This window comes from Kiloniella laminariae DSM 19542 (assembly GCF_000374005.1).
GTDB lineage: Bacteria > Pseudomonadota > Alphaproteobacteria > Kiloniellales > Kiloniellaceae > Kiloniella > Kiloniella laminariae.
In genome coordinates this window covers 173,015-228,895 of record NZ_KB893135.1, presented here as the reverse complement: position 1 = coordinate 228,895, position 55,881 = coordinate 173,015, and the positions used below count along the sequence as shown (strand labels likewise).

Sequence of the window (55,881 nt, the reverse complement as noted above, 5' to 3'; positions counted from 1 at the left end):
CTGATAATGAGTTAACTGCAAAAAAAGACGCATTTTCCGCGCCTGACAGGCTTGAGCTAACCCCGGCGCCCTTTGCGGTTTTTTCAGCACTGGTAACGGCCCTGGCAGCACAGAGTCACCTGCCGCCGGACCAGCGGGCGCTGGATTATAACCGCCTGAAAAGCCTGAGCGGGATGGATGCGACCCGCTCCTTTCCCAAACATATCCAGGAGCTGGTGGCCAAGGGGGTGATCCTCTGTCTGGGGCCGCACCGCGAACGCATTGTGACCCTGCGCATGGACCCGTCGCGGGTGCTGGCGGTCAAACGCTATGCCCGCCAGACCAGCCAGCATTCAAAACCGCAGGTCAGCAGCAGCGTGAAAATCCGCAAGTGCCTGAACTGTCGCAAGGAATTTGAAAGCCACTGGGCAGGCGAGCGCGTCTGTTCCCCCTGTAAGGAAGGCCCGGACTGGGGCGAACACGACAGCCCCTTCACCCCCATCGGCGACAGCGATGGTGCGGGCCTGTCCGACCTGATGACCGGGTTGATATGAGAGCCCCGATTTGAGTCCCGATTTGAGGCCCCGAATTTGAGGCCCGAATTTGAAGCTCGGACAGGGGCAGAGATGATCCAGGGCGCAGCCCTGTAGCTTTATAACCCCCGCTTTCTTGCGCCTATCGATCTGATCGACAGATCAGGACAGCGGGGCGTTCAGGATCTGGCTGGAAAAGAGACGGTAGGCATGGAAAAACAGCAGGGCAAAAGCCGAGATCAGGCAGAAGACCGAAAAGACCCGGATCTTGCGCGACAGACTTGGGCCACCGGGTTTGCTTTTATAGGCGCTTTCATTGCGGGTCTGACGGCGGATCACCACCCAGACAGCGGAAAGAAAACTCAGCAACAACAGGGTGATGGCGGCAAAAACCGGACCGTCGTGGATAAAGGGCAGTACGTTGAGGCTGACCCCGATGCCCACGGTAAAGACCAGCAGACGCATCACGTCACTGGGCAGAATATCGCGCAGACTATGACCCACGGCCGGGCCACTGCTATTGGCGGTTGGAGGGGCGGTGTTTGTTGCTGTACTGGCGGAAACTTGTTTCTGCGGGCTGTGGTCCCGGTTGTTTTGATCCCGGCTGGCTGGATCCCGGTGAGCCTGATCCCGGTTAGCTTGGTCCCTGTTGCCCTGTTCTTTATTCTGAACCATCACAGCGCACTCCTGTCGGGGAAAAAGACCGCTCTGCCTCCCACTATCTTCCCGCATCCAACCCTTGTCAATCGGGATCGGGAAGGGGGGAAAGCCGCATGAGCAGGGGATCTGGCAACAATCTGGCGGCGGGCAAGCTGCCCTGGTTCAAGTTTTTTCCGACGGACTGGCGCGCTGATACGGGGCTCAAGCTCTGTTCGCTGGCGGCACGGGGACTGTGGATCGAAATGCTGGCGATCATGCACGAGGCGGGTGGCTATCTGGAAATCAACGGTCAGGCGGTGAACGAGCGGGCCTTGGCGGCACTGGCCGGGAGCCTGCCGGAAGAGGTCAGCGAGAGTCTGGCCGAGCTGGAACAGGCGGGGGNGTTCAGCCGCAATCGCCGGGGGCGGATCTATTCCCGGCGCATGCTGCGCGATCTCAAAAAAGCCGGGCTGGCGAAAAGCAACGGGCGCAAAGGCGGCAATCCGGCGCTGAAAGCTCCGGCGAAAGCTCCGGTCCCGGAGCCGGGGATAAGCTCTTGTGATCATGAAGATACTTATCTCCCGGTTAAGGAGCCAGATAACCAAGAGGATAAAGCGCAGGATAAGATCCCTGTTCAGGCCGGGCTTAAAACCCAGAAGCCAGAAGCCAGAGTCCAGAAAGATAAAACACCTCCTGCCGGAGGTATAAAAACCGACGATGAGGATCTGTCTGAACTGGAGGGGGCGGCGGCTTTTCGTTGGTCAGGTCAGAAACGCGAGGAGGTAGGTGGCGAAGAGAGCTCCCTTTGCGTTCACGAGCGGAGCTCGGGGCAGATCTGGCCGGAGGTGGCGGAGATGACCGAACTTCTGCGGGCCAGCAGTCTGCCGCCTATGCGCCCTAAGACACCAGCTCGCCCAGAAACAGCCAGCAGTACAGCCAGCAAGGCTGGGCGGCGTGGCCGTCGTCTGGATCAGGACTGGGAGGCCACCGATGCCGACCGAATTTTTGCCCGGGAAAGGGGAATGGATCATGAGTTTTTTGCCACCGAAGCACTCAGATTTCGCAATTACTGGACCAGCCTTGCTGGAAGACGTGCCTGCAAGCTTGACTGGCACCGCACCTGGCAAAACTGGGTCCTGCGTGCGCTTGAGCCGGGCGGGGGAACAGGCTGGAGAGCTGGTGCAGACAGCAGAGGCGGAAGTCGCCCGGCTTCGCTCCACCCCCACCGGGGGGAGCCCGGCCGGAGTACCCTTGGTCAGGGCAGGGGAACGGCTGGCGCAGGCGATCCGGGCCGGGGGGCGGGTGGCCGACAACGACCGGGCGGTTTTGAGCTCGCTGACGTCGCTGCTCGGCTGCTCGATCGGGCTGCGGCACAGGACGATCTTTCCGAAAGAGGGCGGCACGCTGGACCGGCTGGAGAGTGTGACCCTGCCAACTGACATGCCCCCGGCGCAACGGGCCGAGGCAATCCGCACCCTGCGCCTGTCGCTGGCCCCGCTCAGCCGCAGCCAGACCATGCGTGAACTGCTGCGGCTCAAGGTCAAGACCGGCAGCCGCAACATGGATGCGCAGACGCTGGAATTGCAGCTGGAAGTCTATGCCGACGAGCTGGCGCGTTTTCCCGCCGACTGTGTGTTGCAGGTGCTGGGCGAGGTCGGGCGCGGCAAGTGGTGGCCGGACTGGGGCGAGATCGAACGCCGTCTGACCCCGCTGGAAACCACCCGCCGCCGGATTTTACGGGCGTTGGAAAAGCCCGGATACCCGACCGTTGCACTTACAGCATCGCTACCAAAGACAGCCGTGACAGACCCTCCCGCCAGAGGGGAGATCAGATCCCTGGGGATGCTGACCGAACAGGGGCTTGATCCTCTGAGAAGGCCTCCTGACAAACCGGGGGCAAAGCCGAAGCCTGACCCAGAAACCTGACCCAGAAACCTGATCTTTTGGAAACGTACAGTTTCCACAATCCAGACGTACAGCAGAGCAACCATCGGAGCGCACCAGATGAAAAAACCACAAGAGATGAAAAACACACAGGATACCTCCGCCCAGAACACAGCAGAAACCAGACCCGCCGGGTCTTATCTGGAGATTGTCACCGCCGAGCGCCTGACCAAATCCGACGTGATCCGGCGCAACAGCCAGCGCGACAGTGATGCCCTGCTGCGGGTCGAGGCCCCGACATTGGTCGAGCGGCTCTATGACCGCGGGGTCTTTGGCCGCAAACTCGGCCGCGAAGGCATCGCCGAAACCCGCCGCGACAATGGCCTCTGGCTGATGCAACTCTATGATCAGCTCTATCACAGCGAAGGAGTGGGCCGCTATCAACCCTATGGCCTCGGCGGTTATAACAGTGGCGGGGAGGTGGAAATGAGCGATGCCGAAGCCGAACTGCGCGCGCTGTACCACCGCTATCTGCGCGGCCTGCCCGCCAGCACCACCCAGAGCCTGCGCTTTCTCTGCCGCGACCAGCAACTGCCCCGCGTCCTGACCGAACCGCTGAGCCAGAGCCTCGACGCCCTCGACAACTGGCGCCAGCAAGACCGCCAGACCCGGCGCGACAGAGCAGAACAGGCCGAACGGGAGAGGGACGAGGGGTGAGGCCGCAGGCGGCGGGGGGAAAACAGAAGTACCTCAAACTACCGGAAGGGAGCCTCTCCCTTCCGTGCCATCCCTCTCTTCTGCACCATCCCGCCGCTATTGCATCCCAAAGGTACAGCTGGCGGCGGCGATGGCTTGGCAGAGGCTGTTGTAGAGCCGGGGGAGCTGGCGGTTATAGTCCATCTGGTCGCGCGGGGTGGTAAAACGCTGGTTGTTCCAGGCGCCCAGACCGCCAAAGACCCAGCCGTGATAGGCGGCGGAAAACAGGCGCTGTGCCGCTTCGGGGTAGGCCTCGATCATCGGGAAATCGATATGTTCGGGAAAGGTGATCGCCCCGTTGGGCGCGAGGGGCTCAAGCGCCTGGTCAAAACAGTGCAGCCAGCTGTCATCCGCCAGACGGCTGGCCAGGGCGCGGCCCTGGCGCAGGTTGTCGCGCAGTTCGCTGGTGATGGCGGCAAGGTCCGGCTCGGGAACCGGCAGGGCCTCGGGCAGTTGTTCGATGCAGCCATAGGTGACTTTCCAGAAATGCTGCCCCCTGACCTCGGGGTTGTCCACCTCCCACTTGGCGGCCCAGCGTTCGGTCTGGGGGCCGCCGTTGCTCACGCTTGATACATGACCGGAAACCAGCAGGGTCCAGTTCCTGCCGCCGGGGACAAAGGCGGAAAGCGGCGCGTTTTCAATTGGTTCTGACGCATAGTCCAGCCATGCGGCCTGGACCCGGCTGTGTTGCAGATCCTCGATCCATTCGCCAAGACCGTAACAGCGCGGCACTTCCTGCTGCTGGCCAAAGAGGTCGCTTTTGATATCGATAAAATCAAGCGCGGTACAGTTGATCAGGCTGGCGTGCCTGTCGCCCAGCGGCGCTGTTTCTGTCGCCTTGTCCGCTGGCGGGGCAAGCTGTGGCGCGGTCTGTAAAGGAGAGACTGAAGAACTCAGGGAGTTTGCCAGAGTTGAAAGAAAAACCAGCTGGTCTATTTCTCCGTACATTGTCTTGGGAAAACCTCTTTGTCTTTATCCGCACTGAGCGGGCGGGGAATTTGCGCCGATCATAGAGGCTGGTCTGGCAAAGGTCAAAAAGCCCGGAATGCCGCGTGATACAGGCCCATGGTGTGGTGCTGGTGGTGTGTGTGCTGGTGGTGTGCGGGCTTGTGCCGAGTTGATCTTTCTATCTATAGCGGCCTATAGCGGCAATGCCCGTCGCGCCCACATTGACGCATTACCGGGAGATCCCCCTTTGACCCATGGGTGCGTAGGTTGAATGCAGGAAGGGAGCCGGCTCAGTCATCGGCGGGTACTTTTCTCTGCCTCCCGGTTGATGGTGAGTTGTGCAAAAAGCAAGGGGATTTTTCCATCTTACCTTGAATTCCGCCGACCTATTCATCTATAATCTGAAAGCTAGTCGCTCCCACATTGACGCAAAAAAGGAGAGGTTGATGTGCGTAGGTTGGGTGCAGGGACATTAAACCGGCTCAATCACCGACTAGTACTTTTCTCTGCTTCCCGGTCGATGGTGAGCTGTGTGAAAAGCCAGATGAAATGTCCATCTTACCTTGAATTCCGCCGACCTATTCATCTATAATCTGAAAGCTAGTCGCTCCCACATTGAAGCAATACCGGGAGATCCCCCTTTGAATCATGGGTGCGTAGGCTGAGTGCAGGAAGGGAGCCGGCTCAGTCATCGACTAGTACTTTTCATACCCGGTCATGACCCACACCTCGTTTTCTCCATTTCGCTTTAATCCCAAAAATATCCTCTCGTTCTTGGTTTCGATTATAGCCCTTCTTGCTGATTCAGGCCCCCAGAAACTCGCAAGTTTTCCTTCCGCAAGTATCACGGGCAGGCGTTCCTTTACAAATCTCAGGCCGTCAATGCCATCGACTGCGGTGCGCTTTTCGGCGATATGGCTCAATCCCCAACCTTTCTTGAAATTCTTTTCCGGGTTGCCGGGAACGCCGAGGTCTATGGTGATCTCGCCAAGATCTTCCCTGAAGAGCCTCTTTTTTGACGAAGTTCGGGTTTTAAGGACTTCGCTGATCTTTGCGGTCCATCCGCAAAGTTGGAAGGGGAGAACTGCCCTTTTCTAAAACAATTTCACAGCGCCCCGTATAAAAGTTATCCTTACTAAAGCGTGTAATTCTGAAGTGAAGCAACATAAGGCCTCGGATATGAAAAATTCATCTGATGGGAACGATGGTATTTCTGATTTTTCTCTGGATGTTGAAGAGTTTAGACGTGGCTGGATTGATGATGCTTCTCAGCCCTCTGTGGCGATGTTGAATAAAAGGAACTGGAAAGCCATTGTTGTCGCAGAAGTTTTAAATCCTATGGAGGCCGAGTGGTTAGCAGAAGCAAGTGAAAAGTATGCTGCTCAACAATTGGTCGGGTTGAGCTTTGAGTATGGCGGAACCCCGGAATTGGAAAGAGTATCTCCAGAAAGGGATGGATTATTAAATTATAATTTTGAAAATAGTTACAAATATATCTTCCTGACTTCATTTGATTTTGATTTTTTGTATTTTAAGGATCAGGTAAACAGGTTTTATTTACTGTGTGGAACGGATGATTTTTTGAAGTCCAGCTATAAGTGCAGCTCTGATACCGCAAAGATAATGTATTTTGATTATTGGGTTGATGATAGCTTTCATACGCCGGGTGAACGGCAGTTCTTAACAAACGTCTGGGACAAATATAACAGCCTTGATTAAGTCTGCGTCAGACATCTTCCCTTATGGCAGAGCTATGGGCGGCTAGGCCCCCGGCCTCCCCCGCTTTTGCCAGACCTGCACAGGGGTTGTGCCTGGGTTCTGGCAAGGGGCAGCGGATTTTGATTGATCGTTTTGGGCTGCGCGGGTAATTCTGTTAGTTCGCCTGAAACAGCGCTTTCCTGTGTCAGCGTATCTCTTGTCACCTTCGTTTTCGAGGCCCGAAACATGTCGCAAAGCTCTTACTATTCGCCCCAGGGTGGCTTGCCACCACAGACCCAGATCCTGACTGACCGCGCCATGTTTACCGAGGCCTATGCCGTGATCCCCAAGGGGACCATGAGCGATATCGTCACCAGTTTTCTGCCCCATTGGGACAAGACCCGGCTCTGGGTGCTCTCGCGGCCACTGTCCGGCTTTGCCGAGACCTTTTGCCAGTACATCATGGAAGTCCAGCCCGGCGGCGGCAGCACAAGGCCCGAGCCCAATGCCCAGGCACAGGGGGTGATCTTTGTCGTCGAGGGCGGCCTGTCCCTGACGATCGAGGGCAAAAGCCATGAACTGGCCGAGGGCGGTTATGCCTATCTGCCCGCGGGCTGTAACTGGTCGCTGGTCAACAACACCGCCGCGCTGGTGAAATTCCATTGGGTCCGCAAGACCTATGAAGCGGTCGAGGGGCTGGATCACCCCACCGCCTTTGTTACCAATGAAAAGGACATTGCCCCGACCGCCATGCCCGGCACGGATGGCAAGTGGGCGACCACCCGCTTTGTCGCGCCCGAAGACCTGCGCCATGACATGCATGTCAACATCGTCACCTTCCAGCCCGGCGGCGTGATCCCCTTTGCCGAAACCCATGTGATGGAACACGGGCTCTATGTGCTGGAAGGCAAGGCAGTCTACCGCCTCAACCAGGACTGGGTCGAGGTCGAAGCCGGAGACTATATGTGGCTGCGTGCCTTCTGCCCGCAAGCCTGCTATGCCGGGGGCCCGGGCCCCTTCCGCTATCTGCTCTACAAAGACGTCAACCGCCATATGAAACTGGGCTAGGGGGCATTGCCCCCCTTTTTTCTGAATAGACGGGGGGAGACGAAAACGATGATGCAGCAGTTAGAAACCCGGGGGAATTCCAAAGGATTTATCGTCACCTCTGTCGATAAGCTCTACCGTTCCCCGGCCTTTCAGCAGGGATATGAGGATTACCGCCGCGGGTTGCCGTTTCGATATCCGCAAAAATGCAAAGGCCCCAATCCCGGTCAGAAAAGCGCGGAGCAGGCCTATGAAACCGGACGGCAATTTGCCGCCTGGCTCGGGCCAAATTTCTATCGCTCAAATCTGGTCTGCCTGAGATCGCAGTTTTCAGAAGCTGTGCGCTCGAAAAGCATTATTTTGTAAGTCGCTGCGGCGATCTTTCGCCTCTTATCTCCCGCCCTCAATGCGGGTATTTTTTATCTGTCACTTTGCTTTAATTATAAGGCCGGAATAGAGTTTGAACATGAAAAAATCCCTGATACTCCCGCTGCTTCTGCTGTCGCTTGTTTCATCCCCGGCCAGGGCGAATGATTTCAGCACGGGCCTTGCCGCGTATAAAAATGGCGATTTCGCCACTGCCTTGCGCGTATGGACACCGCTTGCCGAACAGGGCGATTCTCTGGCCCAATACAATCTGGCTGTGCTGTACGAAAATGGATATGGCGTTGCAGCGGATGCTCAGGTCGCCGTGAAATGGTACAGGCTTGCGGCCGAACAGGGGGATGCGGATGCCCAGTACAATCTGGCTGTGATATACGACGAGGCAGAGGGCGTTCCCGAGGACAATCAGGCAGCCGTGAAATGGTACAGACTTGCCGCTGAACAGGGGCTTGCCGCTGCCCAATACAATCTGGCTGTGATGTACGACGAGGGAGAGGGCGTTGCAGAGGACGACCAGACCGCCGTGACATGGTACAGGATTGCCGCCGAACAGGGATATGCGGATGCCCAGTACAATCTGGCTGTGATGTACAACGAGGGAGAGGGTGTTCCACAGGACAGCCGCTATGCCCATATGTGGTGGAACATTGCAGGATCAGCCGGAGACCAGGAGGCGGGCAATAACCGGGACATCCTTGAGAAAAAAATGACGTCGGCTCAAATTGCCGAGGCACAGGAACTTGCGCGGGAATGTATTGCCGGTGACCTCAAGGGCTGTTGAGGGGCGGGTCTCCTCTAGCCTCCAACTTCGGCAAATGTATCTTTGCTCATCCAGTTCAGATATAAATTATTCATCATCACTGCGGGTGTTTTCTGAGCGCCCTCTTTCCTTCAATCGCAAAGCCAAAATAGAGTCCGGACATGAAAAAAATCCTGATACTCCCGCTGCTTCTGCTGTCGCTGTTTTCATCCCCCGTTTGGGGGGATGATATTGACAAGGGCCTTGCGGCTTATGAACGTGGCGACTTCGCCACGGCCTTGCGTGAATGGACCCCGCTTGCCGAACAGGGGGATGCCCAAGCCCAGTCCCTTCTGGGCTGGATGTACGCTGAAGGAGACGGCGTTCCCGAGGACGACGCGGCTGCAGCGACATGGTACAGGCTTGCCGCCGACCAAGGGCATGCCGCGGCCCAGTTCTATCTGGGGGCTCTATACGAGGAAGGAAAGGGCGTTCCCGCTGACCAGAAGTCTGCGGCGAAGTGGTATAGCCTTTCTGCCGAACAGGGACTTGCCGCTGCCCAGCTCAATCTGGGTGTTATGTACAGAGAAGGTCGTGGTGTTCCATTGGACAATGAATCTGCCGTGAAATGGTACAGGCTTGCCGCGGAACAGGAGCATGCCGCTGCCCAGTTCTATCTGGGGGTGATGTATGACGAGGGCGAGGGCGTTCCCCTGGACGATAAGATCGCGGTTAAATGGTACAGACGTGCTGCTGAACAAGGGCATAGTGGAGCCCAAACCAATCTGGGTTTTATGTACGTCAGAGGAGAGGGTGTTCCACAGGACTACCTCTATGCCCATATGTGGTGGAATATCGCCGCAACGGATGGGGAAAGTAAGAGCGCATCAATAGCCAGAGATACTCTTGAGAAGAGAATGACTTCGGAGCAGATTGCAGAAGCAAAGAGACTTGCCGGCGAATGTTTCGGCTGGGGCTTCACGACCTGTTGAGGGAAAGTCCCCTAACCGTAGACCTCTCCTCGATCTATCGCTATTTATCCTGGTCAGGCAGAAATGGCCCGCTCTCAAAACGGGTATTTTTTCTATTGGCCCCTTTACTTTGATTACAAAGCCAAAATAGAGTTCGGGCATGAAAAAATTCCTGATTATCCCGCTGGTTCTGCTGTCGCTTGTTTCATCCCCCGCTTGGGCGGATGATTTTGGTGATGGCCTTGCTGCCTATCAAAATGATGATTATGCAACGGCTTTACGCCTGTGGATGCCGCTTGCCGAACAGGGCCATGCGGGAGCCCAGTACAATCTGAGCCTGATGTACAGCAATGGCGAAGGTGTCCCAGAGGACGATCAGCTTGCAAAGAAATGGTTCGTTCTTGCTGCGGAACAGGGACATTCGGTGGCGCAGTACAATCTGGGTGTGATGTATGCCAAAGGATATGGTGTCCCCGTGGATGGACGTGTTGCAGAAAAGTGGTACAGGCTTGCCGCCGAGCAGGGCCATGCCTCTGCCCAGCTCAATCTGGGGCGGATGTACGAGAATGGCGAAGGTGTTGCAGAGGACGCCGCGGCCGCGGTGAAATGGTACAGCCTTGCTGCGGAGCAGGGAAACGTTGTTGCCCAGTATAATCTGGGGGTTCTGTACGAGAATGGAAAAGGCGTTGCCGAGGACGCCCAGACCGCAGTGAAGTGGTATAGCCTTGCCGGGGAGCAGGGGGATGTCGATGCCCAGTTCAATTTGGCTGTGATTTACGACAATGGATTTGGTGTGCCGGAAGACGACGAGGCCGCTGTGAAATGGTACAGCCTTGCCGCTGAACAGGGGGATGCCGCTGCCCAGTCCAATCTGGGGGTTCTGTACGACAGTGGCGAAGGTGTTCCCGAGGATAACCAGGTCGCAGTAAAATGGTACAGGCTTGCTGCTGAACAGGGCTATGTTGATGCCCAGTACAATCTGGGTTTGATGTATGCGCTTGGCGAAGGTGTTCCAGAGGACAATGTAAATGCCTATCTATGGTGGAGCATCGCCGGATCAGCCGGGGATGAGAATGCACTCAAGAACCGCGGCATTATCGAGAAGAAAATGACCGCAGCTCAGATTGCCGAGGCGCAGGAACTGGCGCGTGAATGTATGGCCAAGGACTTCAAAGGGTGTTGAGGGAAAGGCCTCTCACTGCGGGTATTCTCCCCATCCATATCTTGATTATAATTGTTAAGACAAAATAGAGTTTGGTCATGAAAAAATTCCTGATTATCCCGCTGGTTCTGCTGTCGCTTGTTTCATTCCCTGTTTGGGCGGATGATTTTGACAAGGGACTTGCTTCCTATCAAAATGACGATTTCGCCACGGCTTTCCGCCTATGGACCCCGCTTGCCGAGCAGGGCCATGCTGCTGCTCAGTACAGTCTGGGTTTTATGTACAGCAAAGGTCAAGGCGTACCGGTGGACAATGAAGCTGCAGTGAAATGGTACAGCCTTGCCGCCGAACAGGGGCATGCCTCTGCCCAGTTCAATTTGGGGAAGATATATGAAGAAGGAGAGGGTGTTCCTCAGGATTACAAGATCGCTATGCACTGGTACAGGCTTGCCGCCGAACAGGGGCATGCCTCTGCCCAGTATAATCTGGGGGTAATCTACAACGAAGGTCGTGGCGTAGCAGTGGACAATGAAGCTGCCGTGAAATGGTTCACCCTTGCTACTGAACAGGACCATGCCGATGCCCAATACAAACTGGGCTGGATGTATGCCAGTGGACAAGGCGTCCCACCGGAAATTCTCTATGCCCTTATGTGGTGGAAAATCGCCGGGTCAACCGGGCATCAAAAAGCAATCGAGTACCGGGACATCCTTGAGCAGAAAATGACTTCCGCTCAAATTGCCGAGGCAGAGAAACTGGCCCGTGAATGTATCGACAGTGACCTCAGGTACTGTGCTGATTGGCGCTAGGCTCTAGGCCGCCCATTCCCGGTTTTGCAGGACAACCCGGTAGCCGTCGAGGTCTTCAAAGGTTTTGCCGACCACATCCCAGTAATCGTTGTAGGACGGCACCAGCAGAAACCCTGCCTCAAGCATCTGCTGGCAACAGGCATCCCAGATCGCCGTGTCGGTAAAGTAGAACACCAGCAGGTTATCCTTGGTTGGAGCCTTGCCAACCACCGTCCCGCGGTGGTGTGTGAATTCCAGATGGTAACTGTGTTTCTCATGTCCAATGATCGAGCCGTCAAAACCGTTGTGGCCCTTGAACGTGCCAAGCAGTTTAAAGCCCAGACCCTCGACATACATCCGGGTGATCTGCTCCAGATTGTCTGTCGGGCGTGCGACCCTCAGCTTGCTGGTGACGGGGATCATGGGGTTTCCTTTATCATAAGTTGGAATAGGCATCATTCTGTTTGAGAGAATTTTTCAGGTGCTTGCAATGTATCAATTGTTTTCGCGGAAAAATAGTATATTTTCCCGTTGAATCTCTCCAGGGGTCTTTGGTTGTACCTGCGACCGTTTCTGTACGTATCGTTGCCACTGGCCTGTACGTCTTTGGTTCTGTCCGCTCATCCTGCCCGTTGCTTCAGAAAGTCTGTAATGTCTCGTTCCCTGCCTTCCCGCCTGTTCCCACTTGTTCTGTTCCTGCTCGTGGCGCTGCCGGTTCGCGGCGAACCGCTGCCCGGAGTACTGCCCGGAGTACAACAGGGAGTACAGCCCGAAGTACAACAGGGGTTTGAGGCGCTGCAGCGGAAAGACTTTGCCACGGCGCGGGCAAAGCTGGAACCGCTTGCCACACCACAGGGGCCGGATCGGGGGCCGGATCAGGGAACGAACCAGAGTACAGACAAGGGCGATGCACTGGCCCAGCTGGGCATGGGCCAGATGTACTTTAACGGCGACGGCGTGGCGCAGGACTATGTCGTGGCGCTTGACTGGTTCAGGCGCGCCGGGGAACAGGGCCATGCGGGAGCCCAGGTCAATCTGGGGTTCATGCATGAGAATGGTCTGGGAACCATCCCGGACAATGTCGAGGCAATCCGCTGGTATAAACTGGCGGCGGAACAGGGTGATCCCGAGGCCCAGGTTTCGCTGGGCGTGATCTATCACCAGGGCGGTGGCCGGGGGGGCGGGGCGTTTGATTCTAATCTGGAGGCAGCCCGCAAGTGGTATCAACTTGCCGCTGAACAGGGGCATGCCACCGGGCAGTTCAACCTCGGCATGGTTTATCATTTTGGCTATGGCATTGCGCCGGACCCGGCAGTGGCGCGGCGGTGGTATCAGGCCGCCGTCGAGCAGAACCTCTCCCGGGCTCAGTATAATCTGGGGGTGATGACCCGCGATGGAGAGGGAGAAGAAGCTGACCCTGTGGCCGCGGTTAAATTGTTCCAACTGGCAGCAGAGCAAAATCATGCCGCAGCCCAGTCGGATCTGGCCCTGATGTATCTCTATGGACTGGGGGTCGAGAAAGATGACGTCGCGGGCTTTGACTGGACCAGACGCGCCGCTGAACAGGGCTATACCCCGGCCATGAGCAATCTGGGTTCTCTCTACAGCACGGGGACGGGGGTGAAAAAAAGCCTTCCCCTTGCGCACATGTGGCTGTCTTTTGCTCTCCGGCAGGGAGAACAGAAAGCCTGGGGCTATCGCCTGGGCCTGGAAGCCGCTATGACACCCGAAGAACGGACAGAGGCCAAAACTCTGGCCGAAGCCTGCAGTGCCAGGGAATTCAAGGGCTGCTGAGGGAGGAGGCCCTCGCCCGCCCGCCCGCCTGCCTGAGCTGAAACTGGCTGTGCATGGGTGACTTATCAGGCGCAAGTTATCGGGATCAGGACCGTGTTATAAGGGCTCGAAAGTATTGCGTGCAAGGCATCTTGCAAAAGAGACCCTTCTCTTGCTGATATAATTTGTTCATGATACGTTCTTATTTGTGGATCAGCATTCGATAAATCAAAAGGGGAGAACAAGGTATGATCAGGGGAAGCTGTCTGTGCGGCAAAGTGAAGTTTGAGATCTCGGGTGCGCCCTATTCTCTGAGTTATTGCCACTGTTCGCGCTGTCGCAAGGCGGCGGGGGTGTTCTCGGCGGTTCTGATTGGCAAGGCCGATGACCTCAAAGTGACGCAAGGGCTGGAGGGTGTCGCCAAATACAGGGCCGGGCCAGACGCCAAATTTGACCGCTGCTTTTGCCCGGACTGCGGCACGTCTTTGGGCGATCTTTCCAGCGGTGAAATCTATGTGATCGCGGCCTCGGCGCTGGACGACGAGCCCGGCATCAAGCCGTCCCTGCACATCCATACAACATCAAAACCGGACTGGTATGACATCGTCGATGACCTGAAAAAATTCGACGGCGACTATATTGCCGAGAAGTGAGGTGGGGGGAGCGCCGTTTTCCCTCACTGCCGCACGGCGTCAATGCCCAGTTCGTTCAGGTACCACTGCAGGGATTTTTCGCCGCCGAGGTGGCCGGCGCCGACGGCGATGAAGCTTTTGCCTGATCCGGCGAGCAGTTTTTTGATCTGGTCGGCCCAGTCGCGGTTGCGGTCATAAAGCAGGGTGGCTTTGGTTCTTTCGTCCTCGCCAAAGCTGTCGTTGAGCAACTGGCTCAAGGTTGCGATATCGCCGGTTTTCCACGCATCGATCATGTCGTCGACCATTGCGGGTTCTTCGAGGATCCAGTCGAGCAGCTCTTCGAACATGGCCAGTTCTTCGGCGGGCGGGAGGGTGCCGAAAAAGGCCATCTGCTGTTCCAGCGTTTCAAAATATCCCAGCTTTAGACCGCGGTTTTTGGCTTCCTGCCACAGGGTCCGGTCGACCCCGGCTTCGGGGTCATAGCCGCGCTGCTGCATCTGGATTGTCACCAGGGTTATCCCGGCGAGCCAGGGGCGGAAGGGGGCAAAATTGTCGATGGTCTCGGGCGGCAGGTTGAGAAATTGCAGCACCTCTTCGTAGCGGGTTCGGGCAGTGGGGCTGAGGTCATCGGCAAAGGGGCTGCCGCTGTGGTTAAAGCCATAACGCCGGATCAGCGGCTGCATGCTTTCGGGCGTGGCATCGCCGACCGGGGCCTCGATATAGAGGCTGTCGGCGGCGGCGAAGGCTTGCTGTACCAGCGGGCTGCGCCATTCCAGCTCTGGCGGCAAGAGGTGGATGGTGCCGAAAATCCAGATCTCGCTGTCGGTATCGCTGATCTTCCACAAAGCCGGCGTGGGGACAGGCATGGGTGCCGGGGTAGATTGGGCGATAGATGTGGCGGCTTGCTGGGCCTGAACCGGGACGATCAGGGTGCTGTTGAACAACAGAAAGACAGCGGCAGAAAGCAAGGGACGCAGAGGTGACAGTGAAATCATCATGGTATCCGAAATCAGGAGCGATAAACTGAAGGTGACGCAGCAGAGAAACAAACAGGCCAGAGCCAAAAATGTTCCCTGTAACGCTACAGTCTTATGTCAAGTTTAGGCCAGAGATTTCATCTGTCATTCCGGCATTGTCGTATTTTTTTCTATCTATAGTATTGGCTATAGTATTGGCTATAGTATTGGCTATAGTAATGGACAGAAATAAAATTTCCTCGTTATCGACCTTCATCCCGATCAGGAACATATCATGACCAGCCTGTTGCTCGAGAAACTCGTCACCGAAGTGCAACGCTATCAAAACCGGGGCTTTCTGCACGCCTCTATGGCGGTTTGTGCGCTGGTGGCCTGTGCCGATGGCGAGGTCTCGATCGAGGAACGTTATTCCATCGACTATGCCATCGGCCATGTCGATGCCCTGCAGAGTTTTGAAACTGAAGAGGCAATTGAGCTGCTGGATGATTATATATACCAGCTGCGCCAGGGAACGCCGGAGGCCAGAGATACACTTTATGAGAAGGTTCGGGCTTTTGAAGGAACCTATAAACGTTCCCGGACCCTGATGCGGGTCGCCTATCTGATCATCAATGCGGATCGCACCGTCACCCCGGCCGAGCAGCAGGAGTTTGCCCGGCTCTGTGCCTTGCTTGGGCTTGAAGCTGACAAGCTCTGGCAGCAGATCGCCAGACAGCAAGGCAGCCGAAAATCATAGCCGAAAATCATAGCCAAGTATCCATGACCAAGTATCCATGACCAAGTATCCATGACCAACTATCCATGACCAACTATCCATGGCCAAACATTAGAGATCTGTGGGCGCCGACCTGAAGGTTTCCTGTTCCGGCATCCCGGCCTCACCCCGGCTCTTTTGGGCTGAAGCTCATCCAGACAGACCAGCTTTCGCCCGGCTCCAGCACTCTCATGCCGCTGTCTGCTGTTGGCATGGCGGCTTTGTCCGGGGCGGGGGCGCTGAGGTTGAAGGCGTCGGTGATGTGCGAGACCGGTTCGACGCAGAAGTAACCCTTGCCTTCCGGTGCATAGACCACCAAGCGGTCGAGATCCGGGCTGGCGCTGAGGTCCAGTTGCAGATCCAGCGCGGGCCAGGTGATCCGGGCCTGACCATCCCAGGGTTCAAAGAGGTTGTCACAGCGCAGTCCGGCAAGGGCCTTGCCCTCGCGCAGCCGCAGATGATCTGGGCAGGCAATCCGTTCTGTCGGCAGGCAGGTGGCATCGGTCAGCCAGACCGCCTCGACATTGGCCTGAAGCTGCGGGCCTTCTTGTTCCAGATCTTCTTGTTCGGGATCTTTTGGCGCGTGTGTCGGGAAATAGGGATGCATGCCCAGACCAGCGGGCATGGGGCGGTCAGAGCGGTTGGTCAGGGTGATCTCGTGGCGCAGTTCGGCCCCGATCAGGCGGAAAGTCTGGGTCGCGTGAAAGGCAAAGGGCCAGCCGCTTTGGGTTGGATCGGGGTAATCGGCGGGATCGTGGGACAGCTCCAGCGCAAGATGCTCCCCGTCCTGCTGGCTGGTTTGCCAGATCCGCTGCCAGCCGATGCCGTGGATGCTGTGCGGGTGATCCCCGAAATTCAGCGGCAGTTGCCAGCGCAGCCCGGCAAAGTGCAGCTGACCATCGCGCAGACGGTTGGAATAGGGGATCAGGGCAAAGGAAGCCGGACCTTGCGGGCGCAGGTCCCGGGGGGGTGTTCCAGGGCGATCTGACAGCTCTGGATGCTGTGGTGGGAGAGGGTGGGGCGGCATGGGGCGGAGCAGGTCAAGCAGACCGCCTTCCTTGCGTACGAATTGATAACTGGCCAAACACCCGCCCAGGGGTGTCACACTGAATGCAGCGGCGTTGTTGCTGATGGTGATCGGAAAGGGAGAGAGCTGCTGCAATATCGTTGTCCTGTTTTTAGCGTGACGTCTCATCGAAGGGTCTATACCGGCTGCTTTTCCGGTGTTGTTTTATCCAGTGTTGTTTTATCTGGCGTCGTTTCCCGTGGAAAGCGCTTACCTGATCAAGGTCATACCGTCTGGCCCCTGGGGTTGGCAATGGCATCCTGTTTCGCTGTTTGCGACAAATGTAGAAAAAATTGGTACACAAAGGTAGTGTGTACGAATTGTATTTCATATAATTGTTGAGGTGTTAAGCCATTTTTAACATCGGGTATGGTGTTATTGAGGCCGTATCCCACCCTGTCTGTACAGAGGAATATCTGTGTCGCGTATTTCCAAGGTGCTTTCCGGAGGTCTGCTCCTGATCATACTGGTTGTCGGAGGCTGGGGCCTGGGTATCTTGCTGGATGTGCGCCAGGAGAAGGACATTCTCACCGGAACCATAGAAAAACAGGTTTCCGTCTTTCGACTGGTTGAGGCGTTTGACCGGGCCTTGGGTTTTAACGGTTTTATTCACAATTACAAAAATTATATCCTCCGGGGGGATGAGAAATACAATACCCAGGCACAGATCAATATCGAACAGGCCCTTTCCCTGTTGGGTGAGTTGGAAAGCTATAGCGAGACTTCTGAAGAGACTGCTGCTCTTGGCACCGTTAGGGATACGCTGATTTTCTATCGGAAAATGCTGTCACAGTCTGTCGTACTGGTTCGGCAGGGCATGACCCCGTCTGAAGTGGACAGCCGATCCCGCATTTCCTACGCAGAATCAGCCGTGGGAATAGAGTTGGCCATTGGTGCCATTCTTGAACGCCTGACCGCTCAAGTGAAGGACTTGCAGGCGGCTGTGGACGACAAGGTTACAGACAGCTATCTGCTTTTTGGATTACTGGTTGTCCTGTTGATTGTTCTGATGGGCCTGACTTTTATGTTGGTTCGTATCATGAAAAGCAAGGACACGATCGATGCCCTATACCAGAAAACCGATCTTGTTGCCCGGCAGATGCGCGAAGCAGAAATCCTAGGCAAGGTGGGCTATTGGGCTTTTGACGTTTCTTCTTCCTTACTGGAATGGTCTGATGGTGTTTTTGCCGTCCATGATCGTGACCTTGCGAAAGGCATGCCCCGACTGGAACAGGCCATGGCCTATTACCATCCGGATGATCACGACGAGGTCGCCGGGCTGTTCACGCGGGCGCAACAAACCGGGGCAGCTTTCGAGTTTCAGAAACGGATTGTTTCGGATAAGGGTGAAGAAAAAACAGTATTCGTCCGTGGTGAGGTCAAGGCAGGGAAAACCGGGCAGGTGATCTTTGGGGTGCTGATAGATGTCACCGACCAGATGACCATTAAAGGTCAGTATGCTGCTGTAAAACAGCGCTTTGACCTGGCCAGGCAATCAACTGAAATCGGTGTTTGGGAATATGACATCGTAACGCAGAAACTGACCTGGGACGATGGCATGTTTACGCTTTACGGCATCACGGAACAGGATTTTCAGGGCGTTTATGCCGACTGGGCCGATCGTCTGCATCCGGATGATCTGGAACAGGCATCCAGTGATATCACGCGGGCCGTGGAAACCAATGAGCCTTTTTATTCCCGTTTTCGCGTGGTGCAACCAGATGGCACCACACGCTGGATCAATGGCCGTGCAAAGGTGTTCGCGGATAGCCAGGGGAGGGGGAGCCGGATGATCGGGGTCAATTTTGACATTACCGAAACGGTTGAATCCGAAGCCAAAATCAAGACAGCGCTTGATCAGGCCGAGCAGGCCAATGCGGCAAAATCGGATTTCCTTGCGGTGATGAGCCACGAAATCCGTACGCCGCTGAATGCCATCATGGGCATGCTGGAACTTCTCGACAACAGCAAGCTGACGTCTCTTGACCTGCAACTGGTCAAGACGGCCCGGTCCAGCAGTGAGCAACTTCTGACCGTCTTGTCGGACATTCTCGACATGTCACGGATCGAAGCTGGTAAGCTGGAAATAGAAGCCCGGCCCTTCAATGTGCTCTCGACCCTGCAGCAGATTATGTCACTACATAACAGCATCGCGCAGGAAAAGGGGCTTACGATACGCTATTCGCTGCCCGAGGATTCTCCTCCGGTCCTCTCGGGCGACGACAACCGCATCCGCCAGATCATTGGCAATTTCCTCAGTAATGCGATCAAGTTTACCCCCAAGGGGACAATCTCTGTTGATGCAACTGTCATTCCGACCTCCCCCGAAGAGACCGACGCTGTTTTCACCATCAAGGTGACCGATCAGGGCATCGGTATTCCGAAAGAAAAGGTCACGGCGCTGTTTCAACCCTTTGAACAGATTGATGGTGGTCGCACCCGTAAATACGGCGGTACCGGGCTGGGACTGTCGATCTGTAAACGCCTGGCCGAGGCTATGGGCGGGACCGTCGGCTGTGATAGTGAAGAAGGCAAGGGCAGCAGTTTCTGGCTTCGCCTGGAGCTGCCGATCAGTCATGAAGCCAAACAAAGCCCCAAACGGGATCTAAAAGATGTTGTCCTGCCCCAGTTGAAAATCCTCGCTGCTGAAGATGCCAGACCAAATCAGTTCCTTCTGATTAATATGCTACAGAAAAAACTGGGGATGGATCTGCATGTAGTGGGCAACGGGGCGCTGGCTGTGGAGGCGGTACAGGAAGATGACTATGATGTTATCCTGATGGATGTCCAGATGCCGGTGATGGACGGGGTCACAGCAACCAAGGCGATCCGGGCGCTGGATGCCCCCTGTGCGACAATACCGATTATCGGCCTGACCGCCAACGCCCTGAGCGAACAAAGGGATGAATATCTTGGGGCGGGGATGACCTATTGCCTGACCAAGCCGATTGACTGGCGCGAACTGATTGTGACCCTGGCGTCTATAAAGGAGCCAGAGGATGCAGATGAAGACGCGGAAGAACAGAACCCAGGAGAAGTACAAGCCGAAGTCCTTTCCTGAAGATCTTCGCGCGAGGGTCCTGTGGGGGCGAGACTGATTGCGTCTGACCCGTTTTCGGTTGATCTTTCCCCCGTTTTGGCCCGCTTTTCTTGGTGCACTCCGGGTGCCAGAGTACCGGATGCGATAATACCGGATACCAGTTGAAAGCATAAAAGTCTGTGCAGGATCACTGCGCATTGACAGGCATGCCTTGTGGCTCAAGTATATTTCCAGAAAAACACTTTTGCAGACGGGGCGGGAAAAAATGTATCTGGGACTGGATATCGGTACGTCGGGGATCAAGGCGGTGATCTGTGACCCACAGCAGGATGTGGTGGCCCAGGTCGAGATTCCCCTGACGGTGACGCGCCCGAAACCCCTGTGGTCCGAGCAAAACCCCGAGGACTGGTGGCAGGCCGTGCAACAGGCCTTTGCCGGACTTCAGGCGGAAAATCCCCGGGCTTTTGCCGCGGTAAAGGCCATTGGTCTGGCCGGACAGATGCACGGGGCGGTGCTGCTTGATCGTGAAGGGCAGGTCTTGCGCCCGGCGATCCTGTGGAACGATGGCCGTTGCAGCGCGGAATGTGCTTTGCTGGAACAACAGGCCCCCGATCTGCGCAGGATCTCGGGCAACATCGCCATGCCGGGGTTTACCGCGCCCAAGTTGCTGTGGGTGGCGCGATATGAGCCGGAAATTTTCGAAAAAATTGCAACAGTCCTGCTGCCCAAGGACTATATCCGCTTCTGCCTGACCGGGGATTATGTGTCGGACATGTCTGATGCGGCGGGGACGCTCTGGCTGGATGTGGCCGCGCGCGACTGGTCGGATGAACTGCTGAGTGCAACCGGGATGAGCCGGGCGCAGATGCCCCGCCTGATCGAAGGCTGTGCGTCCAGCGGAACTCTTTTACCCGCTATTGTCCGGCGCTGGGGCTTTTCCCCGGATTGTTTGGTGGCGGGCGGGGCAGGAGACAATGCCGCAGGGGCGATTGGATTGGGCGCGGTTAAACCGGGTCAGGCGTTTCTGTCGCTGGGAACTTCGGGGGTGCTGTTTGTCTGTAATGACAAATTCTCGCCCAACCCGGCCGATGCGGTTCATGCCTTTTGCCACTGTCTGCCGCAGAGCTGGCACCAGATGTCTGTCATCCTCAGTGCGGCAAGCTGTGTTGGCTGGGTCACGCGCCTGGCCGGGGCAAAGAATGAAGTCGAACTGCTGTCGGAAATCGCTGTCCTTGACCAGAAAGAAGCAGACCAGACCTTTTCAGACCCGTGCCAAACGGATGAGAGGGACGCTGGCCCCCTGTTCCTGCCCTATCTTTCGGGGGAACGCACGCCGCATAACGATCCGCAAGCGCAGGGGGTGTTTTTTGGCCTTACCCATGAAACTGACCGGGCGGTGCTGGGGCGTGCTGTGCTTGAGGGCGTGGCCTTTGCCTTTGCTGATGGCCTTGAGGCGCTGTTGGCCGCCGGGGGCGATATCGATGCCATATCAGTCATTGGTGGTGGCGCCCGCAGCAGTCTGTGGGGGCAGATTCTGGCCAACACATTGGGGCGGGAATTGCACTATCACGTGGCGACAGAAGTTGGCCCGGCCTTTGGTGCCGCCCGGCTCGCCCGGCTGGCCGCCGGGGAGGGCAGCATTGCCGAGATCTGTGTCACACCGGAAATCCGCCAGATCATCCGCCCGGACCCGCAACAGCAGGCTGTTGCCCAGATCCGGCTGACCCGCTATCGCGATCTCTATCAGACGTTGAAAGGTAAATTTGCTGCCTGACGTTTGTTCTTTTGATCGGAAACAGTAAGAAGATCACAAAAGGCAAGGTAGCAAATAGCCCCGTAACTCCGTAACCCTTTAACCCCGTAACCCTTTAACCCCGTAACAAAGGGCTGGTGCAGCTTTTCCGGTTCAGATGACCCGAGCGGCATAAAAGGAAAAGTGCCGCTGTCTTTGCCTATGCGGTTTGCAGGGCGCGGCGCTCCAGCTGCTGCATCTTTGCCTGTGAAGCTTCCTGCCACAGCTCAACCCGCCCGGCCCGCCGGGGAGGCAGGGGCGCGGGGCGCAGTTTGGGACAGGCAACTGTGCGCAGGGCAAAGATCACGTCTGTCTGGCGGGTCTTGTTGGAGGAGGGGTTTTCTTCTGTGTTGTCCTGCATCGCTCAGTCTCTTGTGGCGGGTTATTTTTCGGGGCTGAATTCCAGGGACGTATTTGTAGGCGTTATGCTTAACGTTCCCAGAATCTCCCCAGAATCTCCCCAGAATCCCCCCAGACTGCCCGGCAATAATGCACAAGAGATGACCTGAATATGGCGGGAATGGGAAGGTGATGCCAAAGTCGATTTTTTGGGGACTTGGAAATACAGGGCAGTCCTGTCTATAAATAACTTAAATCATACCAAGAATTTGTGAGTGAATCTGCGGGACGGAATATGAAAATCGGCTATGCCAGGGTATCGGCGGAGGGGCAAAATCTGGCGCAGCAGATCACAGCGCTGGAGGAAGCGGGCTGCGAGCGGATCTTTGACGAGGTGATAACCTCGAACCGCGTGGTGCGTCCGGCGCTGGATCAGGCACTGGCGCTGGCTCAGGCGGGGGATACGCTGGTGGTCTGGCGGCTGGACCGTCTGGGGCGGCGCACGGTCGAGCTGATCGACTTTATCCGGGCGCTGGAAGGCCGCGCGATTGATTTCCAGTCCCTGCACGAAGGCATCAATACCGCCACACCACTGGGCCGCATGGTCTACAGCTTTATCACCGCCCTGGCCGAGAACGAACGCGACCTGGCGATTGAACGCAGCCTGAAGGCGGTCAAGCCAGTGAAATCCGGGAAGCCAGTAAAGCCTGGGAAATCAGCGAATAAGGTAAAAGCCAAGAGCTCTTAAACGCGAAGATTCTTGGTAATTTTGCCAGGGAAGGCAAGCGGTTGATAATGGCAAAACAAAAGCCCCCGGCGGGCTGGTCCGGGGGCTTTGGCCTATTCCAGATGCTGACCGCTGTGATCGCTTTCCGGGATCGCTTTGGGGCATTCTGGTGTCTTGTCTCCGGTATCTCGGTATCTCGGTATCTCTGGTGTCTCTGGTGTCTCTGCGTGAGGGCGGGAAGACTATCCCCGGTTCAGTTCCTGGAGCAGGTGGCGGAATTCGCCTTCGGAAAATTCCAGTTCCGGGCTTTCCTGCATGGTATTGAGTTGCAACAGCTTATTGTCGAGATAGGGGCTGAGTTCCCGGTCGTGCGCCCGGTAAATTTTTACCGCTGCCCGGGAAATCTGACGGGGGTTATACCCGCTTTTCAGCTCGTTCTGTAAATCTTCGTGGAGGTTTTTTGCACTGTACGCCACTTCCGAACTCCCTGTCACAAGGTTGGGTCCCGGTGGCTTTTTCAAGGCCGTCATCAGGACCGGATTGCTGATTGAACTGGGTTCCGAACCGCCCTGTTACAGGCCGTTCCGCTGGCAACACTTGTCTTGTCCCCTGAAAATTTCTGTCCCTGAAGTCTGCGAACTTCACGTTACCACCCGAAGAGCATTCCGCTTCTTGCCGGGGCCGTTCCTGCGAACACAAGCGACGATGTTACCACTGCCGGAGAAAAGCACCAAGAGGGACAAATTCCTATAGTGACCCCTCATAATCTATAGCGGAGTTAATCCCTGCTCTTGAAACAACTGATCCTTGTGCTGATATTAAAAAGCACCAGTAAGAGGCTATCGGTCAGGCGGCTGATCAGGTGGTTGACCAGATGGTTTCAGGGCCGCAGGTACGAACGGGGATATGCTTTGGGCGAGTTGATTATCGAGGTGATCGGCGCACTGCTGCGCGCAGTATTTTTCCTGCTGGAGTATGTGGTCTTTGATCTTTTTTTCGAAGGTCTGAAATGGTTTTTCCGGGTCTGTGTGATGGGCTGGATCAATCTCTGGTCTCTGCCGTTTAAAAAAATGCTGCCACAAAGCCGCCTGCGGGTCGGCGTGATGGCGAGCATCTGTGCGCTGGCATTTAATCCTGTTACCCTGCCGATTGCGGGGTATTATCTGTTGGTCTAATTTCTATAGCTGGTTGTTTCACCGATGTTTCACCGTTGTTTCATCGGTGCGATTTCTCCATGGCTATCCGGGCAAAAAATACAGATGTCACCCGAAAGTATGATCAGGACCTGTTATGCAGAAGCAACTTCTTCCCTCTTTCGAAAGCGAGCGCCTGTTGGTCCGCCCGCGGGTGTTGGGTGATCTGGAGGCCTGTCTGGCGATGGATCGTGATCCCGAGGTGACGCGCTATATTCCCGGGCCCTGGAAAGATCCGCAAAAGCACCCGAATGATCACCCGAATGATCATAGGAATTTTGTTCTGGCGCGGATGACGGCGGACTATCCGGCTGGGCTGGGTTACTGGTCGGTGATGGCAAAGGCCAGCGGCAATAAGGAACAGCCCGAAGCCTTTCTCGGCTGGATCCTGCTGCTGGCTTATCCTGAGGTGACCTCGGAAATTTTGCCGGAAAATGCGGATGGGGGTAGGGTCTATCCAGAGGGGGAGTGTCCGGATCGGGTCGAGATCGGCTGGCGCTTTGCCCGGGCGGCCTGGGGGCACGGTTATGCCATCACGCGTATGAAACGCATGAAGCCCTATCTGGACCATGGCTTTTTGGAACTCGACAATAATACAGCCGAGCGATCCATGCGGCCCATTGCGCTTGGCCGTAAAAACTACTTGTTTATGGGATCTGATCGAGGCGGCAAGTCTGCTGCGATTGCTTATACCCTCATTGAAACGGCTAAACTTAACAAAATTGATCCGCAAGCCTGGTTAACAGATGTGTTGGGACGGATTGCCGATCATAAGATCAACCGTATCAACGAGCTGCTACGTTGGAACTATATTCAGCAGAGCTGAGTATAGTTGGGATAGTCAGTGATGGTTGGTCTGGGGGATCGGACGGTTGCATACTATCGACAACCCAAACACCTTCACTTGAGTTATAAAAAATTCCCATAATACTTAACTCCATGTAGCATAATACAATATATTAGAAAATCGATCATATATCAGAATTCGAGCACCATTAAGGCTATAAGTAAAAACAGAATAGCTTGATTCTAAAGCATTTATATATTGCTTTTCCAGTACAAGATCTTCGATACATTCTCGACCTGACAACGCAGCATTTCCAACCATTAAATCGGGATTTATTTCAAAATCAAGGTAGTACTGGAAGCCTTGGCCAGAAAAAAAAGGCTTATATTTTACGACCTCTGAAACTAATTCCTTGTCAGAAAAATTAATCACTTCATACACCACCAGCAAGCAGCTAGGACTTGTGTTGTAGTATAGGGTTTCGCCCAAAACGAAGTTTGTGGGAATGTTAGCTCTTTCCCATAAACCTCCAAGTAAACGCATCGGGAAAAATATATAGATACAAAATATAAGTAAGCCCATACCAATAAGGAATCTATATTTTATCAATACAAACATTCTCCTTTTATAAAAAACTAATAAGATAAGACTTTTATGCACAACCATAAGTCAATATATTTTCAATGACTATTTCATGACTTTCTCAACTATTTAACGCATTATTTCATCGCCACACTAAGCGGCTGATATCATGCTCATTGCAGATGTCGCTTACGGACTGTCCCTTAAGCCCTGACAATACAATCAGGCTCTTCATTTCACTCGTCCATTTACGTCTTTTCATACTTCGGTCTCCCAGGAGAAAAACTGCAAAAATACTATCTTAATTCAAGCAAATTTCAAATCGGGGGCAAGATACCCCAATCTTACCGAGCAATAAATTAAAGATAAAATTTCAGACATCACTCGCAGTCTTAGTGTGCAGCTGTACTGTATGTACAGAGATGGTATTTTCCTGCTGCTGACGTGCAGATTGAATATTCTGTTTTCTGGCAGGCTATCCCTGGTATTAACAGCTTTGTTTTATCTGCCCTGGATAGTAGGGTTTTTCTTGTACTGGGGTGTCTCTGTCGAGCTGGGGCTGTCGATTTAACATCCAGTACCTGCCTCGAGAATTATGAATTTTCAACATTTCCACCTCAGAATGTTATTCACCAGGGTCTGTTATGCAGAAGAAACTTCTTCCCTCTTTCGAAAGCGAGCGCCTGTTGGTCCGCCCGCGGGTGTTGGGCGATCTCGAAGATTGTCTGGCGATGGATCGTGATCCCGAGGTGACGCGCTATATTCCAGGGCCCTGGAAAGATCCCCAGGCGCACCGCGACTTTGTGCTGGCGCGGATGAATGCTGACTATCCCGCAGGGTTGGGCTATTGGTCAGTTGTCGCGCGGGCGGCACCGGAAATCTTTCTGGGCTGGGTTCTGCTTTTGGCCTATCCAGATGAAATTCTGACGGAACCTTCTGATCTTTTGCCCGATAGCGGACAGGTCGAGATCGGCTGGCGTTTTGTCCGTGCGGCCTGGGGCAAGGGTTATGCCAGCGAGGCTGCAGCCCTGATCCTGAAACATGCGTTGGCCCTGCCCGGTGTTCACGAGGTGGTGGCCGATATCGACCCGGAAAATGCAGGCTCGATCCGGGTGGCGGAAAAGATCGGCATGACTTTTTGCGGCGAACGCCGTGTCGATGGTATCTGGGCCCGGTCCTATCGGGCGCAGGCCTGAAATCTGTGCTGCAGGGCGTTATCTCAGATCGAGCTGGTCGAGGTTCAGATAGCCGTAATCCCCGTCGGGAGTATAGACCGGATACCACTTGCCAAAAACCGCCGCCCCGGCCCGTTGCAGGGGAGCCGCCTGTTCATCACCATTGAGCCAGACCAGCACCGGCGCAGTTGATGCGGGACCCGCACGCAAGGCCTGTTGCCCGGGCAGGAGGTACAGCCCTTTAGCAGCCTTTGCCGGAGTTTCAGTCCCGGTTTCAGTCCCGGTTTCAGTCCCGGTTTCTGCTTCGGCTTTGGGCGCAAGCTCGGTGACATCAGAAGACGCTGTTTCAGCCTCGGGAGAGGGGGCCGAACCATCGCTGCCGGCGGGGACATCGCTGTCCTCGATGCTGCCGATCTGATAGTCCGCTTGGGAGAGCAGCAGGACTTCCCGCTGTTTTTCCGGCGGGAAAACCGCCTGTTCCAGAGACATTTCGTTTTCAGTCACCATGCGGTCATAAGCAACAGACAGCGCGCCGGGGTAGAGGGTCATTTCGGCGAAATAGCCCCCGGTGACTTCAAACAGAGGGGTGCTGCTGCCGGGGGTATAGATGCTGACACGCTGGCTGTGCGCACCGACATGACAGGCGACCCCGAGATAACTTTCCTGCCCAAGTCCCTCTCCCAGTCGAAGGGGAAAGATCCCGTCCGCGTCGCAGTTGTCGCTGTCTTCCCCGGTTTCCGGGTCTCCCGGGGCTTCCGTTGAGGCAGCACAGAAATGACAGCCCGAAAGGTCGATGCGGGTGATTTGGCTGTCCGGATTGTTTTCTGGATTACTGCCCGGATCATTTTCTGCTGCGTTTTCTGCTGTGTTTTCTGGTGCGTCTTCTGGTACGACTTCTGCTTTAGCCGGGGATTGTGGTGCAAGCGGCGTCATCAACAGCTGCCACTGTCCCTGTGAACCCTCGATCCGGTAGGTCCCGGTACCCCCAGGCAGCGGCAGGGTCTTGCCTGGCTCGGGCATTTCTGCAAGGGCGCTGTGGGTCAAAAGAAGCAAGACCAGGACCCCGGCAAGCCCTGTCAGACATACCCGAAAAAGAACAGCAGCAGAAGGAAAAGAGGCAAGGGCTGGAACAGGGCGGGAGCACAGGGACAAGATACAGACTTTCAGCAGGGAAACCGTTGCGGCAAATGACCGGGCGGAAAATATAGTATTTCCCCCGGTCGGTCCACAGGGCTTTCTTTTTGTTGTCTGGTATCAGGGCGCATTCCGTTGTTTCAGGCGGGCAGGGGGCCGGGCTTCCTCTTCCCCTTGTGGCAAGGGGGCTGTCCGCAAGGAGGGGCGCAGGGACGGAAGAGGGGTGAGTTTCTGCCGGGTCGGGGTGGCTGGGGCAAAACCGTCTGCAGCACCCCCCGCGAGGGGAGAAGCTGTGATCGGGCGGCAGGTGAAGGCGCGGGTTTTTTCGACGCTGTCGACCACATCGCCGCTGGCATTGGTGACGTTGAGCCGGAAGGTTACCGACTGTTGCAGGAAGGCCAAACCGTCCCAGGACAGGCTGTGCGGGCCTTGAAAAAAGACCTTTTCGTCCTTGTCGATGTTATAGGCCTTCAGGGCTTTGATCTGTCCAGCGCTCAGGATTGCGGCAGCACCTGAGGATTTGCCCCGGCCTTCGAGCTTGCCGATCAGATTGAGGGTAACCGGGCAGGCCATGCCCCGGTGGGGGGCTTCTTCCTGAACCGCGACCACGAGGCTGGCTTTTGGTGGCAGCTGGGTTATCAGTTCGTCGGGGGCCGCGCTGCAGTTGACCTCATAGCTGGCCCAGTTTGACATAAAGGCAGGGCTGCTGCCGATCATCCGGACCTTGCCATCGGCAGTGTCGGCACTGACGGGATAGCTGTGTTCAAAGCTGCTGTGGCCCGATCCGTTGGTGACAATGGTTTTTTCGTCACTCTGCTGACCGCTGTTGTCGTGATAGCGGAATTTCACCTGTCTGTTCGGTTCGGCAGAAGTGATCTGGCCAGAAAGGGTCATTTCACAGGCACCGGTGATATTGCTGATCTGGGCCGTCTGGGCGGTGAGGGTCGCGTCTTCGATGGTCTGGACCACAGGGTCAAGAGAATCATCCCTTTTCAGGCAGATAACGGTGATCGCCTTGAAGGCGTTCCAGCTGTCGACTTCTTCCGGAGTTTGCGTGCCTGTAATGCCTGTTGTGCTGTAATCCAGATTGCCGCGCACAGCGATTTTTGCTTCGCGGTTCTGGGCAAAGATTGCGCTGTCATCCAGTCCCTGTCCCGACAGCCTTGTTGCTTCGGCGTTACAGGCTTCGACGGCAAGAGAAGCATAGCTGTTGCTGTCGAGAAAGAAAGGGGCGGCAGTGTTGACCGACTTGGGGCGGGGGCGGGAATAGCTTGCACTGTCACCGTCGTTTTCAAACACCAGCCATGCACCGGGGTGAGAAGGATTGTCCGGTTCAAGCGCAAGAGAGGGCCAGCTTTTCCAGCTTTTGACCCGTCCGGATATCCCCGCGTCAATCTGGACGATAAAGGCCCCCTGTAGCGGTGCGCCGGGTGGAACAAGGGTGGTGTATCTGGTCCCGTCGCTGGCCACAGATACATCTGGGTTGCTCATCCACTGCAAGAAGGTATTGGCGCTGTCGGCAGCGGCCAGAGAGGGACAGAACAGGGGCAGGAGTGTTCCGGCGAGCAGCAGGCTGCCAAAAGAACCGGAACAGGGAAAATAGGTGTTTTTCATAAGAGTGTTCCCTTCGCGTGGTCAAACAGGGGAGTAACGACAAACTTGCTGGTTGGTCGGGCCAAGGCGAGGGGAGGTTCAAAGTTTTTACAAAATTGGCTATGGGGCAGGGGATTATCCAGGGGGATTCCGGCGGTTTTTCATGATTTTCCCGAGGCCCAGCCAGCAGAAAGTCAGCAGGCCGGAGGCGATCAACCCCCAGCCGAACAAGCCAGCTACTCCCCAGAAAAATCCGTATCGGCCATATCCGGAGGAGGGGGGACTGATGGCGTAAAGATAGAGCGCAATCCCGGCGAGGATCAGAAAGACACCGATCAACAGGGGGCGGCGGGAGCCTGAGCTGGGGGGTGTTTTATCCTGCATTCTGTCCTCGGTTGTTTAACTCGTCTGCCATTCCGGGCGTTGAGCCTTTATTGGTGCGTCGGTTCAGATGAAGCGGATTTATCTCTGGCGTTGACAAAAGGCCGAGATGATTTTTTTGAGGGCGAGCCAGCAGAAGATCAGCAGCCCCAGCGCGATCAGTCCCCAGCCGGACAGGGCCAGCAGCCCCCAGAAAACTCCGGCCAGGGCAACACCGGAGGCCGGGCCGCTCATGGCATAGAAATAGAGGGCAAGCCCGGCGATGATCAGAAAGATGCCGATCAACAGGGATTGCCGTGTCCGGGCGCGGGAAGGGACGCGGGCGGGGTTGTCTGGTTGGCTGCCGGGCTGTTCGGGTTCTTTACTGTTCATTTTGTCACGACCTCAAGGCAATAGGGGGCTTCATCATAAGAGCCTGGCACAACCCGGGGCTCAAAGTCACGGATGCGCAGGGTCAGGCTGGTTTTGTTTTCCAGCGCGCGGTCCGCCAGATCGCGGGTTTTATCTTTTGGATCGTCGCAGATCCAGGTCATGTAAACCGCAGGTTTGAAAGGAGTGTCGAGTTTGATCAGATAGGTCATAAAGCTGAGCTTTGCCCGGCGGTTTTTACCGCTGTGGTGATAATGAAACCGCCGGGCCATAACCTGCCCCTGGATTTTGTATCCCGGACGTATCCGCGCGGGGATGGGCAAGGCACGCGGGCTGTCGCCAATCTGCAGCGTCATCTTTGCCGGACGGCACAGCCGGAACAGCAGGACCAGGGTGGTAAATAAAAGGATAAGCCCCGCAGCCCAGGGCATAAGGGAAAAGCTTTGCTGCTGGAAAAGCAGGCTGGCGATCCCCTCGATGTTGGTATTCTTGCTGGTGATGACCCCGGGAAAGAAGCCCTGCTCAAAGGCATGGGTTTTGAGAATAAAAAGATTGGTGATCGAGGCAAAAAAAGCACAGATCAGGCAGGTGATCAGCAGCAGGACCGCACGGGAGGGCTGAAACTCCAGCGGGGTATAATAACGCCCGCTGTAGTGGGTGAGCATGATCTGGCGGTAAAGACTGTCGATCCCGGCGGCCCCGAAAAAGGCAAAGTCACCGGGCAGGTAAATCTCTTCTTGCGGGTCAGCGGGGCGGGCAAGATAGATCCCCTTGTCCAAGGCCAGGCCGAGATAGATAAAGATCTCTTTTGTCCCCCGGAGCAGCGCGGCGAGATTATGCACAACCAGCCCGAAAATCAGCGCGGCAGAAACAAGCAGGAAATTCATGCCCAGACAGAGAGCGCGAAGTTCGCCGTAGTCCCACCAACTGACCAGCAGATCAGACAGCGGGATCTGGAACAGGGCCTGGGACAGACCGTTGAAAAACAGGATGTAGGCGGTAAGAAAACCAATGACACCAAGGAGAAACATCCGGTTATTCCCCCCCGGCAAAGACCAGCCAGCAGAGCGCATCGAGGGGGCGACCCGCGCTGTCTGTGATCAGTTTTTCACAGCTGAGCCGGGGGAGCGGATAGCCCGCCTGATCAGCTGGACTGCGGAAGGGATCAAGGAGAGTCGAAGCCATCAGGCCAGTGACAAAATCCTCGACGATCTTGTTGTCGGGTGTATCCGGCGAATGTGTGGCAAAAGCAGCTGTGGCGAGGTAATCCCTGATCCAGTTGTATTTATCCAGCCTGCCGATAAAGAGCGAGGTCAGGCGGGGCGGGCTGGCCTGTTGTTTATGGGTGGCAAAGGCTTTTTCCAGACTGTCGGCAACAGTTGTCTCCCCGGGGGAGCAGTGTTGCTGTATGCCCGCCTCATCCAGGGTAAAGGCATCAAACCGCAACGTTGCAGTATCGGTTTTTGTGTCCTGAAAGGCACTGACCCTGATCTGGCAGTCCGCGAACTGTTCAAAAAGTAGCAGAGTTTCTGCGGCCGGGGCACTGCGCGGGGTAAGTGAGCCGAGCAGCAGGGAGCAGGCAAGAAGAAGGAAGCTTCTGTACTGGTTCACTTCTCTGTTCCTTTTTCTGTTTTGCAACGGTTCTTGCATTCCGCTTTGCTTTTGTCTTGCGGCCTTGTTTGGCTGCTGATGACTGAGTCTAGCCTGAATAGGTCGCAGGCCGTTTGAAAAAGGTTCAATCACCGGGTGTTTTTTCCGACTTCGGCTTTTGCCTTTCGCGTCAGTCTGGAGAAATGCCGGAGCAAAGGCTTGACCGGAATCAAATTCAAGGACTGTGTTCGGGGGTAGATTATCTATGTTGGCCACTTGCTCGAGCGCGATCTCCAAGGGTTGAAATGCCAAGTCCCTGCGGGCTTGGTGTCACTCTTTTAAAAGAACCAGGCCCGTTATCGATGTTTTATGGAGAAACAAGATGACGATTACTTCCTGGGCTGAACCCTATAAAATCAAGATGGTTGAACTGATCCGCATGACCTCGCGGCAGGAGCGGGAAAAGGCGATCCGTGAGGCCGGGTTCAATACTTTCCTGTTGAAATCCGAAGATGTCTATATTGATCTTCTGACGGATTCCGGGGTCGGGGCGATGAGCGATCGGCAGTGGGCGGGCATGATGACCGGGGATGAAGCCTATGCGGGCAGCCGCAATTTCTATCATCTCGAGGAAACCATCCGCAGCTGTTACGGCTACAAATACACCTTGCCGACCCATCAGGGGCGCGGCGCGGAACATATCCTGAGCAAGATCATGATCAAGCCGGGCGACTATGTACCGGGCAACATGTACTTCACCACCACCCGTCTGCATCAGGAACTGGCCGGAGCGACCTTTGTCGATGTGATCATTGATGAAGCCCATGATCCGGTTTCGGACCACCCCTTCAAGGGCAATGTGGATCTGGCCAAGGTCACGGCCTTGATCGAGCGGGTCGGTGCGGAAAAGATCCCCTATATCTGCGTGGCGACCTGTGTGAACATGGCGGGAGGACAGCCGATCTCGCTGGCCAATCTGCGTGCCTTGAGAGAGCTGTGTGATGCCAGTGGAATCAAGATCATGCACGATATGACCCGGGTGGCGGAAAACGTCTTTTTTATCCAGCAGCGCGAAGAAGGATACAGGGACAAGACCGTTGCCGAGATCACGCATGAACTTTGTTCCCTGACCGATGGTGCGACCATGTCGGCCAAAAAAGACGCCATGGTCAACATCGGCGGATTCCTGGCCCTTAATGATGAAATTCTCTATGAGCAGGCCTGTGAACAGGTGGTGATCTATGAGGGCCTACATACCTATGGCGGTATGGCCGGGCGCGATATGGAGGCACTGGCCATCGGCATTCGCGAAAGCCTCTGTGATGATCACATGCGCGCGCGTATTGGGCAGGTGGAATATCTGGGTAAAAAGCTGATTGATGCCGGGGTGCCGATTGTCCGGCCGATCGGCGGTCATGCGATCTTCCTTGATGCCCGGGCGATCCTGCCGCATCTGTCGCAGGCACAATTTCCGGCTCAGGCACTGGCGGCTGCGCTCTATGTCGAAAGCGGCGTACGGACCATGGAACGGGGCATTGTTTCCGCCGGGCGCAACCCGGAAACCGGGGCAAATTACGGATCAAGGCTGGAACTGGTGCGCATGACCATTCCGCGACGGGTCTATACCCAGTCACATATGGACGTCGCTGCAGAAGCCGTGATCGACCTGATGGAGCGGGCAGAGCAGATCCGCGGGCTGGAGTTCACTTACGAGCCGAGTTGCCTGCGCTTTTTCATGGGGCGTTTCAAGACCGTGGCCTGAAGATTATCGATAGGACCTGCGGGAGCAGCGATTAACTTAACCGCCGGGTCATACAGATAAAAAAGCCCCTGAAGCAGCCTGTTGCTTCAGGGGCAGTTCGCAAGCTGACTTTACTTGCAGGGTAGATTCTTGTGTGCGCCGAACAGCTACATCAGTTTGCGTTCGGCACTCAATCCTTTCCAGATGCTGACACACATCAGCAGCAGCACCGCGGCGAAGGGGAAGCCCGTCGTCACCGCCATGGCCTGAAGCGCGGCGAGGCCGCCGCCCAAAAGCAGGGTGATGGCCACCAGTCCCTCGAACACACACCAGAAGACGCGCTGGGGCATGGGGCCGTCGGTCTTGCCGCCTGCGGTGATGGTATCGATCACCAGCGAGCCGGAATCAGACGAGGTGACAAAAAACACCACCACCAGAATAATGCCGATGGCCGAGGTGATCTGGGTCAGAGGCAGTTCCGACAGCATGGCAAAGAGCCGCAGTTCGGTTGCTGCATCCTGTGCACCGGTATAACCCTCAACCACAATCTGGCTCAGGGCTGTGCCGCCAAAGACCGTCATCCAGAGCGCACAGACCAGTGAAGGGATCAGCAGCACACAGATGATGAATTCGCGCACAGTCCGACCACGCGATACCCGGGCGATGAACATGCCGACAAAAGGCGACCAGGAAATCCACCAGGCCCAGTAGAACGAGGTCCAGCCCTGGCTGAAATTGGCGTCCGTACGGCCAAAGGGATTGGACAGGGCCGGCAGGTTGGTGACATAGGCGCCGATACCGGAGAAAAAGCCCTTGAGCAGGTCAGCGGTCGGGCCGACAAACAATACAAAGATCAAGAGCAAAAAGGCCAGCACCATGTTGATCTCGGAGGCGCGTTTGACCCCGCCGTCCAGACCGCGCACCACGGAAATCAGGGCAATGGCAGTAATACCGATAATCAGGATGATCTTGGTGCCGCTGCTGTCTTCAATGCCAAAGAGAAAGTTCAGCCCGGCATTGGCCTGGGAGGCCCCGAAACCGAGCGAGGTCGCCAGACCAAACAGGGTTGCCAGCACCGCCAGCACATCGACCATATGGCCGAACCAGCCCCAGACACGATCGCCAAACAGCGGGAAAAAGGCCGACCGCAGCGAGAGCGGCAGGCCCCGGTTGTAGCTGAAAAAAGCCAGCGCCAGCGCAACCACGGCATACATCGCCCAGGGATGCAGCCCCCAGTGATAGATGGTCGCCGCCATGCCCAATTGTGCCGCCGCGGCAGCATCGCCGGGTGCTCCGGCCAGAGGTGCCCAGCTTTCGGCTGTGCCTGCAGTTTCTGCAACCGAACTGGCGTAATGGGAAATCGGCTCGGATACGCCAAAGAACATCAGGCCAATACCCATACCGGCGGCAAAGAGCATGGCGAACCAGCCCGCATAGCCGTAATCAGGCGTGGCATCGACCCCGCCCAGACGGACTGCGCCAAGCGGTGTGACCACCAGCAACAGGCAGAAAAGGACAAAAAGGTTCCCGGCGGAGAGGAAGAACCAGTCAAAATTGACCGTTACCCATCCTCGCATTGAATTGAAAAGTTCGGTGGCGGCCTGGGGTACCATCAGGGTACCAAGGACAAAGGCGACGATGGCCAGTCCGGAAATCAGGAATACGGGATTGTGGATATCAAGACCAAAAGGGCCGATCTGGGTCTCGATATTATCCTGACCAACTTCAAAGTCGGTCTCGGTTTCTCCAGGATTTGTCTGGTCAGACATTTGTTTCTCCCCAAGTTATTTTTTATCTCTGCGATTTGCTCCTTTATGACAAAACCATGACAAGCCTACGCCGAAAATGACGACTTTGAGAAGCGATTTTTTTGTGCCCTTGATAGCACGTTGATATAGATATTGTATTTTCCAATAATTATACTTCTATATTTTGTGCTTTCCCGCTTTGAGGAGGGATGCTTCTGTTTCGATTCCGGTCTTGTCACGATCTTGAGGTTTCTGGAAGGAATAGCTTTTTCCGGGGGTGGTTTTATGCGTGCCTGTAACGTCCAGCTCCCTTTATGATCAACTTGGTTTATGATCAGGCTAGCCGGGACAAAAGACATATCGTCTGGCGGAGAAATCGATTATACTCGGACAGGGTATTTTTCGGGATTTTGCTCTGGGATCTTGCTTTGTGGGTGATGGAACTGTTGCCGTATCCTGGGCTTTTGTTCGGGGAGAGCAGGAGGCAGGCGCTTGTTCCTCAGGATCCAAAAAAGAGAAAGCGACAAAACGGGAAAGGAGCCTTGGTATGCTATTTCCACCCCCTTTTTGCCTAAAGCAAAAAGTTTACCGAGGGCTGCGGTTGTTGTGCTGGTTTTTGCTTGGGTTTGTCTTACTGACCCCGGGTTTTAGCATAACGGTTTCCGCTGAAGGGGGGCCGACACCACAGGCAACGACCGCCACAGAAACAGGCGTTAAGTACTTTCGGAAAGTCAGCCTGTCGCTGAGCCTTTCCATCCCGCCCTATATCTTGACTGACAGCAGCCGGGGGGCGGAACTGGACATCGTACGAGAGGCGATGGCGCTGGAAGGATACGAAATCTCGACGCATTATGTCCCGAACAAACGCCGCAACATTGATTACAGTCGAGGCAACACGGACGGGGTGTTAACCATCAGCAAAGATGAACAGCTGCCGGGTTATTACACGCAGAGCTATATCACCTATCAGAACGTCGCGATTTCTCTGAAAAACAAGGCTTACCAGATCCAGGAAATTCCTGATTTGCAGGGCAAACGGGTGATCGCCTTCCAGACTGCCTCGGTGGTGTTGGGGGCAGAGTTTGCGGACTTTACCAGTAATAATAAGAGTTATTTTGAGCATTCCCGACAGCTTGATCATCTGGCAAAACTGTTCGGCGGGCATATCGATGTGGTGGTTGGGGATATCAACATTCTGAATTGGCTGGTGAAAAACGGAGGATATTCCCCCAAAATCAACAAGGACCAACCGCTGACAGTCCACAGTATATTTTCGCCTGACCTTAAATATGCCGTCTTTCATGATGCAGAGATTACCCAGGCTTTTGATCGGGGCATTGCCGCGCTGAAAAAATCTGGCCGGTATGATGTTATCTTGAAAGAATACGATGTTTATCGGGGGCAGAATGAGGATCTGCTCCGTGAGGGGACATGACCCCTTTGGAACTCTGATCAGCAGCTCCGTACCGGGGTGATCGGAAAGCTGATTTTCCGTCCTCCTAGCTCGCGGATATAGAAATTATTTTTTCTAAAATCTGGGGTGCTTTTCCTGTTTTTTTTAGGATCTTGGTCCCTATCGCAGCGTTTTTGTTTTGTCCCGGCTCGTCCTTGGGAACAGAGAGGTAATTTTTGGGTGCCTCCCAAAAAAACTCTGCTGAGGCAATTCTGTGTCAAAGCTGCCTCACAACATCCTCCAGAGAAAATAAGTGTCGCCTGGGCTTTAATTCTGCGCAGCCTGTCCTATATGGATGCCCGTTGCGTAAGTGTTTTTCTGATTTTCTCCCAGGTACAATGTCGGGTGCAATGGCGAGTGCAATGGTGCCGGGCTGATAGCGGGGAAAGGGGTCTGCAAGTGATTTTATTAATCGGGACGACCGAACAGAACCACAAGGTAGAGCTCCAAAGTAAAATCTTTGGACAGAGGAAAAGGATTTTCCCGTATTGAGCGGTTCTGTTGATTCACCGGACCGCAGCTTACAGGGAAAGCCTTTGCGGCTGGTTCGGGGCAGAATTCGAAACAGATGAGATAGGCAGATTTTCTCGAATAAAGAAAAAGCTAATCCGATATTTTCGGTGATATTTCATAGCTGTACGAGAGTTACGCAAAATCCGCACAGAACCTGAGCTGGACCTGAGCGGAATTCAGCTGTGGTTGCCATGCCTGCAGGATCTTCGGCTTTGGCAAACAGGTGTATCGGAACGCGTACCAGCTCTGTTATACTCGCTGCGGGTTTTTATTTTTTCAACTGTTACTTGGTTGTCTTGTCGGGAACGATCTGCAAGCTGTTTTGTGAACAAATGAGAGATGCTGTTGTATTTGAAAGAGATAACAGGGATGACTTTATACGCTTTTGCCCAAGAATCAAAAGAGTGCCGCAGAAACCTGGTCCGGATGTTTCGGGGGGGTGTTTCTGATTGGGTCTCTGGTGGCCTTATGGGGAGACTTCTGGCGCTTGTTTTCCTGATCCTTCTTGGTTCCGGGTTGCCTGTTCAGGCCGAGGAAAAAGCACCCTTGCCATCAAGAGCAACCAAGCATCCGCATAGCATTGTCCTGTCGCTGGGTTTCTCAATCCCGCCCTATGTGATTGCCGACAGTAATCGCGGGGCCGAGTTGGATATCGTGCGCGAGGCGCTGGCGCTGGAAGGCTACAAAATCAGCACCCACTATGTACCGAACAAGCGCCGCAACATCGAATACAGCAACGGGAATAGCGACGGCGCACTGACGGTCAGCCCGAATGAAGATCTGCCGGGCTATTATTCCAAGAGCTATATTACCTATCAGAATGTTGCCTTCTCGCTGGAAAAAAGCCAGTACGCCATCAGCTCGATTGCCGATCTGTCAGGCAAGCGGGTGGTGGCTTTCCAGACTGCATCTGTGGTGTTGGGGCCTGAATTCGGAGGCTTTGCTGAAGACAACAAGATGTACCGCGAGGTTGCCAAACAACGTGATCATCTGAGCCTGCTGTTCAACCGGCAAACCGATGTGATTATCGGGGATGTGAATATTCTGAACTGGCTGGTGAAAAACGGCAGTTACGCAAGCCAGACCAACAAGAACCAGCCGATGACAATCCACCGGATTTTTCCTCCGAGCCACAAGTTTGCTGTCTTCAGGGATCAAGAAGTTACCCGGGCGTTTGACCGGGGCATCGCGGCCCTGAAACAGTCGGGGCGCTATGACGATATCCTGAAAGAGTATGAAGTTTATTTTCCTCCGAGAGACGATCTGAGCTGGCGCAAGAGAAAACCGGGCGCGTTTACGTCATAGGAAACGCGCATTGCCGAAGCGCTGGCAGATCCGTTTTTCCCCAAGGTTCTTGTGATTTCCGGCTTGTCCTTGCCAGCCCAAATTTTCGGTCTCAATTTTTCATCTGCACTCCGGACTGACACGCGCGCTCGGGAGGCTATTCTTAAAGTAATTTTAATTGTTGAGGCGTGTAATCAGAAGATTGATATAGATTGCCCTGCGCCACCATGGGTTGATGTTTGGGCAGGGCACTTTCCGAAAGAAGTAAAGAGATGATCTCTATCTTTTACCTGTTCGGGTTTTTGATTTTACGCGAAATGTTTTTCCCCTTCACCCGCTTCTCGAAGCCTGGCTTGCTGCGCGATAAAACCGACAGATTTCTGATCGTACCGCTGCTGCTTCTGGGGGCCATCCTGGTCTTCGTGACTTCCGGCGAGGGCCTTGTGTCAAGGTCACTTGCCGCTGAAGAAGCAAACACAGGTGACGGCTCGGCAGGAATGACAATTTCGCTGCTTATGAATGCTTCCACCCCGCCTTATATAGACGAAGATCACAACGGAGGGGCCGAACTGGATATTGTGCGCGCGGCCCTGGCGCTGGAGGGCTATAGGGTCATTCCCCGTTTTGTCCCTGGCAAGCGGCGCAACGTTGAATTCAGAAGCGGACGCTATGATGGTGCCCTGACCGTCAGTCTGAATGATCAACTGGAAGGCTGTTATTCAGACAGCTATATTACCTATCAAAATGTGGCTCTTTCCCTTAAGTCCCGCAATTACAGCATCCGCGAGATAACGGATCTGGCAGGCAAAAGGGTTGTGTCCTTCCAGACCGCCTCAGCAATTCTGGAGCCAGAATTTTCGGCCTTTGCCAGCGGAAACAGTCAATATCGCGAGCTCGCCCGGCGGCGGGATCTCCTGATGCTGCTGTTCCGCGACCATGCCGATGTGGTTATTGGTGAGCTCAATATCCTGAATTGGCTGATAAAAAACGCTGATTACCCGACCCTTGTGGATGTGACACAACCCCTGGCCGTGCACCGGATTCTGCTTCCCAGTACCAAGTATGCCGTTTTCACAGATCAGGCCGTCTGCCGGGCCTTTAACCGCGGAATCGCCGCCCTGAAAAACTCGGGAAGCTACAGCGGAACCTTCCGGTCATACGGTATTCTGGGGCATGATATTGAAGTTTTAACTAACGGGGAATGAAGGCAAGGCGGCGGTTTCGGGATCGGCAGCGATGCCCTCAGGTTCTCTGGGCTGCTTTCGGTTTGATCCGGCTTGCCAGCCGAAAAATTCAGGAGTAGCGTTTTCCCGGCAATATTCAACTCCGGGGTGATCATGCGGCGCGCATCTGTTTTTCTTTCACTGCTTCTTTCAACGTCTTTTACTGTTTCGCTTTCCGGTTCTCTGGTTGCTCCGGCTCTGGCGGATGACCTGGCCCCCAAGCTGGGGGAGTTTGCTGTGCCGATGACGGCTGATACAGCTTTCCTTCGCAGCGCAAATGCCCCGGACTATTGGGCTTTTTCTCCTTACGTGAAACCACAGTTCACCAGCAGCGCCTGTTCCATCGCCACGGTAACGGCCACGCTCAACGGCCTGCGCGGCTTGCCGCCCCATGCCGAGGACACCGTGACCACCCAGCCCGCCTTGCTGGAGCTGGTGGCTGACCCGGTCTGGAGCGCGGTTTCCGCCGAAGACGGCGACGGCGTGACCTTTGCCCAGCTCGAAGAATTCAGCCGGAAAGCCGTGGAGGCACTGGCCCAGCAGGACGCCCGGCTTGCCAACTGGCAGGTCGCCAGCTGGAAGCCCGCCGCCAACGACGCGGCCGCTCTTGCCAGCCTGCGTGAAAAGCTTGCTAAAAATGAAGCCTCGGCCGGGGATGCCCTGATGATCTACTTCAACCAGGGGGTTTTGACGGGCGACTGGGACGGCCCGCACATCTCGCTGATCGGTGCCTACGACGCAGCCAGTGACCGGGTGTTGATCCTCGAAGTCGATCAGGAATGGTACATTCCCTACTGGTCGCCCGTGCCCAAACTGCTCGAAGCCATGGTCAAGCCCACCTCCGCCGAACACGGCGTGCTCGAAGGCCAAGCCGGTGGCTTTGTTTCGGTCAGCAAGCTGTAGGAGAGCGTTTCCGGGGACAATGCCTATTATCTGATATGCGCTTTCTGGATATATGTATATTAGATGATATTCATTCATCTTTATTTGTGTATCAATAAATTGACAAAAGCAATAATTTGTATATTGTTTAATATGTGTATTATTGCTTTTTGTTTAAAGGTATCAGGCGATGAGTGTCAGGGAAACAGCCAGAAAACAATATCTGCGGCTGGTTGACGGGGCGGCGGCCCAACTGGCCGATCTCGCCTGGCCCGCCGAGGGCTGGCTGGTCAGTCTGCGCAAGGCGCTGGGCATGTCCGGGACTGATGTGGCCCGGCGCATGGGGGTAACCCGCAGTGCGGTCTATCAGGCAGAACGCAATGAACGCGACGGGGCGATCACCCTTGCCCAGATGGAGAAACTTGCCAGTGCGCTGGGCGGGCGCTTTGTCTATGCCATTGTGCCCGAAGGCAGTGTCGGGGAGGTTTTGCAGGCCCAGGCCTATGAAAAGGCCGCGGCCCGCGTAGGTCGCGCCAGTGCGCTGATGGCACTGGAAAGCCAGTCCCTGCCCGAGGGCGAGATCCGCCGACGGATCGCGGAACTGGCGGAACAACTTGTCCGCGACAGACCGTCTGACTTCTGGCAGGTCCGGTGAACTTTATCGAACCCGATGGGGCCACGCCGCTTGATCCCGATGAACGGCTGGGCCTGAAGTTCAGCCACATCACCACGCGCGGCCAGTTGGACGAGCTGGAACAGTCCAACATCGAACAGGCGCTGGGCTGGCTGTCTCGCCGCCGGGGCGGGGATATTCTTGACGATGTTTTTGTCCGAACCTTGCACAAACGCCTGTTTGGCGAGGTCTGGTCCTGGGCCGGGGAATATCGCAAGACCGAGAAAAACATCGGCGTTGATCCGCTGCAAATATCTTCACAACTGCGTATGTTACTGGATGATGCACGCTATTGGGTCGAAAACTGGACCTATGCCCCGCTTGAAGCCGCTGCCCGCTTTCACCACCGCATGGTCCAGATCCACCCCTTCGCCAATGGCAACGGTCGCCACGCCCGTATTGCCGCGGATATCCTGCTCGAAGATCATTACCACCACCCGCCGATCATCTGGGCCAGCGGTTTTGACCTGCAAGCCGACAGTAACAGACGCGCTGCCTATATCACCGCGCTCCGGGCTGCGGATGCCGGGGATATAATGCCGCTGCTGGCTTTTGTGGGGGGATAAGCGGCCTGGGGTAAGGAGTGTTTCTGCTGTCTCGGCATTTTCAGGAATAGATATCTATAATTGTATATTTTACAAATTATAAACCTATGAAGGAAATGATGATCTGGACAGAGCACTTGTTTTTGGGAGTGCTGTTCAGGGATCTGCAGGGGGTGCCGATGTGGTTCGTGATCGATAATAAAATCAGATACATAGTCTTGATTTTGTCAGGTTTGTTAGTTCTTTGTTTCTCTCAGGCGATTGCAGATGAGCTGTCAGAGAGAGCCGACCTCTTTAATAAAACACGTGTTCTGTTTTCTGAGCGGAATTTCGAAGAATTATCCAGAATATCAGATCATTACAGAGACAGTGGAGAGCGAATGTCTAGCGGATTGTGGAAGCTAGATTACTTTTACAAAGGTTTTTCTGCGCCGGATAGGATGTTTAATATATCCCAAGATTATTGGTCGATGATGGAAAATAGAGCGCTGTCCTGGGCAAAAAAACAACCGGGTTCTCCTACGCCACATATTGCTTATGCAATCATCTTGCAGGATCAGGCTTGGAGGGTTCGAGGAACTCGATATGCAAACACGGTAACACAGGAACAGCGGATAAAATTCCATAAGCTGATTGCAAAGGCGCGTGCCTATCTTTTACGACACAGAGAGGTCGGGAGCAAAGATCCCCACTGGTATGCAAATATGCTTGATATAGCCAAGGTGGAAGCTTGGCCGAAAAAGGACTTTGAGGCTCTTTTTAGTGAAGCAATACAAGCTGGTCCTTATTATTACGGCTCTTATTTTTCGGGTGGGGGATACTATCATCCCAGCTGGCATGGAACCGTTCAGGAACTGGAGGATTTTGCCCGGAAGGCAATCGAATACACCGAAGATCAAGAAGGTAAGGGGATTTATGCCCGGATTTACTGGTCGGCAAATCATGGAAGCCTTTGGATGGTGGCTTTTACAAAATCGAGAGTGAGCTGGTCTTTGATGAAAGAGGGAATTGATGATGTGTTATCCCGTTATCCTGATCAGTGGAATATTCAGAATTTTGCCCATTTTTCCTGTCAGGCAATGGATAAGGAAAAAACCAAAGAACTGATCAATCGTATCGATGATGCAATAATCGAAAGCGCCTGGACACAGGTTTTTTCATACGAAAAATGTAAAGGATGGGCTTTTAGGAACACGTAAATACGATCATTTAAGTCCCACAAAAAGTCCGGTAGGGCTTATTGTCTGTGGGCGGAGCTTCGAAGACGCTGTTTTCGGGTTGTTCGTCGTAGGGGCGGGAGAGGATTGCCAGCAGTTTTTCGAAGGGGGCGTAGTCGCCGGACTGGGCGGCGGCGATCATTTCCTCGACCCGGTGGTTGCGCGGGATGAAGACCGGGTTGACGGCCTGCATGGTTTTGACGCGTTCGGCCGGGCTGGTGGTTTCCTGTAACAGGCGGTTGTGCCACTGGGCCAGCCAGCCCGTTGCCGGGTCGTTCAGCGCGGTCGGGGCGGCGAAGAGGGCGGCGAGGTCGCTTTCGGCACTGCCGCCTGCTGCGGGTTCCGCCGGGGCCTTTTCACTATCATCTGACCCTTTTATTGCGGGCCCCTTTACAGCTGGCCCCGCCGGGGCTGACCCTTTTACTGCCAGCCCCGCCAGTTCTGTCTGTTCTGTGGCGTAGCGGGTTAGGTGGCGGAAGAACAGCGTGAAATCCACCTCCTGATTGTCCAGCAGTTCCAGCGTGGTTTCGACAAAGGCGCTGTCACCCTCCTGGGGGCTCAACAGGCCGAGCTTGCGGGCAAAGCCGCCGTAGAAGGCGCTCTGGAAGGCGGGTTCAAAGCTGTTGACCGCTTCCTGGATTTCGGCGACATCGATATTGCCTTCGGCATCGGCGGGCAGTAGCGGCACGAGGGATTGGGCAAGGCGCGAGAGGTTCCAGTGGCCGATGGCAGGCTGGTTCGACCAGGCATAGCGCCCGCCTTCGTCGATTGAACTGAAGACCGTCGCGGGGTCAAAGCGGTCGATAAAGGCGCAGGGGCCAAAGTCGATGGTCTCGCCCGCCACTGACATGTTGTCGGTGTTCATCACACCATGGATAAAGCCGACCTGCATCCAGCGGGCGATCAGTTCGGCCTGTCGGGCAGCCACGGCCCAGATCAGGGCAACAGCGGGTTGGGGGGCGGATTTCAGCTCGGGATAGTGGCGATCAATCACATGGTCGAGCAGCATCTGCAGGGCGCCAACGTCTTGGCGGGAATAGTGATACTGGAAAGTGCCGACGCGGATATGGCTTTGCGCCACGCGGGTAATGATGGCACCGGGCAACGTGGTTTCGCGGAACACGGGGTCGCCCGTTGTTACGGCCGCCAGCGCGCGGGTGGTGGGGATACCCAGCGCAGCCATGGCTTCGCTGACCAGATATTCACGCAAGACCGGACCCAACGCAGCGCGGCCATCACCATTGCGCGAATAGGGCGTGCGCCCCGATCCCTTGAGCTGGATATCGCGGCGGATGCCATCCTTGCCCACGACTTCACCCAGCAGAATGGCGCGTCCATCGCCCAGTCTCGGGCTCCAGCCGCCGAACTGATGTCCGGCATAGACGGCAGCGAGGGGCTCTGCGCCTTCGGGAATGGCGTTGCCCGCCAGTACCGCCAGACCTTGGTCAGAGACGAGAGCCTCAGCCGAAATGTCCAGAAGATCCGCCAGTTCTTCATTGACCTTGATCAGCGCCGGGGTCGAGACCGGCTGCGGGTTCTGCTTGGTATAAAAGGCTTCGTGCAGCCGGGCAAAGCTGTTGTCGAAGGCAATATGCAGGCCCGTCTCCGGTTTTTGGGGAGCAGGTTTCCCTGAATCTGGTTTCCCTGAAATTGATTTCCCTGAAACTGATTTCTGGGAGGCTGGTTTTTTAGGGGTCACGGCGGCTACTCTTGTTTTCTTGCGGGCGAAAGCATCTGTACCAGAGATAGTATCGCGCGACCAGAAATGCCAAAACTATTCTCAGGGTGGTTTATCGCTTATCCGGTGATCCGTCAGCAGAATGCCTGTTTTTTCCAGCAGGCTGCCTGTTTTCAGGCTGTTCCGTGCTTCCTGCCGGGACTGTAGGGAACAGTGCACTTCAACTTTCATTAAGACAAAGCTGCTAGTCTGTTGAGCTGGTACAAGAGGCAGGCTGCTTTTCCTTCTGTTGCTGCAAAGCCGGAACTGTGGCTGTCAAACAAACGCTCTGTTGCCGGGGAAGCCAGTTCCGGGGCTTTCTATATCGGCCTCTTGCTACCTGAAACCCTGTTGCAGGGAGGGCCAGATGAAAGGTATCGTTTTTACCGAATTCCTCGAGATGGTCGACGGTCGCTTTGGCGAAGAGTTCTGTGACCGCCTGATAGAAGTGGCAGATCTGCCTTCCGGGGGCAGCTATACCGCGGTCGGCACCTATGATTTTAATGAAATGATTACCCTGGTTGAGGTCCTGTCGCGGGAAACCGGGAAAGAACGGGCTGCGTTGATGAAGCTGTTCGGGGAATATCTCTTTGCCAGCTTCGGCAAGAGGTATCCGGTGTTTTTTGCCGAGAAAACCAGCTGTTTTGCCTTCCTGACCAAAATCAACGATGTGATCCACCCCGAGGTGCACAAGCTTTATCCCGATGCGGAACTGCCGCATTTTTCCCATGACTGGCCGGACGAAAACTCTTTCGAGCTGCTCTATCGTTCCAGTCGACCTTTTGCCGCACTGGCTGAGGGACTGATTGCCGGGGCTATTGTCTATTTCGGGGAAAAGATCACGCTCTCGGTTGAGGATCTTTCCGCCGGGCAGGGGACAGAGGCGCGTTTTGTTCTGTGTAAACAGGCGGACGATCCGGCATGACAGGCGCTGCGCACAGAGGTTCCCCTAAGCCATCCGGCGCAAAAGCCGGGGCAGAAATCGGGAGCAACCAGGACGACCTTCCGGTTTCCCGCAAGCGGTATCTGCGTGAGAAGTCGGCGCGAGAGGCGGCCGAGGTATTGCTTGAGGAAAAGAGCATTGAGCTTTTCCGGGCCAACCGGGCCTTGCGGGAACTGAATGCGACGCTGGAACAGAAGGTTGAGGAGCGGACCGAGGAACTGCTGGAAGCCACCGCTGCGCGCGAGGAATTCCTGGCCTGTATGAGCCACGAACTGCGCACCCCGCTCAATGCAATCATCGGCTTTTCCGAATGCATCCACTATGAAATGTTCGGGCAGATCGGCAATGCGCAGTACAAGGAATATATTGGTCTGATCCACCAGAGCGGCCAGCATCTTCTGAGCCTGATCAACGACCTGCTCAGCTTTTCCAAGATCAATTCCGGGGAGTACGAAATTGTCTGGGAAAAGGTTGATGTGAAAAAAACAATCAAGACCGCGATCCGGATGTTGCAACAGACCGCCTCGACCAAAAACATTACCCTGGACTATCGCCTGCAGGGGAGCGGGCACAGCTTGCAGGCGGACGGGCGGGCGCTGTATCAGATGCTGCTCAATCTGCTGTCCAACGCCGTGAAATACACCAATCCGGGCGGACAGATCCTGGTCCACTTTCGCCGTTGCAGCCGGGAGGCCCTGTTGGCTGTGGCCGACAGCGGGATTGGAATTGACAAAAAGGACATGGACAAGGTGCTTTTGCCCTTTGGTCAGGCCCGCAGTGCCTATGTGATTTCCTCCAAATCGGATAACACAGGCCAGGATAACACAGGCCAGGATAACAGGGGCCAGGATAACACAGGTCTGGGTAACACGGGTTTGGGCAGTACCGGACTGGGGTTGCCGATCGTCAAGTCACTGGTCGAGCTGCACGGCGGGCGGTTTTGCCTGCGCAGCATTGTGGGCAAGGGCTCGCTGGCCGTGCTGCATTTTCCGCTGGAAACTGGTCAGCCAGAAACAGAGTTGCCAGAAACAGAGTTGTCAGAAAGAACCTGACCAGGTCTGATTTCCCTTCTGCAGGTAATTCACGTAAGCTTTTGCAAACGGCTCTGTTGTGGTCGGGATAACAAAATAACAGGGAGACCCGCGCATGTCCGAGAGTGACAAGATCTTCACCGGTTCCATCCCCGAGTTTTACGACAGCTATCTGGTTCCCCTGATATTCGAGGACTATGCTCGCGATCTGGCTGAACGGGTGGTGGGCCTGCATCCTGCCGCGGTGCTGGAAACTGCTGCGGGTAGTGGGGTGGTGCCAAGAGTACTGGCCCCGCAGCTGGGTGCGGATGTGCGTTATGTGGTCAGCGACCTCAATCAGCCGATGCTGGATCATGCGGCGAAAAAGCAGGGACCGCACGACTGCGCGCTGGAATGGCAACAGGCCGATGCGCTGGATCTGCCTTTTGCCGATGCCAGTTTTGACGTGGTGCTCTGCCAGTTTGGAGTGATGTTTTTCCCTGATCGGGTCAAGGGTTTTACCGAGGCGGCGCGGCTGCTCAAGCCCGGGGGCTGTTTTGTCTTCAACGTCTGGGATCACATCCGCGAGAATGTCTTTGCCGATCTGGTGACACAGGCCGCGGGCAGCGTTTTTCCCGAAGATCCGCCGCTGTTTATGGCGCGTACCCCGCATGGTTATCACGAGCGGACCACCATCGAACGCGAGCTGAAACAGGCGGGATTCAGCGAGGTAACAATCGAGACCCGCGCCGGGACCAGCCGGGCAGCCAGCCCGCGCCATCCGGCCCTTGCCTATTGTCAGGGAACGCCCCTGCGCAACGAGATCGAGGTGCGCGATGCCAGCCTGCTGGAGCATGTGACCAACACAGCCGCATCCCATATCGCCGAACGTTATGGCAACGGCCCGGTCGAAGCCAAAATCCAGGCCCATGTCATCACGGCGATGAAGTGAGGCCATTTAAAGCATTTGGGTTTTTAAGCTGGAGCAAGCCTGAAACTCTGGCTCCGGTTCCGGTTTGCTTATCCCTAGCCCGGCACATTAACGCCGGGAAAATCGCAGGCGAAATGGGGCAATGTAAGAATGTTTCCAGACTTGGTGGATTTCGGATGACGGGCGAAAATAAACCGGCCATTAAAGCGGCCATATATTGGGGTAATTTAAGTTACAAAATTAATCAAAATTATGTTATTATTTAGTTAATGTAAAAATCATTCCGGCCATTAAAGTGGCCAAAAGGTGTAGATGGCAGGACGAGATGATGACGAGAGTATAGGGGTGTTCGAGCCTTTGATGGTCGCGGAAAATGCTCCGTATCGCGCGGCTTTGAATGATCAGGCGCTGGAGCTGGCGCAAGCCACGGCGGCTTTTGGGGCAAGCTTGCCAGCCTCCATTGCCGATGCCCTTGCTGATCTGGTACGTTCGATGAACTGTTATTACAGCAACCTGATCGAAGGGCATAATACCCATCCCGTCGATATAGAGCGCGCCCTGCAAGATGACTATAGTACGGATCCGGAGCAGCGTGATCTGCAGCTGGAGGCCAGGGCGCACATAGAGGTGCAGAAGTGGATTGACCAGGGCGGGTTGCACGATCCTGCCTTCGCGCCTGCGAGCATTATCGAAATTCACAAACGCTTTTATGATCTCTTGCCACCGGAGCTTAAGTTTGTCGAAAACCCGGTAACCGGAGATCCTGTTCCCGTTATCCCCGGCGTTTTGCGCAATCAGGATGTCGTGGTCGGGCGTCATGTTGCGATCAGCCCTGGTGCTGTTCCCCGCTTTCTGGAACGAATGGACGAAGCCTATCGCCAGCCGGGCCGGATTGCTTCTGTCTTGACTGCAGCCTGCGCCCATCATCGTTTGCTCTGGGTTCATCCCTTTCTGGATGGCAACGGGCGTGTGGCCCGGCTGATGTCCCATGCGATATTGTGTAAAACACTGGACAGCAAAGGTCTGTGGTCTGTCGCGCGCGGTCTGGCCCGCAATGAAGCCGATTATAAACGTCATCTTGCTGCTTGCGATGCACCCCGGCGTGGCGATCGCGACGGGCGCGGAACCTTGAGTGAAGCCGCCCTCGCCAAGTTCACCTCTTTTTTTCTTGGCATCTGCATTGATCAGGTGGCTTTTATGGAAAATCTCATGCGCCCAGAACGTCTGCGCGATCGCATTCTGATCTGGGCAGAAGAAGAGATGCGCGCGGGTGTCTTGCCCGCCAGATCGGACAGGGTCTTGCGTGCCGTTCTGTTTCAGGGGGAGTTGCCACGCGGCGAGGTTACGGAGCTTCTTGGAACAAGTGAACGCGTGGCACGGCGCGTGACATCTGCCTTGCTTGAGGTAGGGGCGCTTTGCAGCAGCTCGACACGTGCGCCGTTGAAACTGGCCTTCCCTGCGAAATACGCCGGGCGCTGGATGCCGGGGTTGTTCCCTGATATCTGAGTGCCGCAAAGGTGATGTGAAGCTGCGCTGACACGCCTGGTCAGGAGAGCGTTTGCCTTCAGGATATAATCCTGAGGTGATCACCCAAAGGTCTGGAGAGCCAACGGCCCTAGCTGATCATGTTCTCGCCGAGCAGGCTTTCGATAGCGCGGCTATTTTGCTCGCGGGCGTCGGGGCTGCCGGACCCGGCGATATCAGGGGCGATATCAGGGGTGACGTTGCCGCCCGACTGGCTGTTCTGCTGTCCCTTGATCTGTCCGGCGCTGGCCAGATTGGTTGGGGCCAAAGCGGGGCCATCACTGGTGATCTGTTGCTGTTCCCGGCTCTGGCCGTCTTCACGGATCGATAGCTTGGTGCTCTCTTCCATAATGCGCGAGATCTGCATCTCGACCTTCTTGCGTTCTTCCGGCGATAGGGCAGCCAGTTCTTCTTCGGTGAGGCCCATACCCTTGAGGATCTGGGCGCGCATGCGTTCGGCCGGGGTCTTGCCGATGAAATCCCGGAATTCGGTCACGGCCTCACTTTCCCCTGTACCGGATTTGGCATCCATGGCCGCGAGCTGCTGCGCGGTGAAAAGTGTGCGGGCGGTGCCGTTCAGCGCCTCGGTGGTTGAGGTCATACCCGTATTACCGAGAGTAACCTTGCTGCTGGCTGTGGCCGGATTTGTACCTGCACCTGTAGCGCCACTGTTGGTCGCCGCCGTTCCGCTCACCCCGGCGGACTGTGCCGCCGTGAGCTGGACATTGCTGCCCATGGCAGAGAAGGACAGGGCAGCTTCTGCCGAGCCTGTGGCCGAAGCCGTACCAGATTTGCCGCTTGTTCGCGATGCCGCGGCAGAGTTTTCCGTTGCGACCATCCGGTGCAGGTCTACTTTTTCGTCCTGATTATAAGGCCTTAGAGAGTAGGAGCTGGATATCTGCATGTCAGTGCCCTGGCAAAGCTGTTAAAATCTACAGCTTATGAAGCAATATCCGTGCCGGATTGGGGCGGTGTTTCCTACTTTATCCCTGATTTGTTTGATCTTCCAATGAGGCCCTCTTTATTCCTTAGCGGCATATCGGCCGAAAACAGCTCTGTGATACAAAAGAGATATGTGGGCAGACCAAGGGATAAAAATCCAAAGATACATACAGGCAAGTACATCAAACAGATCAAAACAAATCCAGAGCTGCACACACCGGTTCCCATAAGATAGTTTCCAAAAGCCGAACCTGAGGAAAGGTCACAATCTAAAGGGTTTGTGTCGTATAATAAAATAAAGACGGTATATCCCATGAAGAGAAATATTAAGGGAGTTGCTATAATAAATTTTGTGACACCAATCCAGCTACGTGCCTGAATGATATTCAAGATCAGCCACAATACTTTACGATCTATTTTAAGATGATTTTTCCTTTTCCATAAAATATACAGATCCCGCGGGAAGAACAAAAATGCAATGGAGTAGGAAACGAGTACGACTGAAAAAAGGAAGTTATAAGCACTCTTATAATGAATCACATGCTGAGCTACAGGAATTGTTTTCTCGAAATACGCGATAAAATCATAGAAGAACGGGAAATCGGTAATCCCGATTGCTGTGAGCAGAAATAGAGCGAGATAGCATAAAGCCGGGGGAACGGCGGCATAGAACCAGGTGCCGGGGTGTTTCCCGCCGGGAATGAATTCAAATTTTCTTTGTAAGAAAACGTTACGTCCGGTCCATAGGCAATAAGCTATCAATTTTATAAGGCTAAAATAACCCATCACGCCGCCAAAATCCTGTGCGATCCCCATCTTTTTTCCTCAGTGAGACAAGGGCTGTTCCTGTAAACCGAATACAGGTTTTTGTCGAGGGATCTCAAGTAAATAGTCTTCTCTGGAATATATTATGGCTATTGGGCTGTTTCCTATACTTAAAAACCTGATGACCAGATCTTATTGCCGGGGCATAAAAGAGAGACTGAAAAGTTCATGTCACACAGCAGAATTGTCGTCTCGCAAAGCGGGTTGATCACAGGGGGAAAAATGTCGGACTACAGAATAAGCACAGATTTTGCGCAGATGGATCTGGATGTGATCCACGGCTTTGTCAGCCAGTCCTATTGGGCCAAAGGCATTCCACGCGATCTGTTGGCGCGGGCAATGAGAAATTCACTGTGTTTCGGGCTGTTTGATGGCGGCAATAACCAGATCGGCTTTGCCCGGATGATCACCGACCGGGCGACCTTTGCCTATCTCGCCGATGTTTTTATCCTCGAAAGTCACCGGGGCAAGGGCCTCGGTAAAAGGCTGATGCAGGCCATCGTCGATCACCCGGACCTGCAGGGCCTGCGCCGCATGATGCTCGCCACCCGCGACGCCCACGCCCTCTACGCCCTCTACGGCTTCACCCCGATCCCCAACCCGGAAATCCTGATGCAGAGCTGGAACCCGGCGGTTTATGGATAAGAGCAGATGATGCAGGATATTAATCTAAAGGATATTGTTGATCTTGGGCGCTACCCGCTGACAGATCAGGATTTTCAGGCCGAATGCAAAGCCACGCTGGATCGGGACGGGGTGCTGGTGTTGCCAGGCTTTCTTGAGAAAGCGGCGGTGGCGCAGGTCCGGGACGAGGCGCTGGCGCATATGGATCAGGCCTATTTCTGTGCCCAGAAACACAATGTTTATCTCAGCCCGCCCGATCCGGCTTTTGCCGAGGAGCACCCGCGCAATCGCCAGGTGATATCCTCCAAGGGCTGCATTACGGATGATATCGTCCCGGCGGGATCACCGCTGGGCTGTCTTTATGATTCCCCGGATCTGCGCGGGTTTCTTTGTGCCGTGCTGGGCGAGGCGGGGCTGCATGCCTATGCCGATCCGCTGTCCTCGATCAACGTACACTATGCGAAGACGGGGCAGGAACTGGGCTGGCATTTTGACAATTCGTCTTTTGCCACCACCCTGATGATCCAGGAACCTGCGGCGGGCGGAACTTTTGAATATGTCACCGATCTGCGCGATGCCGATAAAGGTGATCTGAACTTTGACGGTGTGGCCGAGGTGCTGGACGGCAGGCGTCCGGTAAAGCAGCTCGCCATGGGGCCGGGGGCGCTGGTGCTGTTTCGTGGCCGCAACGCCCTGCACCGCGTTGCCCCGGTCGAGGGCGCGCGCACCCGCATTCTGGTGGTGCTGGCCTATAACACCAAACCCGGCATTGTCCTGTCTGAATCCGCGCGCATGACCTTTTACGGACGTCTGGGGTAGGGATGTAGATAGGGATTTTAAAGTACAGCTTAAGTAAGTACTTACTTCTATTCCTTGTTGTTATTGCCGGACGTGTGAGTTTTTAACTCTGTATTTTCTTGTACTAATTTCAGGGAAATTCTACCTATAAACTATTTTATTGAAATGTCACTTGAGTGGCCTGTGGCAAAAATGAGCTATTTTCTGCCGAAATTTAGTTATCCTCAGATTTTTCCAAGATATGGCTTGCTTTCATGGATTCGCGCTATAAGTGTAAAAAATTTCATATTTATGAACTTTGTGTTACAAAAATATTTTTGGGAAATGGAGTATCATGGCCATTCAGCAAAAATATCCAGTTTATGAGGGACTGATAGATCTCCTTGCCTCCAAGGGGATCGTTTTTGGAACAGCGAAGCCGCATACATACACCTATTTTTCGGTATCAGGCGGTTCCTCACAGAGTTCAGTATTAAGACTTAAAAGTTCAGAAGGTATCCATAATCTCGACTACAAAACGAGAGATGTGAGTAGCGGGGATTGGGTTCGGTGTGGAACCGATATTTCAGACCCGGAACAAATGCGGCTAATTCTGGAAAATATTGGCAGTAAGCCTCTGAAAACGTTCCTTAAATCCTTTCGGACCTGGGAGAATGATTTTCTGAGAATAGATATTGTTGCTGTCGATGATCTGTTCAGCGTTCTTGAAGCTAAATTTCTGAATGAGAATGCCGAAAAGGTAAAAGTATTTCTTGAAAGCCTGGGGTTTGATACGTCGAAACCAGATAGCAGAAGTGTCATCGAAATTTATCTTGATATGAATGTTGGAGATGATCAGTAATGAATACTGTAACAGTCACTGCAAATGCAGCTCAAGGTTTAACCTGCTTTCATCAGTATCAGGAAGCATCTTTAAAAACACTGACTATCGATATGCTTTATACATCTCTTGATTCTTTCAAAACAATAACAACCATGAGTCGGGTTGAAGGAGATGGCGGGAAAAGTAAACCAGTTTGGCCAAAAGACTATGAAAGAGCATACAGCTATATAGGCAGTGTGACGGATCAATCGGTTGAGATTCATACCGAGAATAACTTTGAACCGGATGTCGGGCTGGCCTCTTCTTCTTCAGGATATGCCTGCCTGGCAGGAGGCATCACCCGTCTTCTTTCATCATCAGAGAAGCTAAGGGATATCTCGGAGTTGGCGCGTAAGGGGTCGTTTTCGGCTTCAGCTTCTGTTACAGGCGGGATATCTATTGTTCGACGTTCAGGATATGGAATTCCAACTTATGGAGAGCAAGTTTTTTCCCCCGGTGAGTTAGAGGATATCACTGTTGTCGTGGCTTTCGCTCGATATCACAAAGACAATCATAATTTCTATGAAGAAGCAGCTTCATCGCCGATGCTGGAGCCCGTGCGCCATCTGGTCGCAAACACAGCGGATCAGATGATAAAGGGGCTGGAGACAAGAGACATTGATCGTCTTGCGGATCTTTCAGAGCGGCACAGTGTCTTAAATTATGCTGTACTGCACACGGGCCACAATAACCTGTTTTTGTGGCAACCTGAAACAGTTGCGACAATGGTTTTTACCAGAAACCTCCGGCAAAAAAATGGCGAGCCAGTATATTACTCCATGAATACTGGTGCTAATGTATTTATCTATTGTTTCTCGGATACTGCTCACCACAAAGTTGTACAGGGGTTGCAGGATCTAGGGGTTGAGCACAGAAGTTCAAAAGTGGGCGGGGCCTTGCAGTATCTGAATAACTTGCCGGGCACTTCAGTCAAACCTGCGGACTAGCAGTGTGCTTGTCAATGATGCTTTCTGGTTTTCTGGCGGGCATCATTGACAGAAGTTTCGGGGGACAAACCCCTGGGGGCAAGAGTGATGGTTTTCCTATATAATCTTCCGGCAATTTTTGCATTCATGGTGTCTTGAGATAAATGACATGGAAATACTGATATATATACTGGTTGGAATCTCTTCGTTCTTTTTTGTTATTGTTCCCATAACGGGCGGCGTTGTGCTTAACCCGCTGTTATCCTTGATTGTTGATCCGCATACTGCAGTCAGTATTACTGTTTTCTTCTTTATGATAAACAGCGGGATCAAGGCCTTTATATTCCGCCACGACATCGTCTGGGGACTTGTGGCCCGTATGTTGCCCGTTTCAATAATTGCTGCGGTCGCCGGTTCTTATCTGATTGGATTTATTCCCGAGATTGCCCTTTATATAATGATGCTTTTGATGACATTGTTCTTTGCAGCAAAGAGAATTTTTCCGTCTCTTTTTCGTAAGAAACAAGACCAGAAAAAGCAAAATTACGGCTCTGTACTAACCAGTATTATGTCGGGGTTCATGCAGGGTGTCGGCCTTGGAGGAGGAGGATCACTGCGAAAGGTATACTTTCTTTCCGAGAATATGTCCTTGCAGCAGATGCACGGGACGACCTCGGCTTTAAGTCTTGTGTTGGGGACTGCGGCGACTTTCATCCGTCTGGAAACAGACCAGGTCACATTTGATATATTGCTCCCCGTTTTATATCTTATTCCCCTTATGGTCATTTCCATTGTCTATGGAAAGAAGGTGCTTGTTAAACTGAGCGAACGGGCTTCGGATATTATTATCCGGGCGACCCTGGCGTTGACGGTTGTATTTCTGACAATGAAATTGCTCTAGTGGTTTGTTTCTCGTGGGGCTGCAATTGGATATGTCCCATATTGAAGTGGCTTGGTTGGTCACGGCAGGCCAGTTCCGTCAGGCTGTTTCATCAGGCTGTTTCGTTACGTCTGTATTTATTTGCATCCTGATTTACGGGCATCCCAGTTTTTAGGCATCCCAGTTTTTAGGCATCCCAGTTTATTGGCATCCTTGTTTACTGGCACTCATCTTGAGTAAAGCGGCCTTTATTGGCCCCAGGTTTTGTTGGCGCGGTGATTTTTCAGGGCAAAACCGATGACGGCGGGGATCAGCAGCCAGAAACCCGAGGCGGGGAAGAGGGCGATACCCAGCAGGGTCATTGCTGTCAGCAGGGCCAGCGGGATTTCCTGAAAGGGGGCCGGCGGGCTTTGCCGTTCGTTCTGGTCCAGCAGGAAACCTGTCAGAAATAGCGGCAGGCCAAAGAGAACAAACCAGACGGTCTTGCCAATCTGGTCATTGATCTGGCCGCTGTTGAAAAATCCGGCGGTGAAAATCCGCGCCAGTGCCTCGGGAAACAGGACGACAGTAAAGCTGATATGGAGCAGGGCGACGGCCATAATCCATCGCCCGATCCATCTGTACTCAAGCAGGGACATCGGAAAGCTTACCGTTATCTAGGGCGCGAACCGCCGGATTGCCCATTTCAGGTGTTGTTATCTCGGGGTTGAGAATGTCAGGGTTGCCCCTCTCAGAGGGGGCGAGCGCCCAGGGATTGCCGGTCTTGACCACGGCGCCCAGCCTGCTCAGCATCAGACCCAGCCCGCGATAGGCACGGTCGAAATAGAGCAGATCCCGGTTGATGCCCTTCATATAGGGCGCGATCTTGCGGGTGCTGTCGGTGGTCATATCCGGCCATTTCCAGTTGCTGAAATCAAAGGTTGCCTCGTGATAGGGCGCGATCATCCAGTGCTGGATCGGATCAAGTTCGGGCTGGAGGATATCGCGCAAGGCGCTCTCCTCCAGATCGGGTTTGATCAGCTCGAACTCTTCGTAAAAGCCTTGCAGTCCGGCGTAATCGGGCTGTCCTTTTCCTTTTTCAGGGCCATGATGGCGGATCATCAGCTGGTAATAGCTGGTAATTTTGCGAATGAAATCAGGGTCAACTTCGCGGATGCAACCAAAATCGAGCACGCCCAGCTCCCCATC

General features: G+C 54.6%; 58 protein-coding genes (2 of these 58 only partly in view). 37 read left to right on the top strand and 21 right to left on the bottom strand.

The window, feature by feature from the left end; translation table 11 throughout:
- A protein-coding gene (locus B152_RS0105765; RefSeq protein WP_020591446.1) for a hypothetical protein crosses the window boundary here: on the top strand, positions 1 to 533 show its 3' portion. Its footprint begins 226 nt before the window's first position; 533 of the gene's 759 nt are visible here — the last part of the coding sequence; the start codon falls outside the window, past its left edge; it ends in the stop codon at positions 531 to 533.
- Positions 534 to 674: 141 nt separating this feature from the next.
- On the opposite strand, the gene B152_RS0105760 is transcribed toward B152_RS0105765, so the two are convergent.
- The gene (locus B152_RS0105760; protein ID WP_020591445.1) at positions 675 to 1,187 is read right to left on the bottom strand and encodes a hypothetical protein; all 513 of its coding nucleotides are present in this window, start codon (positions 1,185 to 1,187) and stop codon (positions 675 to 677) included.
- Positions 1,188 to 2,573: 1,386 nt separating this feature from the next.
- Between B152_RS0105760 and B152_RS0105750 the strand changes: the two genes are divergently transcribed.
- A complete protein-coding gene (locus B152_RS0105750; RefSeq protein ID WP_157230895.1) occupies positions 2,574 to 3,077 on the top strand; it encodes a hypothetical protein in 504 nt (167 codons plus the stop codon).
- 78 nt (positions 3,078 to 3,155) lie between these two features.
- Positions 3,156 to 3,752, top strand: a complete 597-nt coding sequence (locus B152_RS0105745) for a hypothetical protein (protein ID WP_020591442.1) — start codon at positions 3,156 to 3,158, stop codon at positions 3,750 to 3,752.
- A 96-nt stretch (positions 3,753 to 3,848) separates the two neighbouring features.
- Here B152_RS0105745 and B152_RS0105740 read toward each other — a convergent pair whose 3' ends face one another.
- Entirely contained in the window at positions 3,849 to 4,739 is an 891-nt protein-coding gene (locus tag B152_RS0105740; RefSeq protein ID WP_020591441.1) for a hypothetical protein, read from the bottom strand.
- 97 nt (positions 4,740 to 4,836) lie between these two features.
- On the opposite strand from B152_RS0105740, the gene B152_RS25970 reads away from it, so the two are divergent.
- Positions 4,837 to 5,010 (top strand): hypothetical protein, encoded by a 174-nt coding sequence (locus B152_RS25970; protein WP_157230893.1) that lies wholly within the window; start codon positions 4,837 to 4,839, stop codon positions 5,008 to 5,010.
- 424 nt (positions 5,011 to 5,434) lie between these two features.
- Here the strand turns inward: B152_RS25970 and B152_RS26105 are convergent, their stop codons facing one another.
- Positions 5,435 to 5,716 carry a putative barnase/colicin E5 family endoribonuclease gene (locus tag B152_RS26105; protein WP_245549955.1) on the bottom strand — a complete coding sequence of 94 codons (282 nt, stop codon included), beginning with the start codon at positions 5,714 to 5,716 and terminating at the stop codon, positions 5,435 to 5,437.
- Between the two features lie 202 nt (positions 5,717 to 5,918).
- Between B152_RS26105 and B152_RS0105725 the strand changes: the two genes are divergently transcribed.
- The 7 genes from B152_RS0105725 to B152_RS0105685 all read left to right on the top strand — a co-directional run bounded on the left by B152_RS0105725 (position 5,919) and on the right by B152_RS0105685 (position 11,549).
- Positions 5,919 to 6,458, top strand: coding sequence for a hypothetical protein (locus B152_RS0105725; protein WP_020591438.1), 540 nt, complete (start codon positions 5,919 to 5,921; stop codon positions 6,456 to 6,458).
- A gap of 225 nt (positions 6,459 to 6,683) precedes the next feature.
- On the top strand, positions 6,684 to 7,505 hold the full coding sequence (locus tag B152_RS0105715) for a bifunctional allantoicase/(S)-ureidoglycine aminohydrolase (protein ID WP_020591436.1): 822 nt from the start codon (positions 6,684 to 6,686) through the stop codon (positions 7,503 to 7,505).
- Positions 7,506 to 7,553: 48 nt separating this feature from the next.
- Complete coding sequence (locus tag B152_RS0105710; RefSeq protein ID WP_020591435.1) at positions 7,554 to 7,850, top strand: hypothetical protein; 297 nt, start codon at positions 7,554 to 7,556, stop codon at positions 7,848 to 7,850.
- 100 nt (positions 7,851 to 7,950) lie between these two features.
- Complete coding sequence (locus B152_RS0105705; protein ID WP_020591434.1) at positions 7,951 to 8,649, top strand: tetratricopeptide repeat protein; 699 nt, start codon at positions 7,951 to 7,953, stop codon at positions 8,647 to 8,649.
- Positions 8,650 to 8,789: 140 nt separating this feature from the next.
- The gene (locus B152_RS0105700) at positions 8,790 to 9,599 is read left to right on the top strand and encodes a tetratricopeptide repeat protein (protein ID WP_020591433.1); all 810 of its coding nucleotides are present in this window, start codon (positions 8,790 to 8,792) and stop codon (positions 9,597 to 9,599) included.
- A 139-nt stretch (positions 9,600 to 9,738) separates the two neighbouring features.
- Positions 9,739 to 10,761 (top strand): SEL1-like repeat protein, encoded by a 1,023-nt coding sequence (locus tag B152_RS0105695; protein ID WP_020591432.1) that lies wholly within the window; start codon positions 9,739 to 9,741, stop codon positions 10,759 to 10,761.
- A gap of 77 nt (positions 10,762 to 10,838) precedes the next feature.
- Positions 10,839 to 11,549, top strand: coding sequence for a tetratricopeptide repeat protein (locus B152_RS0105685; RefSeq protein WP_020591430.1), 711 nt, complete (start codon positions 10,839 to 10,841; stop codon positions 11,547 to 11,549).
- A gap of 3 nt (positions 11,550 to 11,552) precedes the next feature.
- Here the strand turns inward: B152_RS0105685 and B152_RS0105680 are convergent, their stop codons facing one another.
- Positions 11,553 to 11,951 (bottom strand): VOC family protein, encoded by a 399-nt coding sequence (locus tag B152_RS0105680; RefSeq protein WP_020591429.1) that lies wholly within the window; start codon positions 11,949 to 11,951, stop codon positions 11,553 to 11,555.
- 228 nt (positions 11,952 to 12,179) lie between these two features.
- Here B152_RS0105680 and B152_RS0105675 point away from each other — a divergent pair, with 228 nt between their 5' ends.
- Both B152_RS0105675 and B152_RS0105670 read left to right on the top strand, forming a co-directional pair.
- The gene (locus B152_RS0105675) at positions 12,180 to 13,322 is read left to right on the top strand and encodes an SEL1-like repeat protein (protein WP_020591428.1); all 1,143 of its coding nucleotides are present in this window, start codon (positions 12,180 to 12,182) and stop codon (positions 13,320 to 13,322) included.
- A 227-nt stretch (positions 13,323 to 13,549) separates the two neighbouring features.
- A complete protein-coding gene (locus B152_RS0105670; protein ID WP_020591427.1) occupies positions 13,550 to 13,954 on the top strand; it encodes a GFA family protein in 405 nt (134 codons plus the stop codon).
- A gap of 23 nt (positions 13,955 to 13,977) precedes the next feature.
- On the opposite strand, the gene B152_RS0105665 is transcribed toward B152_RS0105670, so the two are convergent.
- Positions 13,978 to 14,931, bottom strand: a complete 954-nt coding sequence (locus B152_RS0105665) for a TraB/GumN family protein (protein WP_169337407.1) — start codon at positions 14,929 to 14,931, stop codon at positions 13,978 to 13,980.
- Between the two features lie 253 nt (positions 14,932 to 15,184).
- On the opposite strand from B152_RS0105665, the gene B152_RS25055 reads away from it, so the two are divergent.
- Complete coding sequence (locus B152_RS25055; protein ID WP_020591424.1) at positions 15,185 to 15,646, top strand: tellurite resistance TerB family protein; 462 nt, start codon at positions 15,185 to 15,187, stop codon at positions 15,644 to 15,646.
- A 142-nt stretch (positions 15,647 to 15,788) separates the two neighbouring features.
- Here the strand turns inward: B152_RS25055 and B152_RS25050 are convergent, their stop codons facing one another.
- On the bottom strand, positions 15,789 to 16,859 hold the full coding sequence (locus tag B152_RS25050; RefSeq protein WP_083921818.1) for an aldose 1-epimerase: 1,071 nt from the start codon (positions 16,857 to 16,859) through the stop codon (positions 15,789 to 15,791).
- A 289-nt stretch (positions 16,860 to 17,148) separates the two neighbouring features.
- On the opposite strand from B152_RS25050, the gene B152_RS25045 reads away from it, so the two are divergent.
- Positions 17,149 to 19,791, top strand: coding sequence for a hybrid sensor histidine kinase/response regulator (locus B152_RS25045; RefSeq protein ID WP_020591422.1), 2,643 nt, complete (start codon positions 17,149 to 17,151; stop codon positions 19,789 to 19,791).
- 244 nt (positions 19,792 to 20,035) lie between these two features.
- Positions 20,036 to 21,544 (top strand): xylulokinase, encoded by a 1,509-nt coding sequence (gene xylB, locus B152_RS0105640; protein ID WP_026261312.1) that lies wholly within the window; start codon positions 20,036 to 20,038, stop codon positions 21,542 to 21,544.
- 178 nt (positions 21,545 to 21,722) lie between these two features.
- On the opposite strand, the gene B152_RS0105635 is transcribed toward xylB, so the two are convergent.
- The gene (locus tag B152_RS0105635; RefSeq protein WP_020591420.1) at positions 21,723 to 21,923 is read right to left on the bottom strand and encodes a hypothetical protein; all 201 of its coding nucleotides are present in this window, start codon (positions 21,921 to 21,923) and stop codon (positions 21,723 to 21,725) included.
- 249 nt (positions 21,924 to 22,172) lie between these two features.
- On the opposite strand from B152_RS0105635, the gene B152_RS24745 reads away from it, so the two are divergent.
- Entirely contained in the window at positions 22,173 to 22,649 is a 477-nt protein-coding gene (locus B152_RS24745) for a recombinase family protein (RefSeq protein ID WP_157230889.1), read from the top strand.
- 221 nt (positions 22,650 to 22,870) lie between these two features.
- Here the strand turns inward: B152_RS24745 and B152_RS0105625 are convergent, their stop codons facing one another.
- A complete protein-coding gene (locus B152_RS0105625; protein WP_157230887.1) occupies positions 22,871 to 23,104 on the bottom strand; it encodes a hypothetical protein in 234 nt (77 codons plus the stop codon).
- A 390-nt stretch (positions 23,105 to 23,494) separates the two neighbouring features.
- Between B152_RS0105625 and B152_RS0105620 the strand changes: the two genes are divergently transcribed.
- A complete protein-coding gene (locus B152_RS0105620) occupies positions 23,495 to 23,803 on the top strand; it encodes a hypothetical protein (RefSeq protein ID WP_157230885.1) in 309 nt (102 codons plus the stop codon).
- 115 nt (positions 23,804 to 23,918) lie between these two features.
- A complete protein-coding gene (locus B152_RS25780) occupies positions 23,919 to 24,647 on the top strand; it encodes a GNAT family N-acetyltransferase (protein WP_020591416.1) in 729 nt (242 codons plus the stop codon).
- Between the two features lie 105 nt (positions 24,648 to 24,752).
- Here the strand turns inward: B152_RS25780 and B152_RS0105605 are convergent, their stop codons facing one another.
- A complete protein-coding gene (locus B152_RS0105605; protein WP_169337406.1) occupies positions 24,753 to 25,217 on the bottom strand; it encodes a hypothetical protein in 465 nt (154 codons plus the stop codon).
- 617 nt (positions 25,218 to 25,834) lie between these two features.
- Here B152_RS0105605 and B152_RS0105600 point away from each other — a divergent pair.
- Entirely contained in the window at positions 25,835 to 26,386 is a 552-nt protein-coding gene (locus tag B152_RS0105600) for a GNAT family N-acetyltransferase (RefSeq protein ID WP_020591414.1), read from the top strand.
- A gap of 18 nt (positions 26,387 to 26,404) precedes the next feature.
- Here the strand turns inward: B152_RS0105600 and B152_RS0105595 are convergent, their stop codons facing one another.
- The 6 genes from B152_RS0105595 to B152_RS0105570 all read right to left on the bottom strand — a co-directional run bounded on the left by B152_RS0105595 (position 26,405) and on the right by B152_RS0105570 (position 31,453).
- The gene (locus tag B152_RS0105595) at positions 26,405 to 27,418 is read right to left on the bottom strand and encodes a hypothetical protein (protein WP_157230881.1); all 1,014 of its coding nucleotides are present in this window, start codon (positions 27,416 to 27,418) and stop codon (positions 26,405 to 26,407) included.
- Between the two features lie 201 nt (positions 27,419 to 27,619).
- The gene (locus tag B152_RS0105590; RefSeq protein ID WP_020591412.1) at positions 27,620 to 29,113 is read right to left on the bottom strand and encodes a hypothetical protein; all 1,494 of its coding nucleotides are present in this window, start codon (positions 29,111 to 29,113) and stop codon (positions 27,620 to 27,622) included.
- A gap of 114 nt (positions 29,114 to 29,227) precedes the next feature.
- The gene (locus B152_RS0105585; RefSeq protein WP_020591411.1) at positions 29,228 to 29,476 is read right to left on the bottom strand and encodes a hypothetical protein; all 249 of its coding nucleotides are present in this window, start codon (positions 29,474 to 29,476) and stop codon (positions 29,228 to 29,230) included.
- A 78-nt stretch (positions 29,477 to 29,554) separates the two neighbouring features.
- Positions 29,555 to 29,845: a DUF1634 domain-containing protein gene (locus B152_RS0105580; protein ID WP_020591410.1), complete on the bottom strand. Its 291-nt coding sequence runs from the start codon at positions 29,843 to 29,845 to the stop codon at positions 29,555 to 29,557.
- Positions 29,842 to 30,873 carry a hypothetical protein gene (locus B152_RS0105575; RefSeq protein WP_020591409.1) on the bottom strand — a complete coding sequence of 344 codons (1,032 nt, stop codon included), beginning with the start codon at positions 30,871 to 30,873 and terminating at the stop codon, positions 29,842 to 29,844. Before B152_RS0105575 ends, B152_RS0105580 begins: the two co-directional genes overlap by 4 nt.
- A 4-nt stretch (positions 30,874 to 30,877) precedes the next feature.
- The gene (locus B152_RS0105570; RefSeq protein WP_157230879.1) at positions 30,878 to 31,453 is read right to left on the bottom strand and encodes a hypothetical protein; all 576 of its coding nucleotides are present in this window, start codon (positions 31,451 to 31,453) and stop codon (positions 30,878 to 30,880) included.
- A gap of 361 nt (positions 31,454 to 31,814) precedes the next feature.
- On the opposite strand from B152_RS0105570, the gene B152_RS0105565 reads away from it, so the two are divergent.
- The gene (locus tag B152_RS0105565) at positions 31,815 to 33,194 is read left to right on the top strand and encodes a tyrosine phenol-lyase (protein ID WP_020591407.1); all 1,380 of its coding nucleotides are present in this window, start codon (positions 31,815 to 31,817) and stop codon (positions 33,192 to 33,194) included.
- A 146-nt stretch (positions 33,195 to 33,340) separates the two neighbouring features.
- On the opposite strand, the gene B152_RS0105560 is transcribed toward B152_RS0105565, so the two are convergent.
- Entirely contained in the window at positions 33,341 to 34,942 is a 1,602-nt protein-coding gene (locus B152_RS0105560) for a BCCT family transporter (protein ID WP_020591406.1), read from the bottom strand.
- Positions 34,943 to 35,525: 583 nt separating this feature from the next.
- On the opposite strand from B152_RS0105560, the gene B152_RS25040 reads away from it, so the two are divergent.
- The 7 genes from B152_RS25040 (at position 35,526) to B152_RS22660 (ending at position 42,693) form a co-directional block, all read left to right on the top strand.
- Positions 35,526 to 36,356: a substrate-binding periplasmic protein gene (locus tag B152_RS25040; RefSeq protein WP_218044358.1), complete on the top strand. Its 831-nt coding sequence runs from the start codon at positions 35,526 to 35,528 to the stop codon at positions 36,354 to 36,356.
- Positions 36,357 to 37,256: 900 nt separating this feature from the next.
- Positions 37,257 to 38,192 (top strand): substrate-binding periplasmic protein, encoded by a 936-nt coding sequence (locus B152_RS25035; protein ID WP_218044357.1) that lies wholly within the window; start codon positions 37,257 to 37,259, stop codon positions 38,190 to 38,192.
- A 251-nt stretch (positions 38,193 to 38,443) separates the two neighbouring features.
- A complete protein-coding gene (locus tag B152_RS25030; protein WP_020591403.1) occupies positions 38,444 to 39,376 on the top strand; it encodes a substrate-binding periplasmic protein in 933 nt (310 codons plus the stop codon).
- Positions 39,377 to 39,508: 132 nt separating this feature from the next.
- The gene (locus tag B152_RS0105535; protein WP_157230875.1) at positions 39,509 to 40,297 is read left to right on the top strand and encodes a phytochelatin synthase family protein; all 789 of its coding nucleotides are present in this window, start codon (positions 39,509 to 39,511) and stop codon (positions 40,295 to 40,297) included.
- Between the two features lie 169 nt (positions 40,298 to 40,466).
- Complete coding sequence (locus B152_RS0105530) at positions 40,467 to 40,931, top strand: mobile mystery protein A (RefSeq protein WP_020591401.1); 465 nt, start codon at positions 40,467 to 40,469, stop codon at positions 40,929 to 40,931.
- Positions 40,928 to 41,515 carry a mobile mystery protein B gene (locus B152_RS0105525; protein ID WP_020591400.1) on the top strand — a complete coding sequence of 196 codons (588 nt, stop codon included), beginning with the start codon at positions 40,928 to 40,930 and terminating at the stop codon, positions 41,513 to 41,515. Before B152_RS0105530 ends, B152_RS0105525 begins: the two co-directional genes overlap by 4 nt.
- A 95-nt stretch (positions 41,516 to 41,610) precedes the next feature.
- Positions 41,611 to 42,693, top strand: a complete 1,083-nt coding sequence (locus B152_RS22660; RefSeq protein ID WP_033405770.1) for a hypothetical protein — start codon at positions 41,611 to 41,613, stop codon at positions 42,691 to 42,693.
- 10 nt (positions 42,694 to 42,703) lie between these two features.
- Here B152_RS22660 and B152_RS0105515 read toward each other — a convergent pair whose 3' ends face one another.
- Positions 42,704 to 44,410: a protein adenylyltransferase SelO gene (locus B152_RS0105515; RefSeq protein ID WP_020591398.1), complete on the bottom strand. Its 1,707-nt coding sequence runs from the start codon at positions 44,408 to 44,410 to the stop codon at positions 42,704 to 42,706.
- A gap of 385 nt (positions 44,411 to 44,795) precedes the next feature.
- Here B152_RS0105515 and B152_RS0105505 point away from each other — a divergent pair, with 385 nt between their 5' ends.
- From B152_RS0105505 to B152_RS0105485, 4 genes are all read left to right on the top strand, one after another.
- Entirely contained in the window at positions 44,796 to 45,353 is a 558-nt protein-coding gene (locus B152_RS0105505) for a heme NO-binding domain-containing protein (protein WP_020591396.1), read from the top strand.
- Positions 45,350 to 46,423 carry a sensor histidine kinase gene (locus B152_RS22655; protein WP_020591395.1) on the top strand — a complete coding sequence of 358 codons (1,074 nt, stop codon included), beginning with the start codon at positions 45,350 to 45,352 and terminating at the stop codon, positions 46,421 to 46,423. The genes B152_RS0105505 and B152_RS22655 overlap by 4 nt, the downstream gene beginning before the upstream one ends.
- A 94-nt stretch (positions 46,424 to 46,517) precedes the next feature.
- Entirely contained in the window at positions 46,518 to 47,333 is an 816-nt protein-coding gene (locus tag B152_RS0105490; protein ID WP_020591394.1) for a class I SAM-dependent methyltransferase, read from the top strand.
- Positions 47,334 to 47,624: 291 nt separating this feature from the next.
- A complete protein-coding gene (locus B152_RS0105485) occupies positions 47,625 to 48,818 on the top strand; it encodes a Fic family protein (protein ID WP_020591393.1) in 1,194 nt (397 codons plus the stop codon).
- Positions 48,819 to 48,927: 109 nt separating this feature from the next.
- On the opposite strand, the gene B152_RS25025 is transcribed toward B152_RS0105485, so the two are convergent.
- Together B152_RS25025 and B152_RS0105475 are read right to left on the bottom strand one after the other, a co-directional pair.
- Positions 48,928 to 49,740, bottom strand: coding sequence for a hypothetical protein (locus B152_RS25025; protein ID WP_157230871.1), 813 nt, complete (start codon positions 49,738 to 49,740; stop codon positions 48,928 to 48,930).
- A 74-nt stretch (positions 49,741 to 49,814) separates the two neighbouring features.
- Positions 49,815 to 50,594: a hypothetical protein gene (locus B152_RS0105475; RefSeq protein ID WP_020591391.1), complete on the bottom strand. Its 780-nt coding sequence runs from the start codon at positions 50,592 to 50,594 to the stop codon at positions 49,815 to 49,817.
- Between the two features lie 177 nt (positions 50,595 to 50,771).
- On the opposite strand from B152_RS0105475, the gene B152_RS0105470 reads away from it, so the two are divergent.
- From B152_RS0105470 to B152_RS0105450, 5 genes are all read left to right on the top strand, one after another.
- Entirely contained in the window at positions 50,772 to 51,248 is a 477-nt protein-coding gene (locus B152_RS0105470; RefSeq protein WP_211212136.1) for a GNAT family N-acetyltransferase, read from the top strand.
- Between the two features lie 6 nt (positions 51,249 to 51,254).
- A complete protein-coding gene (locus B152_RS0105465; RefSeq protein WP_020591389.1) occupies positions 51,255 to 52,046 on the top strand; it encodes a HalD/BesD family halogenase in 792 nt (263 codons plus the stop codon).
- A gap of 313 nt (positions 52,047 to 52,359) precedes the next feature.
- Positions 52,360 to 52,866: a CYTH domain-containing protein gene (locus tag B152_RS0105460; protein WP_020591388.1), complete on the top strand. Its 507-nt coding sequence runs from the start codon at positions 52,360 to 52,362 to the stop codon at positions 52,864 to 52,866.
- Entirely contained in the window at positions 52,866 to 53,834 is a 969-nt protein-coding gene (locus B152_RS0105455; RefSeq protein ID WP_020591387.1) for a diphosphomevalonate/mevalonate 3,5-bisphosphate decarboxylase family protein, read from the top strand. Before B152_RS0105460 ends, B152_RS0105455 begins: the two co-directional genes overlap by 1 nt.
- Before the next feature lie 148 nt (positions 53,835 to 53,982).
- Entirely contained in the window at positions 53,983 to 54,714 is a 732-nt protein-coding gene (locus B152_RS0105450; protein WP_020591386.1) for a sulfite exporter TauE/SafE family protein, read from the top strand.
- A 227-nt stretch (positions 54,715 to 54,941) separates the two neighbouring features.
- Here the strand turns inward: B152_RS0105450 and B152_RS25020 are convergent, their stop codons facing one another.
- Complete coding sequence (locus B152_RS25020; protein WP_157230869.1) at positions 54,942 to 55,331, bottom strand: DUF6463 family protein; 390 nt, start codon at positions 55,329 to 55,331, stop codon at positions 54,942 to 54,944.
- A protein-coding gene (locus B152_RS22640) for an ABC1 kinase family protein (protein WP_020591384.1) crosses the window boundary here: on the bottom strand, positions 55,318 to 55,881 show its 3' end. 1,053 nt of this gene lie beyond the right edge of the window; 564 of the gene's 1,617 nt are visible here — the last part of the coding sequence; its start codon lies beyond the right edge, outside the window; it ends in the stop codon at positions 55,318 to 55,320. The genes B152_RS25020 and B152_RS22640 overlap by 14 nt, the downstream gene beginning before the upstream one ends.

Bases quoted from the DNA above. Each gene is read 5' to 3' on its own strand.
- B152_RS0105760 (WP_020591445.1), bottom strand. From the start codon at position 1,187: ATGGTTCAGAATAAAGAACAGGGCAACAGGGACCAAGCTAACCGGGAT.
- B152_RS0105745 (WP_020591442.1), top strand. From the start codon at position 3,156: ATGAAAAAACCACAAGAGATGAAAAACACACAGGATACCTCCGCCCAG.
- B152_RS0105740 (WP_020591441.1), bottom strand. From the start codon at position 4,739: ATGTACGGAGAAATAGACCAGCTGGTTTTTCTTTCAACTCTGGCAAAC.
- B152_RS25970 (WP_157230893.1), top strand. From the start codon at position 4,837: ATGCCGCGTGATACAGGCCCATGGTGTGGTGCTGGTGGTGTGTGTGCT.
- B152_RS0105725 (WP_020591438.1), top strand. From the start codon at position 5,919: ATGAAAAATTCATCTGATGGGAACGATGGTATTTCTGATTTTTCTCTG.
- B152_RS0105715 (WP_020591436.1), top strand. From the start codon at position 6,684: ATGTCGCAAAGCTCTTACTATTCGCCCCAGGGTGGCTTGCCACCACAG.
- B152_RS0105710 (WP_020591435.1), top strand. From the start codon at position 7,554: ATGATGCAGCAGTTAGAAACCCGGGGGAATTCCAAAGGATTTATCGTC.
- B152_RS0105705 (WP_020591434.1), top strand. From the start codon at position 7,951: ATGAAAAAATCCCTGATACTCCCGCTGCTTCTGCTGTCGCTTGTTTCA.
- B152_RS0105700 (WP_020591433.1), top strand. From the start codon at position 8,790: ATGAAAAAAATCCTGATACTCCCGCTGCTTCTGCTGTCGCTGTTTTCA.
- B152_RS0105695 (WP_020591432.1), top strand. From the start codon at position 9,739: ATGAAAAAATTCCTGATTATCCCGCTGGTTCTGCTGTCGCTTGTTTCA.
- B152_RS0105685 (WP_020591430.1), top strand. From the start codon at position 10,839: ATGAAAAAATTCCTGATTATCCCGCTGGTTCTGCTGTCGCTTGTTTCA.
- B152_RS0105680 (WP_020591429.1), bottom strand. From the start codon at position 11,951: ATGATCCCCGTCACCAGCAAGCTGAGGGTCGCACGCCCGACAGACAAT.
- B152_RS0105675 (WP_020591428.1), top strand. From the start codon at position 12,180: ATGTCTCGTTCCCTGCCTTCCCGCCTGTTCCCACTTGTTCTGTTCCTG.
- B152_RS0105670 (WP_020591427.1), top strand. From the start codon at position 13,550: ATGATCAGGGGAAGCTGTCTGTGCGGCAAAGTGAAGTTTGAGATCTCG.
- B152_RS0105665 (WP_169337407.1), bottom strand. From the start codon at position 14,931: ATGATGATTTCACTGTCACCTCTGCGTCCCTTGCTTTCTGCCGCTGTC.
- B152_RS25055 (WP_020591424.1), top strand. From the start codon at position 15,185: ATGACCAGCCTGTTGCTCGAGAAACTCGTCACCGAAGTGCAACGCTAT.
- B152_RS25050 (WP_083921818.1), bottom strand. From the start codon at position 16,859: ATGAGACGTCACGCTAAAAACAGGACAACGATATTGCAGCAGCTCTCT.
- xylB (WP_026261312.1), top strand. From the start codon at position 20,036: ATGTATCTGGGACTGGATATCGGTACGTCGGGGATCAAGGCGGTGATC.
- B152_RS0105635 (WP_020591420.1), bottom strand. From the start codon at position 21,923: ATGCAGGACAACACAGAAGAAAACCCCTCCTCCAACAAGACCCGCCAG.
- B152_RS25780 (WP_020591416.1), top strand. From the start codon at position 23,919: ATGCAGAAGCAACTTCTTCCCTCTTTCGAAAGCGAGCGCCTGTTGGTC.
- B152_RS0105600 (WP_020591414.1), top strand. From the start codon at position 25,835: ATGCAGAAGAAACTTCTTCCCTCTTTCGAAAGCGAGCGCCTGTTGGTC.
- B152_RS0105590 (WP_020591412.1), bottom strand. From the start codon at position 29,113: ATGAAAAACACCTATTTTCCCTGTTCCGGTTCTTTTGGCAGCCTGCTG.
- B152_RS0105585 (WP_020591411.1), bottom strand. From the start codon at position 29,476: ATGCAGGATAAAACACCCCCCAGCTCAGGCTCCCGCCGCCCCCTGTTG.
- B152_RS0105580 (WP_020591410.1), bottom strand. From the start codon at position 29,845: ATGAACAGTAAAGAACCCGAACAGCCCGGCAGCCAACCAGACAACCCC.
- B152_RS0105575 (WP_020591409.1), bottom strand. From the start codon at position 30,873: ATGTTTCTCCTTGGTGTCATTGGTTTTCTTACCGCCTACATCCTGTTT.
- B152_RS0105565 (WP_020591407.1), top strand. From the start codon at position 31,815: ATGACGATTACTTCCTGGGCTGAACCCTATAAAATCAAGATGGTTGAA.
- B152_RS0105560 (WP_020591406.1), bottom strand. From the start codon at position 34,942: ATGTCTGACCAGACAAATCCTGGAGAAACCGAGACCGACTTTGAAGTT.
- B152_RS25035 (WP_218044357.1), top strand. From the start codon at position 37,257: ATGACTTTATACGCTTTTGCCCAAGAATCAAAAGAGTGCCGCAGAAAC.
- B152_RS25030 (WP_020591403.1), top strand. From the start codon at position 38,444: ATGATCTCTATCTTTTACCTGTTCGGGTTTTTGATTTTACGCGAAATG.
- B152_RS0105535 (WP_157230875.1), top strand. From the start codon at position 39,509: ATGCGGCGCGCATCTGTTTTTCTTTCACTGCTTCTTTCAACGTCTTTT.
- B152_RS0105530 (WP_020591401.1), top strand. From the start codon at position 40,467: ATGAGTGTCAGGGAAACAGCCAGAAAACAATATCTGCGGCTGGTTGAC.
- B152_RS22660 (WP_033405770.1), top strand. From the start codon at position 41,611: ATGATGATCTGGACAGAGCACTTGTTTTTGGGAGTGCTGTTCAGGGAT.
- B152_RS0105505 (WP_020591396.1), top strand. From the start codon at position 44,796: ATGAAAGGTATCGTTTTTACCGAATTCCTCGAGATGGTCGACGGTCGC.
- B152_RS22655 (WP_020591395.1), top strand. From the start codon at position 45,350: ATGACAGGCGCTGCGCACAGAGGTTCCCCTAAGCCATCCGGCGCAAAA.
- B152_RS0105490 (WP_020591394.1), top strand. From the start codon at position 46,518: ATGTCCGAGAGTGACAAGATCTTCACCGGTTCCATCCCCGAGTTTTAC.
- B152_RS0105485 (WP_020591393.1), top strand. From the start codon at position 47,625: ATGGCAGGACGAGATGATGACGAGAGTATAGGGGTGTTCGAGCCTTTG.
- B152_RS25025 (WP_157230871.1), bottom strand. From the start codon at position 49,740: ATGCAGATATCCAGCTCCTACTCTCTAAGGCCTTATAATCAGGACGAA.
- B152_RS0105475 (WP_020591391.1), bottom strand. From the start codon at position 50,594: ATGGGGATCGCACAGGATTTTGGCGGCGTGATGGGTTATTTTAGCCTT.
- B152_RS0105470 (WP_211212136.1), top strand. From the start codon at position 50,772: ATGTCACACAGCAGAATTGTCGTCTCGCAAAGCGGGTTGATCACAGGG.
- B152_RS0105465 (WP_020591389.1), top strand. From the start codon at position 51,255: ATGATGCAGGATATTAATCTAAAGGATATTGTTGATCTTGGGCGCTAC.
- B152_RS0105460 (WP_020591388.1), top strand. From the start codon at position 52,360: ATGGCCATTCAGCAAAAATATCCAGTTTATGAGGGACTGATAGATCTC.
- B152_RS0105455 (WP_020591387.1), top strand. From the start codon at position 52,866: ATGAATACTGTAACAGTCACTGCAAATGCAGCTCAAGGTTTAACCTGC.
- B152_RS0105450 (WP_020591386.1), top strand. From the start codon at position 53,983: ATGGAAATACTGATATATATACTGGTTGGAATCTCTTCGTTCTTTTTT.
- B152_RS25020 (WP_157230869.1), bottom strand. From the start codon at position 55,331: ATGTCCCTGCTTGAGTACAGATGGATCGGGCGATGGATTATGGCCGTC.